The organism is Arthrobacter sp. 10N418, assembly GCF_056394725.1.
Map to the genome: position 1 here is coordinate 112,216 of NZ_JBFTIK010000006.1, position 55,038 is coordinate 167,253.

Consider the following 55,038-nt stretch of genomic DNA (forward strand, 5'->3'; position numbering starts at 1 on the left):
CTACGGCGCCTACGTCACTGAGATCATCCCCGAGATGACCGAGGAACAGCTCGCCAACCAGCCGGTGGAGTACTACAAGAACGGCAAGCCCAAACCGCCGAAGAAGCCCGTCAAGGCCAAACCGCGCACCGGGTCCCTGTTCGCCTCCATGAGCGTGGACAGCGTCACCCTGGACGAGGCCCTGCAGCTCATGAGCCTTCCCCGGGTCCTCGGCCAGGACGCCGAGGGCAATCCGATCACGGTCCAGAACGGCCGCTTCGGTCCGTACCTGAAGAAGGGGACGGACTCCCGGTCCATCGGTTCGGAGGAGGAAATCTTCACGATCACGCTGGAGCAGGCGCTGGAGATCTACTCGCAGCCCAAGCAGCGCGGCGCCCGTGCCGCCGTGCCGCCGCTGGCCGAATTCGGACCGGATCCGGTGTCGGAGAAGAACATCGTCGTGAAGGAAGGCCGTTTCGGTCCGTACATCACCGACGGGGTCACGAACATCACCGTGCCGCGCAGCACCGCACTGGAGGAGCTGACGCGGGAACGCGCCGTCGAACTCCTCGCGGAAAAGCGCGCCAAGGGACCGGTCAAGCGCACGACGACGGCGCGCAAGGCGCCGGCCCGCAAGGCCGCCGCCAAGAAGTAGGGGGTGCCCCCTGAGCTCGCCGCCAAGTAGTTGCGGCCCAGTGCTCCGAGGTCGCCGGAAACGTGCGGGGTCGCCGGAAGTTTCCGGCGACCCCATGGCTTTCCGGCGATTTCGCGTTTGCGGACCGGCCCGGGACGTGATCGAGTAGGACCATGACTGAACAGCCCGAGCACTTGGATCCCCAGCCGCTGAACGACCTCGAGGAAAAGCTTTCCCGCGGAGAGCAGCCGGACGCCAACCCGGTGGACGTCATCCTCGCGTTCCTCAACAACGAGGTCTACATCGTCAGCTCCGAAGGCCTCGAAGGCCCCGATTCCCAGGTCGAGCCGCTGGTGCTCGCCAACTCCTCGGGCCAGCCGGTCCTGGCCGTGTTCTCGCACCCTAGCCGCGTCGCCGAGCAGTACCTGGCCGCCGCTCCCAACGTGCTGGGAACCCAGGGCGCTGCCATCCTCGGGAACCTCGGGGACGATCTCGGCATGGTGATCAACCCGGGTGCTGCGTTCGGCTTCGAGATCGATCCCGAGGGCGTCGCCAACATCCGTCGCGACTTCAAGCCCGCTGACGACGCCGACGATGCCGGAGCGGACAGCAACCCCGCCTGACGCCACAGTGTGCCAATGACGGCCGCCCGCAGAAGTCGGGCGGCCGTCGCAGTTAGGCCGGCCGCTTGCGCTGGGGCAATAATGGCAGCATGCGTCTAGGCGTCCTCGACATCGGCTCCAATACCGTCCACCTCCTGCTGGTCGACGCCCATCCCGGCGCCCGTCCGGTCCCGTTCGCGGCCCACAAACGCCCCCTCTCGCTCGTGCAGTTCCTCGACGGTGCCGGCAACATCAGCGACGCCGGACAGCGCGAGCTGATCGAATTCGTCCTCGAAGCGTGGGAATTCGCGGCCAAGCACAAGGCGGACGACCTCCTGGCTTTCTGTACCTCGGCCATTCGCGAGGCCACCAACGGCCCCGCAGTGCTGGCGCGGGTGAAGCATGAAACCACCGTCACCCTTCGGGAACTCACCGGCAGCGAGGAAGCGTCCATGACGTTCTTCGCCGTCCGGCGCTGGTACGGCTGGGGCGCCGGGCCCATCCTGAACCTCGACATTGGCGGCGGTTCCTTCGAGATGGCCTTCGGGCAGGACGAACTCCCCGAGCTCGCGATGTCCGTCCCGCTCGGTGCCAGCCGGCTGACCCGGGACTGGCTGCCGGAGGATCCGCCGTCGGCCAAAAGCGTCAAAGAGTTGCGCCGCCACATCCGCGCGACTCTCAAGCCCGCCGTGCGCAGCTTCGAGAAGCTGGGCAGGGCAAACCTTGTGGCGGGCACGTCCAAGACCTTCCGGTCCCTGGCCAGGATCGCCGGCGCAGCGCCCAGCGCTGCGGGGCCCTACGTCAAGCGGGAGCTGTTCTCCGCGGACCTGGGGTTGTGGGCGCAGCGGATCTCGGCCATGGAGATCGAGGACAGGCTTCACCTGCCCGCCGTCTCTGAGGCCCGTGCGCCCCAGCTTCTGGCCGGGGCGCTGGTGGCCGAAGCGGCCCTGGAGATGTTCGAATCCCCGAACATGGAAATCTGCCCGTGGGCGCTGCGCGAGGGGCTCATCCTCCGCCGCCTGGACCAGTTGGTCTTCGACGGCCCGCTGGAGCCTGCACCCCATGTGACCCAGTCGCCGCCGCCGGAGCTGCAGTCGCCCGTCGCCGAAATCTCGAGCCGATAGGCTTCCGGTGAATGCGGAGTGTCGATCCGACCGGTGCCGCGTTCGTGCATCAGCTGAGAGGCCGGCATGGTGCCGGCGGAACCGACAAGGAGGCACACAAGATGTCCCAGTACCTGCTCAGCATTTACCAGCCTGACGGACCGGCCCCGTCCCCGGAGTTCCTCGCACCGATCATGCGCGACCTTGAAGCTTTGAACCGTGAGATGAGGGCTGCCGGGGCCTGGGTCTTCGCAGCCGGGGTCGACCCGGCGCAATCCGCCACCGTGCTGCGGCCCCAGGGCGAGGAAGTCCTCATCACGGACGGGCCGTTCACCGGAGGAAACGACCATCTCGGCGGCTTCACGGTGATCGAAGCCCAGGACCGGGACATGGCGCTTGGCTGGGCACGGAAGCTGGCACGTGCCACAACCCTTCCCGTCGAAGTGCGCCCCCTCCAGCGCTAGCCGCGGGCCTTAAACGATAAACGCCGGGCGGTTACAGCAGGACTTGGGGGAACTCTGCTGCGACCGTCCGGCGCACCGCCGGTCCCGGGGGGACCGGCTATCATCACTCGCACCTGTTGAGGCACCTACAAAGCTAGCGGTGATTCTTGGGCGTACCGGAAGATTTCCCTGTGCGTTGGCTGGCAGTTCGAAACGCCAACTGCCGGGCCCTCACGCGTTCGCCAGACAGACGCCGTTAAATGACGAAGCACCGGCTCTCCGCCGCGGGAAAATGGGAAAACCCGCTACAGATCGCCGGTGCCGGGCAGACATCCGCATGCCTGCCGCATCACTCGCACCCTCAATGAGGTACTTCCAAGGTAACGGCCGAGATTGGGAGCAGACTGCGTTGAAGATGGGAACTGGCTGTGAATCGCGCCGGACTGCAATGATGGGGGCATGAGCAACCGAATCGCATTCCTGGGCTGTGGGTCAATGAACGAGGCAATCCTGGCCGGATTGATCGACGGCGGAACCGATCCCGCCGACATCGTCGCAACGGTCCGCCGCGCCGAGCGGGCCGCCGAGCTTGCCGAGCGGCATCACGGCATCACGGCGATCGCGGGCGAAGAAGAGCCGGACAACAACAAACAGGCGGCCACCGGCTCCGCCGTCGTGATTCTGGGCGTCAAGCCCGTCGGCGTTGCGGATCTGGCACGGGAGATCGGTGGTTCGCTGTCGCCGGACACGATCGTCATCAGTGTAGCCGCGGCGGTTTCGCTCGAGCAGCTTGAGGCCGCCCTGCCGGCCGGACAGCCGGTCATCCGCACCATGCCGAACACTCCGGCGCGGCTGGGCCGCGGTGTCGTCTCCGTTTCGCCGGGGACCAACTGCTCCGCCAAACAGCTCCAGAAGGCGAAGGACATCCTGTCCGCCGTCGGCACGGTCGTCGAGATTCCCGAAGAGCAGGTGGACGCCCTCTCCGCGATCAGCGGTTCGGGCCCGGCGTACGCCTTCTACCTTGCTGAGGCAATGGCGGCAGCCGGCGTCGAGCTGGGCCTGGACCCGGACCTGTCGCTGCTGCTGGCCCGCGAAACTGTTGCAGGGGCCGGTTTCATGCTGGCGGAGCCCGGCGCGGATCCCGCCGGGCTGCGCAAGGCGGTCACGAGCCCCAACGGAACCACGGAACGAGCCATCGCCACGTTCGACGAACGCGGACTGCCGTCGATCATTGCCGATGGAGCACGCGCGGCCGCTGCACGCGCGGCGGAGATCACCACACAGCTCGCCTGACCACGGTCACAGGGGCGCTGCTAGGGACCATGGCCAGGGGACGGCCCTGACCACGGTCACAGGGGCACGGTTAGGGGCGGGCGGCGAACCGCTCCAGCAGGTCCACGTGCCCGGAAACAATGAGCATGTCCCGTGAGGAGACCTTGGTCTCCGGCCGGGCGTAGGTGAAGTCCTCGCCCGGGGACTTCACGCCCACAATTGTGACGCCGTACTTGGATCGGACCTTGGATTCGTCCAGCGTGAAGCCGACGGTCTCCCGCGGCGGGTACATCTTGACGATCGCGAAGTCGTCGTCGAACTCGATGAAGTCCAGCATCCGGCCGGAGACCAGGTGCGCGGCCCGGACGCCGGCGTCGGCCTCCGGGTAGATGACGTGGTTGGCGCCGATCCGGGTCAGGATCTTGCCGTGCGAGGGCGTGATGGCCTTGACCCAGAGGTGTTCGATGCCGAGGTCCACGAGGTTGACCGTGATCAGCACGGAGGATTCGATCGAGGTTCCCACGCCCACGACGGCGGAGCTGAACTCCTGCGCGCCGAGCTGGCGTAGGGCGTCGATATTTGTGGCGTCGGCCTCCACGACGTGCGTCAGGACGCCGGCCCACTTCTGGACGAGGGCGCGGTCGCGTTCAATTGCGAGCACTTCGCGGCCCTGCTTGACCAGCTGCTCTGCGGTGGATGCGCCGAAGCGGCCCAGCCCGATCACCAGCACCGGTGCGTTGTGGGCGGGGCGGTTGACGGCGCCTGAGGAACTAGCCAATGATTGGTCTCTCTTCCGGGTAGTGGTAAAGCTGGCTGCGCTGGCGCAGGGCCAGCGCAGCGGCAAGGGTGACGGTCCCGACGCGCCCGGCGAACATGAGGACGGCCAGGACGTACACGCCCGACGGCGGCAGTTCAGCACTGAGGTTGGTGCTGAGGCCGACCGTGGCGAAGGCGGAGATGGTTTCAAATAGGACCCGGTCAAGGGACGCCCCGCTGATCTGCAGGAGCAGGAAGGCCGAGACCGAGACAAGCGTGGCGCCGGCAACGATCACCGAGATGGCCACGCGCATGGTGCCCTCCGGGATTGTGCGGCCGTAAATCTTCACGTCGGCGTCACCGCGGGCTTCGGCGGCGATCGCCAGGAACATCACGGCGATGGTGGTCACCTTGATGCCCCCGGCGGTGGATGCCGAGCCGCCGCCCGCGAACATGAGGGCATCGGAGAGCAGCATGGTCGTGGAGTCCATCTGGTTCTGGTCCACGAGGTTGAAGCCGCCTGAACGCAGCATGACGGACGCGAACAGCGAGTGCGTGATCTTGTCGCCCACATCCATGCCGCCGATGGTCCGCAGGTTGTTCCACTCCATCAGCCCCCAGAGCACCGCGCCGGCGGCAAGCAGGATCAGCGAGACCTGGATGGTCAGCTTGGTGTGCAGGTTCCACTTCTTCCACCGCAGACCGTTCTGCTGGAGGACCATGACCACGGGGAAGCCCAGGCTTCCGAGGAACACCCCGATCATGAGCGGGATCAAGATCCACAGATCCGTCTCATAGGGGACGATGCCGTCGGAGTGGGGTGTGAACCCGGCGTTGTTGAACGCCGAAATCGCGTAGAACACGCCATGCCAGAGGGCCTGTCCGAAGCTCTCCCCGATCGCCAGGAAGCGCGGCACCAGGGTCACGGCCAGCGCGCCCTCGATGGTCACGGACGTGACGATGACGATCCGCAGCAGGGTGCCCACTTCGCCGAGCCGGCCGGCATTGTTCATGGCCTCCTGGGCGATCAGCTTGCCCCGGACGCCGAGCTTCTTGCTGACCATGAGGGCCAGCAACGACGCCAGTGTCAAGGTGCCGAGGCCGCCGACGAAAATGCCGAACAGGATGACGAACTGGCCGAAGAAGGACCAGTGCGCGGCGGTGGAGACCACCGTCAGGCCGGTCACGCAGACGGCCGAGACCGCGGTGAAGAGGGCCTCATGCAATGGTGTGACCTGGCCCGTGGCCGAAGCCAGCGGCAGGGAGAGCAGGGCCGTGAAGATCACGATCACCACACCGAACGTCGTCAGTGCCAGGCGCGCCGGGGAACTGTTGGCGATGTTGTCGATGAAGTCGCGCAGGCGGGTGAAGATCCAGAGGCCATCCCGCTCCGGCATTCCGGGGTGCCAGCTGGCCGGGCTCGTGGACCTCGACTGGCTTTGCGTCATGTGTGGCTTTTCCTCGGTTGAAACTGCTTCCTTCAGTAGTAAACCACTAAACCCCGCGCAATGACGGGGGAGCGCCCCATCACGCTCGGGTAGCCTGTGATTGATGACATTCCTGCCCGGACTCGCTCAGGCCGCGCTGCCGACGACGGTGGTGTGGGATCCCGCCATGACCGCCTACAACTTTGGCCACAGCCACCCGATGGCGCCGGAGCGCATGGAACTGACCGCGCGGCTGGCCGGCAGCCTGGGTTTGCTGGCCCTGGAGCACGTTACGGTGGCCGCTCCGCCGGTGGCCAGCGATGAGGAACTTCAAACGGTCCACAGCGCCGGGTTCGTTGCGGCCGTCCGCCGGGTCAGTGAAGATCCGGGCACCCCCGACGTGGCCCGGGGCCTGGGAACCGAGGACGACCCGGCCTTTGCCGGCATGCATGAGGCCAGCGCACGGCTGGCCGGCGGTTCGCTCCTGGCAGCCGCTGCGATCCTGGACGGCAGCGCGGTCCGCGCCGTGAATTTTGGCGGCGGAATGCACCACGCCGCCCGCGAACGTGCCAGCGGTTTCTGTATTTACAACGACGCCGCCCTGGCGATCCAGCGGCTGCTCGACGGCGGCGTGCAGCGCGTTGCGTACGTCGACGTCGACGCCCATCACGGCGACGGCACGCAGAGCATTTTTTGGGACGATCCCCGGGTCCTGACCATTTCGCTGCACGAGACGGGCTTGACGCTCTTTCCCGGCACGGGGTTCGCAAACGAGATCGGCGGCCCGAACGCCCTGGGCAGTGCCGTGAACGTGGCGCTCCCGGCCGGCACCGGGGACGCCGGCTGGCTGCGGGCGTTCCATGCGGTGGTGCCGCAGCTCATCGGTGCCTTCGAACCGGAAGTCATCGTCAGCCAGCACGGCTGCGACTCCCACCGGCTGGATCCGCTTACCCACCTCAACATCAGTGTGGACGGCCAGCGTGAGGCCGCCACCGCCGTCGGCAATCTGGCAGCCCGCTACTGCGACAACCGCTGGATTTCCACGGGCGGCGGCGGCTACAACGTTGTCACTGTGGTCCCGCGGTCCTGGAGCCACCTCATCGCCATTGCGGCCGGCCGTCCCGTCCCGCTCCGCACACCGGTTCCCGAGGACTGGCGGAGCTATGTGCGGGAAAAGTACGGGGCCAAGTTCGGTGTGGAGCCCCCGTCAGTCATGGGGGACGACGTCGACCTCTGGTGGCGTTCCTGGGAAGTCGGCTTCGACCCCAACGACGACGTGGACCGCACTGTGATGGCCACCCGCAAGGAAGTCTTTCCCCTCTACGGGCTGGACCCCTGGTTCGACTAGCCGGTGCTGGTCAGGCCCCAACAAATAGTGGATGCCATCCGGCGTATATGTCGCTAGTGTGGATGCCATGGTGACAGACGACGTATTTGCCGTCATTGCTGAGGCAACCCGGCGTGACATTCTGGTATCCCTCCGCAAGGGGGACAAGGCAGTGGGGGAACTGGTCCAGGAGCTTGAGGCAAGCCAGCCCACCATTTCCAAGCACCTCAAAGTCCTCCGGGAAGCGGACCTGGTGAGCATGCGTGCCCAGGGCCAGAAGCGCTATTACGCGCTGAACCCGAAGCCCCTGGCAGGAATCGCCAGCTGGCTGGAGACGTTCGACGTCGGCCCCGCGGCGACCGCATCAGCCGCGCCAGGGCGCGTGCCACCGACCGTTCCCAAGGCCTCCCCGGACGGCCTTGCCGCAGCGGCCGCCGCGTCACCGGCCGCCGCCGGGTCACTCCAGGCAGCCGCGGCGCTGGCCAGCCGTCCGGCGGGCAGCCCGCTGAGCCCCGCCGTCGTCATCCCGGTGGGCACGGCCGGCGAGGACAAGATGCCGCAGCAGATCGGACGCACGGTGGGGCGCGCCGCCACCAGGGCCGCCGATCTCCTGGCGAACCTGCCCAAGTTCGGCCGAAAGAAGTAACCCAACTAGCTGGCAGCAGGGGCCGTTTTGAGCGCTGAGAACGGCCCCTGCTGCTAGTCAGTTGGGTGGTCGGGCCGGTTACTTGCCAAGGATCCGCACGTGATCGGGGGTGAGGTCCGCGATCTTGCTGACGCCGAGCAGCGCCATGGTGCGGCGCATGTCCGATTCCAGGATCTGCAGCGCGCGGTCCACGCCCGCCCGGCCGCCGGCCATGAGCCCGTAGAGGTACGCGCGGCCGATCAGCGTGAAGTCCGCGCCCAGCGCCAGCGCCGCGATGATGTCCGCGCCGCTCATGATGCCGGTGTCCAGAATGATCGCCGCGTCGGTGTTGTCCTTGGTGAACGCCTCCTTGACCTCGGGCAGCAGGTGGAACGGGATGGGTGCCCGGTCCAGCTGGCGGCCACCGTGGTTGGACAGGATGATGCCGTCGGCGCCGTGGTCCACCACCTTGCGGGCGTCGTCCACGGTCTGGATGCCCTTGACCACGAGCTTGCCCTTCCAGGTCTCGCGCAGCCAGTCCAGGTCATCGAAGGTCAGGGTGGGGTCGAACATGGAGTTGATCAGGTCCGCGACCGTGCCCGTGTAGCGAGAGAGCGATGCGAAGGTCAGCGGCTCGTGGGTGAGGAAGTTGAACCACCAAGCCGGGCGGTAGGAGGCATCCAGTACGGTCTTGAGGGTCAGGGCCGGCGGGATGGTCATGCCGTTGCGCACGTCGCGGAGGCGGGCTCCGGCGACGGCGGTATCCACCGTCACCATCAGCGTGTCGTTGCCGGCTTTCGCCGCGCGCTCGATGAGCTGAAGGGAGCGCTCGCGGTCCGTCCAGAGGTAGAGCTGGAACCAGTTCCGGCCGTCCGGAGCGGCTGCGGCCACATCCTCGATGGACGCCGTGCCCATAGTGGATAGCGTGTAGGGGATGCCGGCAGCCGCGGCGGACCGGGAACCGGCGTACTCGCCCTCGGACTGCATCATCCGGGTGAAGCCCGTCGGGGCTATCCCCACCGGCAGGCGGGACGGCCTGCCGAGGATCTCCGTGCCGAGATCGATGCGGGACACATCGCGCAGGATGCCGGGCCGGAACTCGATGTCCAGGAACGCCTGGCGGGCCCGCCGCAACGTGATCTCGGCTTCGGCCGCGCCGTCAGTGTAGTCGAACGGGGCCTGCGGGGTCCGGCGTTTGGCCATATCGCGCAGGTCCCAGATGGTGCTGGCGCGGCGGAGCCTGGCTGCCCGGCTGAACTCGGGTTTCTTGAACTGCATCAGCGGAGCGAGATCCGAGTACTTGGGGACCCTGCGCCTCAGAGCGGCGGGGACAGCGCGGGGAGCGGCCGGTGCGGAAACCACAGAAGCGGCTTCCGGTACGGGCGTTACCTCGGGGTTGCTGGGCTGGACGGTGTGGGTCATGGCGGGCCTCCGGAACGGATCTGGGGATGTGTGGCGGGCGGACATTTCGTCTGGGGTCTAACCACACTGTAGGGGCAGCGGTCCGCGCCGGCGTAGGCTCCGCCCCGGACACGGCAAGGCGGGCACGGGCACTGCCCGGAGGCTGCCGGGGCGCGGCCCGGCGGGCAATGCGCTCGCGAACCGCCACTTCGGCTCACCGCCGGCTGCCCCGGCGCAGTTGTGTTACGTGGATCAGCCCGGCAAGGTTGCGCTGTCGCCGACGCCGGGGCTATCGTCAAAGCCATGACTAAGCGTTGGTATGCGTATTTTTCGTTGGCTCTGGAGGGGCCCGCGTCTAACTGACACGCATCCAACTTTCCTTCAGAGCCAACAGGGCAGAGATCATTCTCTGCCCTTCGCCATTTCTCCGGCGGGTTCTGATCAGGGCCCGCTCCGCACGTGGAACAGGACCCGAACGTGAGCATCGAAGCAGCCCCCGCAACCCAGCAGTCCACCTCGAACCTGCGCGTCAGCGAATTCACTCCGCTGCCCAGCCCGCAGGACATGATCACGGAACTGCCGCTGGACACCCGCATGGCGGAGGTCATCGGACGCGGCCGGGACCAGGTCCGCGCAATCATGGACGGCGTCGACGACAGGCTCCTCGTGATCGTGGGTCCCTGCTCCATCCATGACCCCAAAGCCGGTCTGGAATACGCCCGCCGGCTGGTCAGCCAGGCCGAGAAGCACCGCGAGGACCTGCTGATCGTCATGCGGACGTACTTCGAGAAGCCGCGGACCACGGTCGGCTGGAAGGGGCTCATCAATGATCCCCGGCTCGACGGCAGCCACGACATCGCCGCGGGCCTGCGCGCCGCCCGCCGGTTCCTGCGCCAGGTCACCGCCCTCGGCCTGCCCGCCGCCACCGAGTTCCTCGAACCCATCAGCCCGCAGTACATGGCGGACCTCGTCTCCTGGGGTGCCATCGGGGCCCGCACGACGGAGAGCCAGATCCACCGTCAGCTGGCATCCGGGCTGTCCATGCCGATCGGCTTCAAGAACGGCACCGACGGCGACCTCCAGGTGGCCCTTGATGCGTGCAGCGCCGCAGCGGCGGCGCAAGCGTTCCTGGGGATCGACGACGACGGCAGGGCCGCGCTCGTGGCCACGGCCGGAAACCCGGACACCCACATCATCCTCCGCGGCGGCCGCAGGGGTCCCAACTACTCTGCACCCGACGTCGAGGCCACCTCGGCCCGACTGGCGGCCAAGCAGTTGAACCCGAGGCTCATCGTGGACGCCAGCCACGCCAACAGCGGCAAGAACCACCACCGCCAGGCCGAAGTGGCCCTCGAAATCGGCGCCCAGCTGGAGAACGGCGGGTCCGCTGCCGGCGCCATCGCCGGCATCATGCTGGAAAGCTTCCTCGTGGGCGGGGCGCAGGACCTGGACGTGGCCCGCCACGCCGCCGGCACGGACGGGCTCACCTACGGCCAGAGCGTGACTGATGCGTGCATGGAATGGGACGTGACGGCGTCGGTGATCGGCCAACTGGCGGCATCGGCCCGCACGCGCCGGGCCCGCGGCTGACCGGCCCCGCCAGCGCCGGCTTGGCGGCGCCGCGTAATCGACACCGGCCGGTCGCGCCCCGGCCGGCGCCGGATAATCGCCATCGGCCGGTCCGCGGGCAGTGCCGCCCTGTTGCGGCGAAGAGGCCCTCGATAGACTTAAATTGCGCCAAAGACGACGCGTGAGTTCATCTCGGGAAAGGCAAAGATGATGAGCGGCAGCAGCGAGTTCGACGAGCCCACGGAAGCAACGGGCAACGGAGAGAAGCCGGAAGCCCCCGAACTCCGAGGCCGGTACGTCAAAGGCAACTATGGCAAGGCCGGGACGCAGGCAGGACGCCACTCGGACGACGAGGAAGGCCAGTTCACCGAGGGTGACTATGGTGCCGCCGGCAGCGAAGGCGGCCTGCCCGAACCCTTGGGCACAAAGGCCGAGGAATCCGGGCGCTATGTGCAGGCCGACTATGGCGATGCCGGTGCAACTCCAGGGCGCAGCGCCGAGTCGGAAGTCGGCCAGTACTCCGAGGGCGACTACGGCACCGACGGGACTGTGGCGCCCGTGCGCAAAGCCGGACCGGACAAGGCGTAGCAGTCGGGTCGAGCGCAATTTCGGGATTCCTGCGGAGCGCGTGTGGTGATTCCAGCGGAAGCCTTTCACATTGGCACCATGAGCCTCTAGAGTTACTAACACATGGTCGTTGTATGGCTCAGCATCGGCACACCGCCATGTCACCAGGTGGGGTTGCCGGTTGATTGAGCAAAGGAACAAGGAAAAAATGTCTACGGAGGCCAACTTCTCCAAGGCCCGCTTCTTGACTGTGGCTGAAGTCGCGGAAGTAATGCGGGTGTCAAAGATGACCGTGTACCGGCTCGTGCATTCCGGCGAGATGCCGGCCGTCCGCTTCGGCCGCTCCTACCGGGTGCCGGAGAACGCCGTCGAACAGTATGTCAAGGGTGCCGTTGTCGACGGTCATACGGAGACTGGTTAAGCGCTCATGGCGTCGCCTGCGGTCCGAATCGGCAGCAGCAGGTCCGCCGTAGGGCCTGCGGTCGTGGGGTGCCCCCGAGAGGCGGTACCCTGTTAAGGAACGTTTTACGTCATTGTAAGAACCTGTCAGTTGTTTCAGTCTGCTGCTTAGCCCGCGGACCCCTTCCAACAGGCAGGTACTGCATCTAGCCGGTAAGGAACTTTCGTGGGTTCAGTTATTAAGAAGCGTCGCAAGCGTATGGCCAAGAAGAAGCACCGCAAGCTGCTTCGCAAGACGCGCCACCAGCGCCGCAATAAGAAGTAGAAATACTTCGCACTGCGTGAAATGCCCGTTGCCATCCCGGCAGCGGGCATTTTTGTTGTACGCCCGGCCCGGTTCCGGCCTGGCCCGAAACTGCGCGCCACTTGGATTTTCGCGCCGGTTCCGGACGTGCGCTGACCGGATCCCCGCGGCGAGGGTCCGAAAACGCAGCCGGGGTCCGAATCTGTTGCGAGAAAGCGCCCCGCCTAGGGCATGGGGCCGCGGAAACGGGAGAATCCCCGCCAGAGGCCGTAGATGGCCCCGCCGACCGTGGCGGCCTTGAGCCCCAGCGTGGCGGCGCGCCGTCCGGACCGGAAGTCGTACACTGGCCAGTTGTGTTCGCGGGCGTGCCTGCGCAGTTTGGAGTCCGGGTTGATGGCCACCGGATGCCCCACCATGCTCAGCAGCGGAATGTCGTTGTGCGAGTCGCTGTAGGCCCAGCAACGGTTGAGGTCCAGCCCCTGGGCGGCCGCAATTCCGCGCACGGCTACCGCCTTCGCCGGGCCGTGCAGGATCTCTCCCACGAGCCGACCGGTGTAGGACCCGTCCTGGATCTCGCCCACCGTGCCAAGGGCGCCGGTGAGGCCCAGCCGGGTTGAGATGACCGTGGCGACCTCGATCGGCGTCGCCGTCACGAGCCAGACCTTGCGTCCCACCCGGAGGTGCTGTTCGGCCAGGGCCTTGGCCCCGGGCCAGATCCGGGACTCAATCATTTCGTCGTAGACTTCTTCGCCGAGCGCCTTGATGTCTTCAACCGTGATCCCGGCGCCCAGGGACAGGGCAGAATCACGGACAGCGTGGACATCATCCATGTTTTCGCCGCGCAGGACGAACATGAGCTGTTTCCAGGCAAAGCCGGCAGCCTGGCGAAGGGTGAAGGCCCCGCGCTGGTGCATCTTGCGGGCCACATGGAAAAGGCTGGCGCCCTTCATGAGGGTGTTGTCGACGTCGAAAAAGGCGGCTTCGCCATGCTGCGATGACGCAACCGGCGTGGTGGCCACAGCGACGTACTTCTCCTCGGGCATGCCACGAGTCTAGTCAATGCCCGGCGTCCTCCGGCCTCACAGGCCTCCGATCCGGCTCCGGACGAGCGGCGCGTCGACGCCGGAGCTGTCGCCGGGCTACCGTGGATGCATGGCCAAGCCCGCGTCTTTCCCCGATGTAGTACTCGTCACCAAAGCCAACTGCCACCTCTGCGCCGACGCGCGCGCGGCCGTCGGCCGTGTCACGGCTGCTCTCGGCCTTGACTGGACTGAGCAGTCCATCGACGATGATGCCGCATTGCGTGAGCGCTTCGCGGAGGAGATCCCCGTGGTGCTGGTCAACGGCGTCCAGCGGGATTTCTGGAAGATCGACGAAGAACGCCTGTCGCGGACACTGCGGCGGGCCCTCAGCCAACAGTCCTGATACGCCGGCGTCCCGGCGGCTTGGCTGCTTTGTTGCGTGAAGTGCGGGGGCTCTAGAGTGGGAAGCACAACGCGACGCAATGGAGCAGATAGTGACTTCGCTGGATTCATCCCCCGAGGCTGTGCCCGGGGGAGCAGGGACTGCCGCCAAGCAGATTCCACCCGCGGCCGTGGCCCGGCTGACCATCTACCTGCGCGCCCTGACCACATTGCTGGCCGAAGGCGTGGATCGCGTCTCCTCCGAATCGTTGGCCGAGGCGTCCGGCGTCAGCTCTTCCACGCTCCGCAAAGACCTCTCCTACGTGGGCTCGTACGGAACGCGCGGCGTGGGCTACGAAGTGCAGTACCTCAATCGGCACATCGCCGCGGCCCTGGGCCTGACGCACGACTGGAAGGTCGCCATAGTCGGGGCCGGCAACCTTGGCAAGGCCCTGGCGCGCTACGGCGGATTTGAGTCGCGGGGCTTTGATATCGTGGCGATTTTCGACGCCGACCAGATGGTGGTGGGAAGTGAAGTGGGCTGGTTGCGGGTCAGTGATGCTGCCGACCTCGAGCCCGTCCTGCAGCGGACCGGTGCCAATATGGTGGTCCTTGCGCTGCCCGCTGCGGTGGCGCAAGGCGTCTGCGACCGGGTGATCGCCGCGGGCGTGCGGAGCATCCTCAGTTTCGCCCCGGTGATGCTGCAGGTCCCGCCCGGGGTCAACCTGCGGAAGGTGGACATGGCCACTGAACTGCAGATCCTCGCCTACCACGCACAAAGGGCGCAGGACCCGGAGGATGCTGACTAGCTCCAGTCAGATCGTCCGGCCCCGCGCCCTATGCGCTGTCGCCCTGGGGCTACTTGCCGAAGGGGTTTCCCGGCTGGCCGTACGGGTGCGTGAACGGCTCCGGTTTCCGGAAATATGGCGAGGTTGCGGGCAGGTACAGCAACACGATTCCTGCGATGCCGGCCAGGGCCGCCACAGTTCCGATGCTCAGCGGGAAGATGCTGAACACTGAGAGTGCGGCAAAGACCGTGCCCAGGATCCGCGCCCAGTTCTTGCCCTTCCGGACGTTGATGGCCACAAGGGCGTACAGCCCGGCGCTGACCGCGGCGAACACCACGATGGTGCCGACCAGGAAACCCTTGATGGCGTTGAAGTCGATCTTGGTCCCGCTGGCAGCCATCTGCTGGTCGAACATGTTCCGGACGTCGGGGGTGTCCAACGTGGCCAACCCGATGAGCAGGGAGACCACCCATACGACCCCCGAGGCGACGATCAGCCAGAAGGCGGTGTTGACGAGCTTAGGCATGCCGCCCTGAACCTGCGCCTGGTCGGAGGGGTACTGGGCGTAGGGGGACTGCCCGTATGCGGGCTGCCCGTATTGGGGCGCCTGCTGGCCATATTGCGGGAGCTGCGGAGCGTTCTGCCCGTATTGCGGCTGGGGTGCTTGCTGCCCGTACTGCGGCGCCTGCTGGCCGTATTGCGGGGCGGACGGTGCCTGCCCGTACTGGGGCGCCTGGGGCGGCTGCTGGCCGTATTGCGGGGCGGACGGTGCCTGTCCGTACTGGGGCGCCTGGGGCGGCTGCTGGCCGTACTGCGGGGCGGACGGTGCCTGTCCGTACTGCGGCGCCTGCGGCGGCTGCTGGCCGTACTGCGGGGCCTGGTGGCCGTAGTCCGGCTCCGGCTGTCCGCCCGGCTCGGGGGCGTCCGGAGTCGGAGGCTGGACTGGGGGGTTGCTCATTAGGCGGTCCTTTGCGTATCGGCATCTGAATAGGCCACCGGGACCAGCGATCCTGCCCTGCCCCCAGCATGGTTTGATTCCACCGTACCGCGGCCGTGCCGCCGTGCGAATCATTCCGGAGAGGTATTCTCGGTCCCGGCTCGGAAGACCATGAGATTGCGCAGGGCAAGTGCCCCTGCGGCGGTCACGGTTGGAATTCCGGGGCAACCCGCGGTTGGAATTCCGGGGCGCGAGCGCGTCAAATGCGGCCCCGATGCCCGGCAAACCAGGCCTGGGAGTTGGGCAGCCACATGAGCACGGTAGCTACGAGGCTGATGACGAAGCTCGGCATGCTGCCGCCGCCCCTGCCGGCGACGGCGCTGGCGTTGACGACAGCGAGAACCAAAGAGATGCCGGCAACAATCGTGAGGGCGAAGCGGGCCCACTCCCCGCCTTCCTTCATCTTCATGGCCAGGATGATCTGGGCTGCCGCCAGCGTGAGCGCCACCAGGACCAGCAGGAGCACCAGCAGGCCCACAGCCGGGGCGAAAGCGAAGATGACAAAGGATCCGAACAGGCCTACGACTCCGCCGAGAAGGCCGAGGAGCCCGCCGATGAGCCAGATCCAGTAGGAGACTTTGAGCTCGGTCGGCATGGCGGTGACGCTGAACATACCCGAGAGGCCCCCGTGGGGCATTGCGTCACTGAAGCTCCTGGGGCGGTCCGCCGGCATTCCGAAGCGGACCCCGTCCGCCGGTGCCTGTTGGCCGGGCGGCTGATACCCCGGGGGACCCTGCGGGTTCATCCTGGGCGGCTCGGAACCGGCCGGCGGGACATGGCCTGCCGGCGCGGGACGGGCGCCACCGTACTCCGGCGGGGGTACGTCGCTGGGGTTGGTCATGAGGTTCACTCTAGACCGCGGTGCCCCTGTTCTCTAGGGAATTTGGGCCAGCTGCGGGGCGGGTCGACCGCGGCACCTGCACGCGTCCGGCGAACCCTCAAGCGCTCCGCACGGGCCCCCGAGGGAAAAAGCCAGCGCCCCGCTTCATCACGTGACGAAACGGGGCGCTGGATGCGGACGTCCGGCGTCGGCCGGTCAGTCCTGGGAGGTGCTGACTAGGCTGCCGGAGCGATGAAAGCCAGTTCCAGGTTGATGGCGACCTTGTCGCTGACGAGCACGCCGCCGGCTTCGAGGACTGCGTTCCAGGTCAAGCCGAAGTCCTTGCGGCTGATGGTGGTTTCGGCGGTGAGGCCGGCGCGGGTGTTGCCGAAGGGGTCCACGGCCACGCCGTTGAATTCGGTTTCGAGGGCGACCGGGCGGGTAACGCCCTTGATCGTCAGCTCGCCCTGCAGTTCGTAGGCGTCGCCCTTCGGAACGATGGTGCTGGAGACGAAGGAGATTTCCGGGAAGTTCTCGACGTCGAAGAAGTCCTCGCCGCGGACGTGGCCGTCGCGGTTGACGTCGCCGGAGTCGAAGCTGGCGGTCTTGATGGTGGCGTTGACCTTGGAATCGGCTACGTTCTCGGCCAGGTCCAGGGTCGCCTCGGCGTCCTTGAACTGTCCGCGGACCTTGCTGATGCCTGCGTGGCGGACGGTGAAGCCGATCTCGCTGTGCGAGTTGTCGAGCGTCCAGGTTCCGGTGGTGACGTTGGTGGGAAGTGCCATGGTGGTTCTCCTTGGGTCGGGTGGGTCGTGCCGGTGTTCGTCTGATCGTTAGTTGAAGCATCATTGGTTGAAGTCTCAACTAACCGCTTCACCCAGTATAAACATGCATTTGCATCTTTTATTCCAACTCCGGGGAACATTTCTTGAAACTCTTCAGTTCTACTTCTCGTAGAAGATTTCAAATCGCCCGACATCTTTGCGAAACTGGTACACATGCCCCAAGCCACTGTTCATTTGCTCCGCCACGGCGAGGTCCACAATCCCGACGGCGTCCTGTACGGCAGGCTGCCGGAATTCCACCTCTCCGAGCTCGGCCGGCAGATGGCCCGGGTGCTCGCGGACCACTTCAGTGAGCGCGCCGCGGACGGGGCGAAAATCGTTCACCTCGTGGCTTCGCCGCTGACCCGTGCGCAGGAGACCGCCCGGCCCATCTCTGAGGCACTCAACCTCGACGTTGTTACCGAGGCCCGGATCATTGAGGCCGCCAATTACTTTGAGGGAATGCACGTCACCAAGGCAGAGATCCTCAAGCCGAAGCACTGGCCGATGCTGCGCAACCCGTTCCGCCCCTCCTGGGGAGAGCCCTACCAGGAGCAGGCTGCCCGGGTGATCGCGGCGGTCCAGGATGCGCGCGTGCGCGCCATCGAGCTCGGCGGCGACGGTGCCGAGGCCATCCTGGTCAGCCATCAGCTTCCCATCTGGGCCACCCGGCTCAGCGCCGAGGGCAAGCCGTTGTGGCACGATCCGCGCAAGCGCGAATGCACCCTGACATCGCTGACGTCCTTCGTGTTCGACGACGCCGGCAACCTCCTCCGTGTTGACTACAGTGAGCCCGCCGCCGCCCTCCTGCCCGGTGCCGCCAGCACCCCGGGAGCCTGAGCGTGCGAGGCAGCGACCGGAACGCAACTCCGTCCCGCCGCAGCATTTTGACTGCTGGCGGCGCCGCCCTGGCGGTAGTGCTCGGGCTGTCCGGCTGTGCCCAGGAGGATGCGCTCGCAAAACAGGCGAAGGCCGGGGACAACAAGAACTACGTGGCCGGTGACGGATCCGTGACCGAGTTCGCCGCCGCCGACCGCAAGAGCCCGGTGGCGGTCAAGGGGACCCTGTTCGACGGCACCGCCGTGACGCCGGAGGCCTTCCAGGGCAGAGTCACCGTCCTGAACTTCTGGTTTGCCGCCTGCGCCCCCTGCCGGGTCGAAGCGCCGTCGCTCGAGGCCCTGCACCAGGACTTCAAGAGCCAGGGCGTGCAGTTCTTCGGCGTGAACCTCCGCGACGAGAAGGCAACGGCGGACGCGTTCGAGAAGTCGTTCAACCTGACGTACCCGAGCTTCAACGACAAGGACGGCGCCGTGCTGCTGGCCGTTTCGGGCCTGGTGCCCCCGGGCGCCGTCCCCACCACGCTCGTGCTGGACAAGCAGGGCCGCGTCGCCTCCCGCGTGCTCGGCGAGATCCAGAAAGGGACCCTCAAGTCCCTCATCGACGCCGCCGTGGCCGAGTAGCGGCGGCCTGCGTGAACAGCCCCTTCGCCGAAGCAATCCTGAACGGTTCGCTGCTGCTTGCCGTGCCCGTGGCGCTGCTGGCCGGCTTCGTCTCCTTCCTTTCGCCCTGCGTGCTGCCCCTCGTGCCCGGGTATCTGGGCTACGTCACGGGGCTGACCGGTGTCGACCTGCAGAAACAGAAACGCGGCCGCATGCTGGCCGGCATCGGCCTCTTCGTCCTGGGCTTCTCTGCGGTCTTCGTCCTGCTCGGCGGGGCGTTCGGCCAGCTGGGGACCCTGATCACCGGCTCGCAGAACAAGTGGATCACCCAGCTGCTCGGGATTCTGGTGGTTGTCATGGGGGTCGTCTTCATGGGCGGCTTCGGCTGGCTCCAGCGCGACGCCAAGATCCATGCCAAACCGCCGGCCGGGCTGTGGGGCGCGCCGCTGCTGGGCATCACGTTCGGGCTGGGCTGGGCCCCGTGCATCGGCCCCACCTATTCCGCCGTCCAGCTGCTGAGCCTCTCGGGCGGCTCCTCTGCGGCCAAGGGCGCCTTCCTGGCCTTCGTCTATAGCCTTGGGCTGGGGATCCCGTTCCTTCTGATTGCCCTGGCCGTGCGCCGCGGCGTCGGAGTGATGTCCTTCTTCCGCAAACACCGCCTCGCCATCCAGCGCACCGGCGGCGGCATCCTGATTGTGCTGGGCCTGCTGATGGCCAGCGGTGTGTGGGGGGCCTGGGTTTCCGGGTTGCAGTACTGGTTCCAAACCGATGTGAAATTGCCGATCTGATGAGCGAGCGAGTGAACGTAAAGAAGAAGTCCCCGGCCGACGCCGCAAATCCCGGCGCCGAGCCTGACGCCGCCAACCCCGTTGCCTCAGCCAAGGCCAAGGCCGAGGCCGTCCTGCCGTCGCTCGGCCCGGTGGGCATGCTCCGCTGGGCCTGGACCCAGCTGACCAGCATGCGCACCGCGCTGTTCCTGCTGCTGATGCTGGCGGTCGCAGCCGTTCCGGGATCATTGTTCCCCCAACGCCCCGCCAACCCCTCGATCGTGACGCAGTACATCAAGGACCACCCGGACTACGGCAAACTCCTGGACTCGCTGCAGCTCTACGACGTGTACTCCTCCGCGTGGTTCTCCGCGATCTACATCCTGCTGTTCGTCTCGCTCATCGGCTGCGTGATACCCCGGGCCATCGCGCACTACAAGGCCATGCGCTCGCAGCCGCCGCGCACGCCGGCACGGCTCTCGCGGCTGCCCGAGTACGGGACGCTGGTGATTCCCGCCGACGCCGGGATCCCGGCGTCGGACGCCATCACGGGCGCCGCCGCGGTGCTGAAAAAGCGCGGATACCGGGTGGACATCAGGGACCGCGACGGCGCGCGGCCGTCCCTGGGCGCGGAGCGCGGGTTCCTGCGGGAAGTGGGCAACCTTCTCTTCCACACTGCGCTGATCGGCGTGCTGGTCTCGGTAGCGGCCGGCGGCCTGTTTGGCTACAGCGGCCAGCGGATCCTGGTGGAGGGCGACACTTTCGTGAACACGCTCGTCGGCTACGACCAATTCACCCCGGGCACCAACTTCCAGAGCAGCCAGCTCCAGCCCTACTCGGTCCAGCTGGACAAGTTCGACATCACGTTTGACCGCGAATCAAAAGGCAAGTTCGGCCAGCCCATCGACTTCAAAGCCGATGTGACCACCAAAGAGACCCCGGACGCCCCCGCCAAGAAGGAAGTGCTCAAGGTCAACGATCCGCTCAGCCTGGGCGGCACCAGTGTCTACCTCACCGGCAACGGCTACGCGCCGGTCGTCACCGTCCGCGACGGTGCCGGCAACATCGCCATGCAGGGCCCCGTCGTGGCCAAGCTCCAGGGCCAGAACTACTATTCCTCCGTGGTCATCAAGGTCCCGGACGCCAAGCCCGAGCAGCTTGCCTTTGCCGGGTTTTTCCTGCCCACCGCTTTCGTCACGGACCAGGGCGTGTCTTTCAGTGCTGATCCCGAGCTCATCAACCCCCAGCTGACCTTGAACTCGTACTTCGGCGACCTCGGACTGAACGGTGGCACCGCGCAGAACGTGTTTGAGCTCGATGTGCAGAAACTGACCCCGCTCAACGCCCGCAACCTGCCCACCAAGGGCATTGTCCTGACCCCGGGCGCCAGCTACACGCTGCCCGACGGCAAGGGCTCCATCAGCTTCGACGGCGTGAAGCGGTACGTCGGCGTGGACATCCACCACAACCCGGGCCAGCTCTATGCGCTGATCTTTGCGCTCGTGGCCGTTGCCGGCCTCGTTACGTCCCTGTACGTGAACCGCCGCCGCGTCTGGATCCGGACCGGGACGCATGCCGACGGCCGCACCATGGTGGAATACGGCCTGCTGGCCCGCGGCGAGGACCACCGGCTCGCCGGCGAAGCCGCCGCCCTGCGCTCCCTGCTCGTCAACGCATGGCAGCTCGGCGACGACGACCCCTCCGCCGCAGCTGCCGGCCGGGATTCCCAGTCGGCTCCCAGCGGAACGGTGCATAATGACCGGGCGGATTCTGCCGCGACGGACGCCGGTGCAGGGCAAACGTTCCTGGAACATCCCGAAGCAGACTTCATCCAGTCAACAGCCGGCTCGCACGAGCCAAAGAAGGACCAGTAATGTTCCCCATCAACGAAACCATGGGCCAGTACAGCGAGCTCTTCATGCTGCTGGCCGCCGGCACCTACACAGTGGCCTTCATCGCCTTCGCCTGGGACCTAGCCAAGAGCAGCAAGATGCTGCGCGCCGTGGACCTCAAGGCCGCGGAGCTCTCCGGGGCAGCCGCCGGCGTCCAGGCGGCCAAGGTTCCTGTCGGAGCCGGCGTCGGAGCGGGCGGCGTCGGATCGGACGCGGCCGGGCCCGCCGATCGCGCCGACTCGGACGTCAGCGGCCCTGTGGGCCGCGCCGAGCGGCCGTCCTCACGCACTGCCCAGGAAGGCATCGGCCTGACCGCCGACGGCGGCATGCGCTACGGCAGCGAGCGGCGCGTGCCCGCGCGGGTCGCCGTCGCGCTGACCGTCCTCGGCGCAGCGATCCACGCAGCCGGCGTCATCACGCGAGCTTTCGGCGCAGGCCGGGTGCCGTGGGGGAACATGTACGAATTCCTCACCACCGGCGCGTTCGTGGCCGTGGCCGTCTTCCTGCTTGTGCTGATCCGCCGCGACCTGCGCTTCCTCGGCACGTTCGTGATCGGCCTGGCCATCATCATGCTCGTTGCGGCCTCCATCGCCTTCTGGACGCCCGTCGGGCACCTGGTGCCTGCGCTGCAAAGCTACTGGCTGCTCATCCACGTCTCCATCGCCGTGATGTCCTCCGCGCTGTTCACCCTGACCTTCGCGATGTCAGCGCTGCAGCTCGTGCAGTCGCACCGCCAGAAGACCATAGCGGCAGGCGGCGCCGACAAGCTCGGCTTCATGCGCCTCGTGCCGAACGCCCTGAGCCTGGAGAACCTTTCCTACCGGATCAACGCCATAGCGTTCGTGGGCTGGACCTTCACGCTCATGTTCGGCGCCATCTGGGCCGAGAAGGCCTGGGGCCGGTTCTGGGGCTGGGACACCAAGGAAGTCTGGACCTTCGTGATCTGGGTGGTCTACGCAGGCTACCTGCACGCCCGCGCCACCCGCGGCTGGACCGGAACCCGCGCGGCCTGGCTGTCGATTGTCGGCTACCTGTGCGTCGTCTTCAACTTCACCATCGTCAACCAGTTCTTCAACGGGCTGCACTCCTACTCGGGACTGTAGCCCCGGGACTGTAGGCGCGGGCCCGGGACTGCCGGTGCGGCCTGCGGGCCGGCCCCTAAAAAGGTGCCTACTTGACCTCGTCGGTGCCCTGCGTGCCGGCGTCGCCGGATTCGTGGGCGTCCCCGGAGCTGCCGTGCGGTTCACCGCTGCCGGCGTCGAGCTTGCGCTCCTTGGCGTCGAGTTCGTCCTTGAGCTTCTTGAGCCGCTCGGCTTCGGCCTGCTTGCGGCGCCGGATTTCGAGGTTGCGCAGGAAGTCCGGGTCGTCATCCGGGGCGAGGGGATGGCTATAGCTGGCCGGCGCCGGGCCGGTGCCTCGCGGCCGGCCGATGATGAACCACAACACGGCGCCGATCACCGGCAGGACAATCTGCACCACGATCCACGCCGGCTTCGAAATGCCCTTCGTCAGCTGCGGGTCAGTCCGGATTGCGTCGATCAGTCCGTAGACAAATACGACGAGGACGACGATCGGGACCACCACACGGAGCATACGTTTAGTCTAGCCGTCGGGGGCGCCGACGGCGGTGGCCCCGGGGTCCCGGCGGACGCCCAGGGAGTCGAACCCGGTACGGGAACGCTGGCTGGGTCCGGGCGGCCGCCGGACGGCTAAACTTGGAACGTGGCTTTCCTCAAATACACCCTGATCCGGCTGGCACTCTTCGTGCCGTTGTTCGCGCTGTTCGTCTACCTGCAGCTGGGATGGCTGCTGGCTGTCCTGTGCGCCGGAATGATGTCCTTCGCCATCAGCTTCCTCTTTTTCCAGAAGCAGCGGGACGCGGCCACCGCGACGCTCCACCACCGCTTCTCCGGCAAGGCCAAGCCCCTGCGCAGCGCAGGGGAAGTGGCGGACGCCGACGCCGAGGACCGCCTGGTGGACGCAAACCCGGAGATCACCGTCCGCACGGACAGCCGGCCCGAGGACTCCTAGGACCCTGCGGCACGCGGCCCGGCCAGCAGGCTGAGTGCCGTCAGGCCCGCGTCAGGCCTGCGCCGGACCCTCGTTAGAACCCGTGGCTCAGGACCAGGCCCAGGGAGAACAGGGCGGCGTAGCCGAGGTTGATCAGCCCGGTCTGCTTGAGCACTGGAATCAGGCTCTTGCGCCGCCGCCCGGCGATCATGAGCCAGGACGGCATCAGGCTGGCCGGGATCAGCAGCAGCACGATCAACATCCAGGGCCGTCCCGGGGCCAAAACAATCACCAGCAGGATCGCGACGGCGAGCATCAGCACGTAGCTTTCGCGGGCATGTTTGTCCCCGAGGCGCACGGCCAGGGTCTTCTTGCCGGCCTTCCTGTCGGTGGGGATGTCACGGACGTTGTTGGCCATGAGCAGGGCGCAGGCGATCAGTCCCGTGCCGATGGCGCCAATGATGGCGGCGAGGCTGAGCTGGCCGGCCTGGGTGTACGTGGTCCCGAGCGTGGCCACGAGGCCGAAGAAGACAAAGACGAACACGTCGCCCAGGCCAAGGTAGCCGTACGGATTCTTGCCGCCCGTGTAGCCCCAGGCGGCCGCGACGCAGCCGACGCCCACCAGGATCAGCCACCACGTCTGGGTGATGACCACCAGGCCCAGTCCGAAGAGCATCGCGAGCCCGAACGCACTGAACGCCGCCCACTTGACGTGTGCGGGGGTGGCGGCGCCCGATCCGACGAGCCGGAGCGGCCCCACCCTGTCCTCGTCCGTGCCGCGGATGCCGTCCGAGTAGTCGTTGGCGTAGTTGACTCCGATTTGCAGCAGCAGCGCCACCAGCGCGGCCAGCACGGCGTTGAGGGGACGGAACGCGTCCATCTCGTAGGCAGCCGCGGTGCCGATCAGGACGGGCGCAATCGCGGCCGGCAGGGTGCGCAGTCGGGCGCCTTGGATCCATTGTGCGGCTGTGGCCACGGTCAGTACCTCGTGTTGGTTTGGTGTCGGTTCGTCAAAAGCCGGGTGCGGCTTGTCTATTTTCCCTGATGCAGCGAGTCCAGCAGAACGGTCATGGCCAGCCTGTCCGGTTTTCCGTTGGGCAGCATGAGCAGTCCGGCCGCCGGAAGGACGGTTTTCGGCGCCAGCTGTCCCAGCGCCGGACCCCAGGACGCGTGCCGGCGGGCGGTGAAGGCTTCGATTCCTTCGGGGGAGTTGTCGGCGACCGCGACGTAGGCGGCCAGCGCGTGGCCCCATTCGGCCGAGGGGACGCCGGCCACGAAAGCGGCCAGCACGCCGTCGAGCTTCTCCAGCTCCGCCTGCACGTGAGCGGCGGAGACTTTCACGCCGCCGGTAATGATGACGTCGTCGGCCCGGCCGAGCACGGTGAGCCGGCCCTCAGCGTCCAGATGGCCGAGGTCATTGGTGCGGTACCAGCGGACGCCGTCCTCTTCGAGGAAGGTCTCGGCAGAAAGGTCGGGGGCGCCCAGATATCCGGCGGCGATGGTTGCGCCGCCGAGGAGGATGCGGCCGTCGTCCTGCACGCGGACCAGGACGTCTTCGAGCGGGAAGCCGTCGTAGACGCAGCCGCCGCAGGTCTCCGCCGAGCCGTACGTGCCCACCACCCGCACGCCGGCGTCCCGGGCCGCCTCCAGCAGCTCCGCAGACGCCGGGCCGCCGCCGAGCAGGATGGCGTTGAAGCGCCGCAGCACGGCCAGCGTCTCGGTCGAGGGGGCGTCCAGGAGCCGCTGCAGCTGGGTCGGGACGAGCGAGGTGAAGCGGATCTTGTCCGTGAGCTCGAGCGCGGCGGCGGTGAAGGCCTCCGGAGTGAACCCGCCGGTCAGGTCCATGACCCACGGGCGCGTCCCCGCGAAAAGCGAGCGGACGAGGACCTGGACGCCGGCCACATACTGCACCGGAAGTGCCAGCAGCCACTGGCCTTCGCCCTTGAGCGCAAAGGCGGTCGCCATCGAGGAAGCCGCCAGGGCATCCACGGTGAGGACGGTGGCCTTCGGCGCGCCGGTGGACCCGGAGGTCCGCACCACGACGGCCGCATCCTCAATGCCGGGCGTTTCGGGGAAGGCCAGGACCGGGCCGCCGTCCGGTCCGGCGGAGAGTTCGACGGCGGGTCCCTCGCCGTGGAGGGCAGCAGCGAGCGCCTTGAGCGCAGGTTCGATGTTCACAGCTCCGGATGTCATGGGTTCCGCCTTAGAAGTAGTACGGGAACTTGGACCAGTCGGGATCACGCTTTTCGAGGAAGGCTTCCTTGCCCTCGACGGCCTCGTCCGTCATGTAAGCCAGGCGGGTCGCTTCGCCGGCGAAGACCTGCTGGCCGGCCAGGCCGTCGTCGGCCAGGTTGAAAGCGAACTTGAGCATGCGGATGGCCTGCGGGGACTGCCGGGCGATGTCGGCGGCGTATTCCAGGGCCACGTCCTCGAGGCGTGCGTGGTCCACGGCCTCGTTCACGGCGCCCATGCGGACCATGTCCTCGGCGGAATATTCGCGGGCCAGGAAGAAGATCTCCCGCGCGGACTTCTGGCCGATCTGGCGGGCCAGCAGTGCCGAGCCGTAGCCGGCGTCGAAACTTCCCACGGTGGCGTCCGTCTGCTTGAACTTGCCGTGCTCGCGGGAGGCGATGGTGAGGTCCGAGACCACGTGCAGCGAATGGCCGCCGCCGGCCGCCCAGCCGTTGACGACGGCGATGACCACCTTGGGCATGGTCCGCATGAGCCGCTGGACCTCCAGGATGTGCAGCCGGCCCGCGCGTGCGGGGTCGATGGTCTCCTTCGTCTCACCCTCGGCTGGGTCCTGTACTGCGTACCGGTAGCCGTCGCGGCCGCGGATCCGCTGGTCCCCGCCGGAGCAGAACGAGTGGCCGCCGTCCTTGGGGGAGGGGCCGTTGCCGGTCAGCAGGACCGTGGCGACGTCCGGGGTCATCCGGGCATGGTCCATGGCGCGGTAGAGCTCATCGACGGTGCCTGGCCTGAACGCGTTGCGGACCTCGGGGCGGTTGAACGCGATGCGGACGGCGGGCAGGTCCCGGACCACTTCGCCGTCGGCGGTGCGCTCCACCTGCCGGTGGTAGGTCATGTCCTGGAAGTCGTCGAAACCGGACACGGTGCGCCACCGGGTGGGGTCAAAGACGTCGGATACCTTGGCGGGGATTTCGTTGCTCACAGTCCGAGTCTAGTAATCGGCTCAGCTGATGCAGAACTCGTTGCCCTCCGGGTCGGCCATGGTGTGCCAGGAATGCGGCCCCTGGTTTGCCGTCCAGAGGAACGTTGCGCCGTGGGCTTCCAGGGCCGCGCGCACCTCGTCCTTGTCCGCGCCGGCGAGCCTGACGTCCCAATGGACCCGGTTCTTGGCGGTTTTTTGCTCCGGGACTGTCTGGAAGAGAACGCGGCGGGCGGGCGATTTGGCGTCGAGCTCTTCGGGCGGACGGATCGCGGCGCCGGCACCCCATACGAGTTTGCCGTTGTGCCGCAGGGTGTCCGCCTCCGTCGCGAAGCCCTGCTCGATCATGGAACGGATGAAGCCCTCGTCCTGGGGCTCGACGGCCCAGTCCAGGGTTTCGGCCCACCAGTCTGCGAGCTCGTGCGGGTTGATGCAGTCCACGGCGATCTGGATGTTCAGTGTCATGGAAAGAAAACTACGGCGCCGGGGCCCGCACCGGAAGGGGTTTAGGCCGTGCAAGGCGCCGGAGGCTCCTGCGGGGTCACGGAATCCGCGATCCGCCAGATCGATCCATCCCATGTCATCAGGTAGTCAAGATCCCATTCGGAGCATGTCTGCCCGCCGGGTCCGTGCTGCGCGTCCTGGACGGTCCTTAGCCGGACGGATGCCTTGAGATCGGGTCCGGCAGCGGCCACGTCCTCGACGACCAGTGTTCGCCAGAAAGACGAGCCGAGGCCCTCCCTCCATGTCCCAAGCCCGCCCATCCGGTCCTGCATCTCGGGCGTGAGTATGGCGAAGGCGAGGTCGTATGCACCGCGGTTGATTGACTGGCCGTGAAAGACCAGGCTCTGGGTGATGTTGGCGGCCTGCGGGTGATCGGAATTCACCGTGACGGCTATCTCGCTGGTGGCTGCCGGTGCCGGCAGGCCACAGCTGGTCGCGGGCAGCGGAGTGGTGCGGTTCTTCCAGCTCTCGACGGCGAGGACAGCCTTGCGGGCGTCGACAGCGAAGGCCGTGCCCTCGGCACTGTAGTTGCCTTCGCTGCCGGCGCCGAAAACCCAGGCCCGTTTGGAGCTCACGATCCCCGCCACCTTGCCGTCCATGGTCAGCAGCGGGCCTCCGCTGTTTCCCGGATTGATGGCGGCGTCGGTCTGGATCAGGTTGCTGACCGTTCTTGTGCCGATTGTCTGCTCCCGGTTCAGCCCGCTGACACGTCCTGCGGTGAATGTGAGGTCGGCATCGAGTGGAAAGCCCAGCGCTGCGACGTCTTCCCCCAGTGCCGGCGGAGCGCTGACGAAGTCGAAGATATGGCCGCGGACCAGATGGGCGGTGCGCAGAAGAGCAAGGTCGGCCGTCTCATCAATACCGAGCACCTGCGCGCTCGAGATCTCCGTGCCGAGGCTGATGCTGATGGCTGCCTGGTCCTTCACGACGTGCGCGGCGGTGACGATAAGGTCGTCGGCGATGAGGAAGCCGGTACCGACGCCGCCGGCATCGCACAGCGTGACGTTGATTTTTGCCACTCCGGAGCTGACATTCGCGACGGTGCCGGCCCACCCGCCCTGCTGGCGGCTGGCGGTGGGCGCTGGTGCCGTGGCGGACGCCTCGCTGGTGCGCGGCGGGGGCGTCAGGACTGCAGACGTGGCCGTCGGGGTGTTGGGTGCCGCCGGTGCGGCCGGTGCCGCAGCGGGAGGGGACACGCAGCCGGTCAGCGCGAGAAGCGTCGACATCGCCGTAGCGGCCGGTAGTGCGAACATTCGATGGGCGTGGGCTTTCATGGCAGTCATCCCCAATACAAGGTTGCCGCTCCAGCCCACCCAAGCTATCGCGAAGTGCCCTCAAGATAGCGCATACGCCGGCGAAGAACTAGAGGGGATCCGCGTGGAATGCCGCCGAGGATCTGCCCCACTCGGTGCGAATCCCTACCCCGCTCGGTGCTGCGGCTAGCCGTGGACCTGCTGCAGCTGCTCCAGGATCTCCGGCGGGATGGCGTAGATGAAGACGACGGCCATGAGGTTTTTCGTGGCGTGCACGAAGTACGAGAACATCACGTTCTTCCCGGTCCACACATACACGAATACGAGCACGGCGCCCATCGCCAGATACGGCATCAGCACCTGCAGGGTCAGTTGCTCCTGGCCGACAACGTGCAGGGCCGCGAAGAGCACGACGGACACTGCGCAGCAGACCCACAGGTTGACGCGCCGGCTGAGTTTGCCGATCAGCAGGTGGCGGAACATGTACTCCTCCACGAAGGGCCCCACGACCACCAGCAGGGGCACCATGAGCCACGCCGGGACTTGCTGCATGAGCGCCTGGAGGCCTGCCTGGTTGGCGGACGTCTGCACCGGCCCGCTGAGCGTTACCAGCGCCGCGGTGAGGATGAGCATCGCCACGACCGCCAGCGGAACCATGAACACGGTGAACCAGGGCCGGGTGGCCAGGACCCGGAGGTCGCGGCGGGCAATGCGGCGCGCGGCGGCCAGGGCCAGCAGGCCGATTGTTCCGTAGAAAATCAGGTTCACGGCGTAGGACGCCACGGCGGGATTCGGCGACAACTGCAGCAGCAGCGGCGCGAGCAGGTCGCCCGCCACGGCAAAAAATCCGGCGACAGCCACATAGAGTCCGGCAGTGGCGAAATCGAGCCCCGAGAACCGGTAAAGCTCCGGCTGCGGCGCGGGTGGTGTACGGAGAGCTGTGCCCATGCCACCAGCCTAGCGCCGGAGCAGGGGAGCGGCAGGACGGGCGGGTGGAGCGCCCGGGTCGGGGCCGGATGTTGTCCGCGTCACGGCGCCGCCGCGAAAGCTAGTACGATGGACGTGCCGCGCGAGGCTTCGACCCTTTGTGAGGTTCGGTACACATTGTTGCCCTTTCCGGGCCTCAACCCGAATTTCGTGTACCCGGATCCACGGTCCAGTCCCGGCCATACCCCGACCTGCAAGGAATAGTTGTGCCACAAAGTACTGCCACCGAACTTAAGAGCGCGCCGGCGCAATCCGCCGTCGTCGACTCCACTCTCAGCGCCGAGGGTTACAAAAAGACCCTGAGCGGCCGCCACGTGACCATGATTTCCATGGGCGGCGCCATCGGCGTCGGGCTCTTCATGGGTGCCGGCGGCCGGCTGGCCTCCACCGGCCCGGCACTGATCTTCTCCTACGCCGTCGCCGGGGTCATTGCCTACCTGCTGATGCGGGCACTGGGCGAGCTCATCATGTACCGGCAGACCTCGGGCTCCTTCGTCAGCTACGCGGGGGAAATGTTCGGCAAGAAGGGGGCCTTCATCTCCGGCTGGATGTACTTCATCAACTGGGGCATGACCGGGATCGCGGAACTGATCGCGATTGGCCTGTACTTCCAGTTCTTCTTCCCCAACGTGCCGGTCGAAGCGTCCGCCATCGCGGCGCTGGCGCTGCTCGTCGCCGTGAACCTGCTCAGCGTCAAGGCCTTCGGCGAGTTTGAATTCTGGGCCTCCTGCCTCAAGGTCGGGGCCATCCTGATCTTCCTGGCCGTCGGCACCTTCATGGTGGTCACCAACGCCAAGGTGGGCACCGGCCACGCTTCCGCGGCCAACCTCTTTGCCAGCGACGGCGGGATGTTCCCGAAGGGGGCGCTCGTCATGGTCCTCGTCCTGAACGCCGTCATCTTCGCCTACAACGGCATCGAACTCGTGGGCATCACGGCCGGTGAGATGCAGAGCCCCAAGCGTGAAGTCCCCAAGGCGATCCGCGCCGTCGTGCTCCGCATCGTGGTCTTCTACGTCGGCTCCGTCCTCCTCCTGGCCATGCTGCTGCCGTCCGACCAGTACAAGGCCGGCACCTCGCCGTTCGTCACCGTGTTCGGCCAGATGGGCCTGGGCTGGGTGGGCGATGTCATGAACATGATCGTCATCACCGCGGCGCTGTCCTCGTGCAACTCGGGCCTCTACTCGATCGGGCGCGTGTTCCGCACCATGGCCAACAACGGGCACGCCCCGCAGTGGCTCACCAAAATGTCCTCCCGCCACGTGCCCTACGCCGCGATCCTCGCCATCGCCGCGTTCTACCTCGTCGGCATCCTGCTGAACATCTGGCTCGGCGGCTCGCACGCCTTCGACCTCGCGCTGAACACCGCCTCCATTGGCGTCATCTTCACGTGGGGCGCCATCTTCGCCAGCCAGATCGCGCTGCGCCACCAGAAGGGCCGCGTCTCCGAGCTCCCCATGCCGGGTTCGCCCTGGACCAGCTGGGCCGGACTGGTCGCGCTGCTGGCGATCACCGTGCTGATCGGCTTCGACACGATGACCGACAAAGCAACCGGCGAGGTCTTCCAGCTGGGTCTGTGGACCCTGGCCACGGTCCCGTTCTTCGCCCTCGTGCTGTGGCTCGGCTGGCAGAAGGTCAAGAACAACGGGCCCAAGAACGAGCTCTTCAGCTAGGAACCGCCACTGCCCCCGTCCCCGTCCCCGTCCCCCCGTCGAGTGCTCCGTTGCCGCCCTTTTGGAACGCCATAAGGGCGGCAACGGAGCAATCGATGAGGATATGGCGGGCGCTCAGGTTTTCAGATGCCTGGCGAAGTAGTCCTCGATCCGTTGCCAGGCCTCCGGTGCGGACTGCGGATCGGGCCCGACGCCCATGACGCGGAACAGCGGGCCCAGCAGTCTCGGACCGGCCGCCACGTCATTCAGGAAAGCATGCCCGGCCGACGGGAACTCCTTGATATCGTGTTCCACCCCGCGCCGGTCAAGGACCGCCGCGAGTTTTGCCGCCGCACCGCGCAGGGTGCGGTCTTTCCCGCCGAAGTTGGCCACGATCGGGCACGCGCCCGACAACGCCTCGTCCGGGTCCTTGGGGAGCCGCCCGTAGTTCACCGCCGCGGCATCAAAGCCGTCGTTGGCCAGGAGCAGGGCAAAGCCGCCGCCCATGCAGAAACCTATGACACCGATCTTGCCCGTGGCGCGTCCTGAAGCCAGCAGCCACGACCTTGCCGTGGCCAGGTCCGTGAAGGGGCGCCCCTGGCCCGCGGCGAGCGAGCGCATGGTCGAGACGAGGCACCGGCGGGGCCCGCCGTCGCTGAACAAGTCCACCGCCAGGGTCAGATACCCCGCCGCGGCCATCCGGTCCGCGTGCCGGACCGTGATCTCATCCAGGCCGAAGGCTTCGTGGATCATCACGACAGCGGGAAAGGGGCCCTCGCCCTCGGGTGTTGCCAAGTAGCCCCGGAGCGATGGCGAGCCCCCGGCAGCGATGCTGGCGGCACTGAGATCGAGATTGCTCAGATCCATGGCACTCCTCCAGGCCGGCGTCTTCGTGCCATTCTTACAAACCTTCCCGGTTTCGTAGGACGCCAGAGAAAAACGGGAAGAATCGGGCACAAAAAAGCGGCGTCGGACATCCCCCAAAGGAAAGTCCGGCGCCGCGAATCATCTGGGGGACTAGTCCCGCTTGACGGCGTCCTTGACGTTCTCGCCGACCTTCTTCGCGTCGGCTACGACCTGGTCCTTCTGGCCTTCGGCGCGCAGCTGGTCGTTGTCCGTGGCGTTTCCAGTGGCTTCCTTGGCCTTGCCGCCGAGGTGCTCTGCTGAGTTCTGAATCTTGTCTCCGATACCCATGGTGTAACCCACCTTTCGTTTCCGGTTGAAATTCAACGTCCATTCACACTAACACAAAGCATGCTTACTAAATCAAGGGATTCCATCGGTTGTCGCTGCCGAATGCCGCGGCCGGCCACAGCGGGCGGGCTCCGGCGGGTGAAATTTGTCCCCGCCCCCGGCTAGGCTCGAGCTCATGGAGCACAAGACGAGTCTCACGAGGCACATCCACGCGCCGGCCGACAAAGTGTGGTCGGTCATCTCGGACATTCCAGGCTCGGCCGCAACACTGTCCGGTATCGATTCGATCCAGATGCTCACGGAAGGCCCCTACGCCGAGGGCACCCGCTGGAAGGAAACCCGCACCATGATGGGACGCGCCGAAACCGTGGAGCTGTGGGTCTCCCACTGTGACCCGCCGGCGGCCGGCCATGGCGGCAGCACCACGGTGAAGGCGCTCCAGGGCCGCATGGACTACACGTCCCGCTTTGCCCTGGCGGAGCGGGAAGGGGGAACGGACCTCACTCTGACGTTCATCGCCGGGATGGTGCGGCCCACCCGGATAAGCAGGATCCTGCTGGCCGTGGCCGGCCCGCTCGGAATGCGCGTCACGCGCAAAGCCCTCGCCAAAGACCTGGCGGACATCGCGGCGAAGGCGGAGTCGCTCTGATGGTCCGGCGAACGCCGGCCCCGAAGGCGTCGAAGGTCACCCCTCCGCGCCTGACGCCCGTCCAGCCGGCTGAGCTGCGGGACGATCCCTCGCCGGATTTCCAGCGCGGGGAGCGGTACGACGGCGTCCGGTACAGCCGCGCCTCCGCGGACGGGCTGGAGCTCAGCGGTACGGATTTTGCCGAGTGCGAATTCGCCGGGATCTCCTTCAACGAGACCCAGCTGCGCGGCGCCACCTTCCGTGACTGCATGTTGACCGAGGTCTACGCCCCGGTGTTCACGGCGGCCCGGACGAGCCTGCGGGACGTGGAAATCGGCAATCCCCGGTGGGGCTCCGCGGAACTCTACGAAAGCGGCTGGCAATCGGTGCGGATCGACGGCGGCAAGCTCGACTACGTGAACCTCCGCGGGTCCAAGCTGACGGACGTGCAGATCAGCGACTGCATCATCAATGAACTGGACCTCGGCTCCTGCACCGCGACGCGGGTTGCACTGAAGAACTGCACCATCGGAACCTTGGATTTCAGTGGCGCCCGGCTGAAGGATTTCGATATCCGCGGCTCGGACTTCCGGACGATCAACGGACTGGGGAGCCTGGCCGGCCTGGTGATCGATGACTACCAGCTCACGCTGCTGGCGCCGTTGCTGGCCGGCCACCTCGGTGTAGTGGTGGCGTAATCCTTCCCGGTCCGGTTGACCCCCTTGCCTCGCCGTGTAATCTTTATAGAACGAACGGTCGGTAAATTGGCGCCGGCGCGTCGAAGCCGGCGGCAGCCGTTCGAGGACAATTCTTTTTCGATGACAGATTTTCGATGACAGAGACGTTTATCGCGTGAAGGGTGTACCCATGGCATCAGCAGTTGCAGGACCGCAGGCATTTCTCGTGGGCGGTGCACGCACTGCAGTGGGGCGCTACGGCGGAGCCCTCTCCGCCGTGCGCCCCGATGACCTGGCCGCCCTCGTGGTCCGCGAAGCCGTGGCCCGCGCCGGCCTGGACCCGGACAGCATCGACGAGGTGATCCTTGGCAACGCCAACGGCGCCGGCGAGGAAAACCGCAACGTGGCCCGCATGGCCACCCTCCTGGCCGGTCTTCCCCTCCACATCCCCGGCATCACCGTGAACCGGCTCTGCGCCTCCGGATTGAGCGCCATCATCATGGCCAGCCAGATGATCAAGTCCGGCGCCGCGGACGTCGTGATCGCCGGCGGCGTCGAATCCATGAGCAGGGCCCCCTGGGTGCAGGAAAAACCCCGCACCGCCTTCGCCAAGCCCGGTGAAATCTTTGACACCTCCATCGGCTGGCGCTTCGTCAACCCGCTGTTCAAGAAGGGCGGACTCTCCCGGGACGGCAAGATGACGTATTCGATGCCTGAAACGGCTGAGGAAGTCGGCCGGGTGGACGGCATCTCCCGGGAGGATGCTGACGCTTTCGCGGTCCGATCGCACGAGCGTGCCCTTGCCGCCATCGCCGAGGGCCGCTTCGCCGCGGAGATCGTCCCCGTCACCGTCAAGTCCCGCAAGGGCGAGACCGTCGTCGACACCGACGAAGGCCCCCGTGCCGGCACCACCATGGAGGTGCTCGCCGGGCTGCGCCCCGTCGTCGCCGGCGGCTCGATTGTGACGGCTGGCAACTCCTCTACCCTCAACGACGGCGCCTCCGCCATCATCGTTGCCTCCGAAGCCGCGATCAAGAGGCTCGGGCTCACCCCGCGTGCCCGCATCATCGACGGGGCCTCCGCCGGCTGCGAGCCGGAGATCATGGGCATCGGCCCCGTCCCGGCCACGCAGAAGGTGCTGGCCCGGACCGGGCTCAGCGCCGGTGACCTCGGCGCCGTCGAACTCAACGAAGCGTTTGCCACCCAGTCGCTCGCGAGCATGCGCCGGCTGGGCCTGGACCCGGAGATCGTGAACCGCGACGGCGGCGCGATCTCCCTGGGCCACCCGCTGGGCTCGTCCGGTTCACGGATCGCCATCACGCTGCTGGGCCGGATGGAACGCGAGGACGCCGCGATCGGCCTCGCCACCATGTGCATCGGCGTCGGCCAGGGCACAGCCATGCTGCTGGAGCGCGTCTAATGGCAGCCGCGGAGGCGGCCCTCAATCCGGCCGACTTCAGCACGCTCCTGATCGAGGAACGCGGAGACCGCCTGGTGGTGCTGCTCAACCGCCCTGAGGTCCGCAACGCGATCGACCAGCAGATGGTCGATGAGCTCCATGCGGTCTGTGCCCATCTGGAGCAGAGGCCCAAGGTGTTGATCATCGCCGGCACCGACGGCGTCTTTGCCTCAGGCGCGGACATCGCCCAGTTGCGCGAACGCCGCCGCGACGACGCCCTGCAGGGCATCAACTCCACCATCTTTGTCCGGATTGCCAAGTTGCCCATGCCTGTCATCGCGGCCCTGGACGGGTTCTGCCTCGGCGGGGGCGCTGAACTGGCCTACGCCGCGGATTTCCGGATCGGCACGCCTGCCGTGCGGATCGGCAACCCCGAGACCGGGCTGGGCATCCTCGCCGCAGCCGGTGCCAGCTGGCGGCTCAAGGAGCTCGTGGGGGAGCCCGTGGCGAAGGAAATCCTGCTCGCGGGCGTGGTGCTGCGCGCCGAGCGGGCCCTGGCCGTCAACCTCATCACCGAGATCCACGAGGCCCCCGAGCTCATGGCTGCCGCCCACCGGCTCGCAGACCGGATCGCCTCGCTGGATCCCCTCGCGGTCCGCATCACCAAGTCCGTGTTCCACGCCCCGGCCGAGGCGCACCCCCTCATTGACCAGCTGGCGCAGGGGATCCTCTTCGAATCCCAGGCCAAGTTTGACCGCATGCAGGCTTTTTTGGATAAGAAATCAGCCAAAAAATCAGACCGGAAGAAGAAATAGACATGGGCAATTCCGAACTCCCCGCCAACCTTCCCGCTGCCGTCGGAGTTCTTGGCGGCGGGCGCATGGGCGCCGGCATCGCCCACGCGTTCCTGATCAAGGGAGCCAACGTCCTCGTCGTGGAGCGCGACGAGGAAGCGGCCGAGGCGGCCCGCGAACGCGTCGAGTCCGCCGCCGCCAAAAGCATTGAACGCGGCGCCACCGACGCCAACCTGGACGAGATGGTTTCCCGGCTCTCGGTCACGGTCGACTACGACGACTTCGCGGACCGCCAGCTCGTCATTGAGGCCGTCCCCGAGGACTGGGACCTCAAGGTCACTGCTCTCCGGGGGATCGAGGACCGGCTCGCTGCCGGCGCCTACCTCGCGTCCAACACCTCGTCGCTGTCCGTCAACGGCCTGGCCCGTGAGCTGAAGCGGCCGCAGAACTTCCTCGGCTTGCACTTCTTCAACCCCGTGCCCGCCTCGACCCTCATCGAGGTGGTCCTCGGCGACCAGACCGCCGAGCCGCTGGCCCAGGCCGCCCGCGGCTGGGTTGCAGCGCTCGGCAAGACCGCCGTCGTCGTCAATGACGCTCCCGGCTTTGCCTCCTCACGGCTGGGCGTGGCGATCGCCCTCGAAGCCATGCGCATGGTGGAAGAAGGCGTCGCCTCCGCGGAGGACATCGACAACGCCATGGTGCTCGGCTACAAGCACCCCACCGGCCCGCTGCGGACCACGGACATCGTCGGCCTCGACGTCCGACTCGGCATCGCCGAATACCTGCAATCGACGCTGGGGGAGCGCTTTGCCCCGCCGCAGATCCTGCGTGACAAAGTGGCGCGCGGGGAACTCGGCCGCAAGAGCGGCAAGGGCTTCTTCGACTGGGCGGACTGATCGCCGCCCGGGCCTCAGGACTACGTCCGGGCCTAGGATGGGTCCCGTGACTTCCCCTGACAGGCCCGCCATTGCACCGATCACCCTCACGGGCAAGTACGTCGTCCTGGAGCCCTTGAGCCACACGCACCACGCCGGGCTCGTGGAGGCCGTCCGGGACGGGGAACTGTGGAGGCTCTGGTACACCGGGGTGCCCGCGCCGGAGGAGATGGGCGCCGAGATCGACCGGCGGCTGGAGCTCCAGGATCGCGGCTCCATGCTGCCCTTCACGGCCCGCCTGATCGATCCCGCCACGGGCGGGCCCGGCAAGGTGATCGGCATGACCACGTACATGAATATCGACGCCGAGACGCCCCGCGTGGAGATCGGCTCGACTTGGAACGCCGCGTCCGCGCAAGGCAGCGGCACCAACCCGGACTCGAAGCTCCTGCTGCTGCGGCACGCGTTCGAGACGCTCGGCTGCCCCGCCGTCGAGTTCCGGACGCACTGGCTCAACCACCAGTCCCGCGAGGCGATCGCCAGGCTGGGCGCCAAGCAGGACGGCGTCCTGCGCAGCCACACCCGCACCAGCGACGGAGCCCTCCGGGACACGGTGGTGTACTCGATCCTCGAGCACGAATGGCCGATGGTCCGCAACGGACTGGAAGCCAGGCTGGCCAGGGCGCGCTAGCGGGACCCGGCCAGCCGTGGTGCCCCGGCTACGGGACCTGCGCCGCCGTCAGCGCCGCCACGTAGCCGCCGGAATAGCCGGCCGCGGTGGGATGGAACGTGTCAGCTGAGCTCATGCTGCAATTGGCGCCGGCGATGCACAGCCCCGCCGGTGCCACGATCCACGGATCCGCGGAACCGATACCGTGGCCCGAGAACCGCTCCGCGACGCTGACGTACCGGACCCGGTTCACCAGCGCCGAGTAGGCGATCGTCGCGTTGAGCAGGTCAGCTGCCGAATTCATCGACCGGGCCGCCAGGGCCTGCTGCGTGGTGAGCCCGGAGCCGACCGTGAAGAGCCGGGGGTACCCGGTCAGCACGATCCTGGCGTTCGGAGCCTTGTTCTTGACATCCTTCAGCATCATGCTGATCTTGCCCGGCAGATCGCGGAGCTTCACCACGAGCGAGTCGTAGAGTGCGGCACTGCAGGCTGGCGAACTGACAGAGACGATGCATGACTGGGCCACCTGGCCGGTATTGATGTCGTTGCCCCCCACAGTGATTGTGACCACCGTGGCTGCCGCCAGCTCGGACCCGTAGAGAGACTTCACGGTGGCGGAGACGTCCGTAGTTTGGGCACCGAAGCAGCCCAGATTGAGCGTGGCGCCCAGAACGGTGCCGTAGGCCGCCCGCGTTTGCAGGCATCTGAACGGAAGGGGGGCCGGGGGTGCGACATAGCCGCCGTCGGCATATTTGCTGCCGCCGCCGGTGCCTGCGGCATAGGAGTCGCCCAGCGCGATGTAGACGGGTGCGGGGGCGGGTGCGGGCGCCGCTGAAGCGGGAGCGGCCGCGAAACCCGCGACGAGTGCAATGGTGGCCAGGCTGCCTGCCAGCCTTCCGAACCAGCGTCTGGTCGACACGGTGTTGTCCATGTTGGATTTCCTTTGGTCGGTGCTGCGGGAGAATCTAACGGGCTCACCGACAGGTGGCGGCCAGTGGAGCCTCCCCGGAACCCGGCTGGCGGACAGACTGTGCGGAGGGCCAAGGCGCCCGTCCAGGGGCAGTCATGCGGCCACCCTATGCGCGGGCTGCACCGCCGGACACCGTGGGCCCTACCCGTTAATTCAGGAAGACCCACGCTTTGCCTACCTTGCCTGTGGCTGCCGGCTACCCGGATCCTGTGGTTAGCTGGCCGGGTGGATGAGTCTGGGAGGCCCGCGGGCTGGGACGGGGCGGTCAACGCATGGCATGTCGCAGGCGCGGTCTACCGCATGGGACGCCGCGAATGGCTCACCGAGACCGGCTGGCAGCAGGCATACGACGGCGGTGTCCGGTCCGTCATTGACCTCCGCAACCAGGAGGAAATCCGGCGGCGCGAAACCGATCCGCCGGTGCGTGAGGCAGCGATGGCGGCCTTCGACGTCGTGCGCGCCCCCACGGAGGACCTGGCAAACGCCGAGTTCCGCACACTCTGCGGACCGTACCTGAACGACCCTGAGTCCTACGCCGACAATGCCAGGCTCTTCCCGGAACTGCTGGCCGGCGTCTTCAAGGCAGTCGCCGCTGCGCACGGCGGCGTCGTGATCCACTGCTCCGCAGGGCGGGACCGCAGCGGCATGATTGCGGCCATGCTCCAGGACCTGGCCGGGGACAGTGACGAGGCCATTGTGCGGGGCTACCAGCGTTCCATGCGGGGCATCAACGAGCACCACTGCAGGTCCGCGATCCCGCGTCCGCACGAGCGGTACCTGCCGGACGAGGTCCTGCTACCCATGCTGGAAAGCCGAGGCCACAGCCTGCTGCGCTTCGTCCGCAACGTGAAAACCGGCGATTTCTTACGCCACAATGGCATAACGGACCGGGAGCTGACGGCCATTCTGGCCAAACTGGGGCGCTAGAGTAACCGGGTGAAGACTCCGAAGATTCAGCTGGCAGTGCGGGCGACCGCGGCCGTTGCCATCGCGCTTGCCGGTTCGTTCTGTGCAGTTCCAGCGCTGGCGGAAGCCGGGGCGGACTCGGCACCGGCGTCGCCCTCTTCATCGCCCTCGCCCGAAAGCCCCGCGCCAGCGGCGACCGCTTCGGCGCCGGCGGCGTCCGCGGCGCCTGCCGCGTCACCTGCCGCGTCCGTGGCCCCGGCGGCTGCCGTGTCATCCCCGCCGGCGCCCGTCATCAGCGACGCCGGTCTCGCCGAGGCTGTCCGGCGGGACCTCGGCATGAGTCTCGAAGAATTCAATGCAGCTGGTGCGGTTGCCAGGCGCGCCGCCGACGCCGCGCCCTCCTTGCGCGGGCTTCCCGGCTATGTCGGGATCAGGCTGGAGGGCGGCAAGATCGTCGTCGAGGGCAGCGGCGCCGAGCTGACGGCACGGATCGATGAACTGAATCAGGCGGCCCCGGCTGATTTCGTACTCGCTGCGCCCGCCGCGGCGACTACGCCGGCTGCGACGCCGGGGGCGGCGCCGGCTGCGTCAGCTCCCTCTTCCCCGGAGCGCGTGGCCGCGAACATCGATCAGCTGTTTCAGGCCTACGTCCGGGAGGTGGGGCTGGCCGGATTGCAGGCGGTGGCCTACACGGACGGGCACTTCGTGATCCGGACCGGGGGGACGAACACTCCCGAATCAGGCCTTCCAGCGGTCGTGGACGCCCAGCTCCCTTCGACTGCGTCCGAGACCCCGTCCGCAGCCGCGTCCGCGACGCCGGCGGCTGTTCCGGGCAAGGTCTCACCGGCGGAGTTCGTGGCGCGCTACGCGAATGTGCAACTGCAAAAAGGTGCCGCGATAAAGACGGAGGAGGACTTCTTCGGCGGCCAGGGTTTCATCATTGATAATTCCACCATTTGCTCGGCTGGATTTGGAGCGTTCAGCGCGGCCGGGCAGCCTCTCGTGCTCACAGCCGGGCACTGCGCTGGCGACGGACTGGCCAAGGCGGCAGACATCGAGCCCGCAAGTTCGGCGACGGCCGGCGGGTCGACGACGCCGCTGCCGCGCCCGCTCCTTTCCCTCGGATCGTTTGGGTTCAGCCAGTTCGGCGGTCCGGGCAACTCCAAGGCCGCAGCGGATGGATCAAATGTCGGCACGGATATTGCAGTCCTCCAGTCCCTCAGGCAGGGTCTTGGCGTCCAGCCCGCCGCCACCACGTGGGATAACCCGGGTAGTCCGGCCCCGACCGCAGTGAAGATCGTCGGGACCGTCGCGCCCTTGCAGGGCCAGCACGTGTGCCGGTCGGGCCGGACGAGCGGCTGGAAGTGCGGCACCGTCGACTCCGTGGGCGTCTGGGTCATCCCGGGCCCGAAATCGCTGCCCCCGAACTATGACAACGACCTCCGGGCGGTTCACGCGTTCGACTCGACGTCGGTTACCTCCAGCGGGGGCGACTCCGGCGGCCCCTGGATCAGCGGAAACTTCGCTGTCGGTACCCACACCGGCGCCGAGAGCGTGGATGGCCAACAGGTTCGCGCCATCGCCACGACGCTTGAAGATTCCATGTCCAAGATCCCCGGCGGCGTGCAACTCCAACTCTTCCTGAACAAGCCAGAATTGGTGGCGCCCGCGAATTCGGGGACGGTGGCGGCCGGAGAGGTCATCACAGGACACGTTCCCGCAGCCCCTGCCTCAGACGTGGCTCCGAATTCCAAGGTGCGCATCACGGCCGGGACGCAGGAACTGGAAGTGCCGGTGGATGCTGCCGGGAACTGGACGTTCCGGGCCCCGCTTCCGGCTGGGCGGCTGGCCTTCTCGGCGGAGACAGTCAACGGCTTCAGCCACTCCGGACCGGAGTCCTTCACCACCACCGTCGCGCCGGCTTCCCTGCCGGCCCCCGGCATAACGACCCCCACGGGCGCAGCCCTTCCGGCATTGAACAGCATCGCGGGCACCGGCATGCCCGGCGCCGCCGTCGTGCTGTCCGGCGATGTCACCGGCGCGGGGGCTGTCGGGCTCGACGGCCGCTGGGAAATCCCGCTGGCCGGTCCGGCGGTCTTTGGAAAAGTGGCGGCGACTGCCATCCTGACGTCCCCGGGCAGTGCGGACAGTCCATCGGCCACCGCAACGTTTACGGTCATTCCGCCCGCCCCTGCCGGAACCAGCATCCAGGACGGCCAGCACCTGCGCCAGGATTCGCTTCCCGAGGCCATTTCAGGGACCGGCGTTGACGGCGCAGATGTGGCCGTGCTTATCGATGGGGTCCGGGTGGCGGCGGCGCAGACGGGCGGCGGGTCCGGCATCGGGGGCAAGGCCGTGGTTCGTTCGTTGGCCCCACGAGTCCTGGTGGCCGGCGGGCGCTGGAGCGTGCCGTTCCCTGCCGGGCTGGCCTTAGGCCCGCACACCTTGTCTGTCTCGCAGTCGGTTGACGGGATTGCGTCCTCTTCGGCTGTGTCTTCGTTCACGATCGATGCGCCGGCAGCCATCCCGGCAGCCGCATCGCCGTCAGCCGGGGTGGCAGCCGCATCCCCTGCCGCGGCGGCAGTCGCTCCGGCCGCCGCATTGCCGGCAGCCCCGGCGGCCATGCCCGCTGCTTCGGGGACTCCGGGCCAGCCTGGCAGTTCCCTGCTGTTGGCCAGCACGGGAGCGGGCGGCCTGCTTCCCGCCGCCGGCGTCGGGGCAGGGGCGCTGCTGGTTGGCGGCGCGCTGCTGGTCCTGCGGCGCCGTGGGCGGTCGGGGTAGCAGCACTCCGGCCCCGAGTTCGCCGGAAGGCTGCCAGTTCGCCGGAAGCCTACGGCGACCCCGCACGTTTCCGGCGACCCCGCACGTTCCGGCGACTCCGGTGGCGCCGACCAGAAGATATACGGCGACTCCGCTAGCACCGCCCCGGCTCAGGCCTTGCGGTCCAGCAGCAGGTTGGTGATCCGCAGCGTGCACAACCGCTGGCCGGCGTCGTTGGTGATGAGGACCTCGTGGGTCGTGACTGTCCCGCCAAGATGGATGGGGGTCGCCGTGATGGTGATGAGGCCCTCCCTCGCCGACTTGTGATGCGTGGCCGAGACGTCCACGCCGACGGCCGTTTTGCCCAGCGTGCTGGCGTGGATGACGGCCGCCCAGGAGCCCACGGCCTCGCCGACGGCCAGTGACGCACCGCCGTGCAGCAGCCCGAACGACTGCCGGTTCCCCTCCACCGGCATGGTCGCCACGACCCGTTCCACGGATTCCTCGACGATTTCCACGCCCATCTTCTCGTCGAGCTCGCCGAGGGTGATCTTCCACAGCTCAGTGCTGCCGGGCTCGGGCGTCATTGCGTCTCCTTTGTGGCCTCCGCCGATGGCCGGGCCGGTCAGTGCCGCCGCAGCTAGTGTGCGGAAGGCCTCATTCATGTACTGTAGACATATTACCGAACGGACGGTCAGTAATGCTCTGGCCGTGTTGATCTTGCCCCGCGTTGGAAGGACCCGTCAACGATGACCACCATTGCCGTACCCACAGTAGACACTGTAGAGATCGTCCCCAGCTTCGTCCGGGGCTCCTGGTGGACTCCCGATGCCGCCACCGCGGCCGGCGCGGCACCCGTTCTCGACGCCAGCACCGGCGAGCTCCTGGCCAAGGTGAGCACCGAGGGGCTGGACCTTGCCGCCGTCGTCGATTACGGCCGCACCACCGGGCAGGCGGAACTCGGCAAGCTGACCTTCCACCAGCGCGCGCTCAAGCTCAAGGAACTGGCACAGTACCTCAACGGCCGCCGCGAGGAGTTTTACGCTCTTTCGGCACAGACCGGCGCCACCAAGATCGACTCGATGATCGACATTGACGGTGGCATCGGCGTGCTCTTCACCTTCGGGTCCAAGGGCCGCCGCGAGCTTCCCAACTCCCAGGTGGTGGTGGACGGCCCCATGGAGGTGCTGTCCAAGGACGGCTCGTTCGCCGGCGAGCACATCTATACCCGCATCCCCGGCGTCGCCGTCCAGATCAACGCCTTCAACTTCCCGGTCTGGGGCATGCTGGAGAAACTCGCCCCGGCCTTCATCGCCGGGGTGCCGACCATCGTCAAGCCCGCAACGCCCACCGGCTACGTGGCCGCCGCCGTCGTCAAGGCGATCGACGAGTCCGGCATCCTGCCCAAGGGCTCGCTGCAGCTCATTTCGGGCTCGGTCCGCACCCTGCTGGACCACCTGGACTACCGCGATCTCGTGGCGTTCACCGGCTCCGCCTCCACCGCCAACACGCTGAAGTCCCACCCGAACGTGGTGAAGGGCGGGGTGCGCTTCACGTCCGAAACAGACTCCCTCAACGCCGCCATCCTGGGCCCGGACGCCGTCAAGGGCACGCCGGAATTCGACGCCTTCATCAAGTCCCTTGTCACCGAGATGACCGCCAAGGCCGGCCAGAAGTGCACCTCGATCCGCCGCGCGATCGTGCCGCAGGAGCTCGTGGCCGATGTCGTGGCCGCCGTCGGGGACCGGATCAAGGAGCGCGTCGTGCTGGGCGACCCCCGCGCCGAGGGCGTCACGATGGGCGCCCTGGCCTCGCGGGAACAGCTCGCCGATGTGCGCGCCGCCGTCCAGGCCATGCTCGACGCCGGCGGCGAGCTCGCGTACGGCACCCTCGATTCGCCGAAGGTCACCAGTGCGGACGGGACAGTGGGGGTCGTCGATGAGGGCGCCTTCATGTCGCCCGTGCTGCTCAGCTGGGCCGATCCGGAAGCCGAGGAGGTCCACTCGCTGGAAGCGTTCGGCCCGGTTTCCTCGGTGATCGGCTACACGGACCTGGCCGACGCCGTCCGCCTCGCCGCCCGCGGTGGCGGTTCGCTCGTCGCCTCGGTCTGCACCAACGATCCGGCCGTGGCGCGTGAACTGGTCACCGGCATCGCAGCCCACCACGGCCGCGTCCTCATGCTCAACCGCGAGGACGCCCGTAGCTCCACCGGTCACGGCTCACCCGTCCCGCACCTGGTCCACGGCGGACCCGGGCGTGCCGGCGGTGGCGAGGAACTGGGCGGCATCCGCTCTGTCATGCACCACATGCAGCGCACCGCGATCCAGGGCTCGCCCAACATGCTGACCGCCGTCACGGGCGTGTGGCACACGGGTGCGGACCGCAACTTCACCCTCGACACCGAAGGCCAGCACCCGTTCCGGAAGCACCTGAGCACGCTGCACATCGGCGACGCCATCCGTTCGGAGCTGCGCGAAGTGTCCCTCGAGGAGATCACGAAGTTCGCGAACTCCACCGGCGACACCTTCTACGCCCACACCAACCAGGAGGCCGCGGCCGCCAACCCGTTCTTCCCGGGTATCGTGGCGCACGGCTACCTGCTCCTGGCCTGGGGCGCCGGCCTCTTCGTGGAACCCGCTCCGGGGCCTGTGCTGGCCAACTACGGACTGGAGAACCTGCGGTTCATCACCCCCGTTGCGGCCGGCGACTCCATCCGGGTCACGCTGACGGCCAAGAAGATCACCCCGCGCGAGACGGACGAGTACGGCGAAGTGGCCTGGGACGCCGTCCTGACCAACCAGAACGACGAAATCGTGGCCACCTACGACGTCCTGACCCTCGTCGAAAAGTAACCCCACCGGACGCTCCCTCACGTCCTGCAGCTCCGGTCCGGACGCTCCCGCACGTTGTGCAGCTCCGGTCCGGACGCTCCCGCACGTCCTGCAGTTCCGGTCCGACGCTCACGCACGTGGTGCGGGAGCGTCCGTCGATGGGCCGCCAGTGGTGCGGGAGCGTCGGTCGTTGGGCCGCCGGATGTGCGGGAGCGTCGGTCGTTGGGCCGCCGGATGTGCGGGAGCGTCGGTCGTTGGGCCGCCGGATGTGCGGGAGCGTCACGTGCCCGGGGGAGCAATTGGCGGGCTCTTTCCGGTCCGCTCCGGCGTAAAATTTGCAAGGTAGGAGGTGGCAAAATGACCCTAGTACTCAACAAAGCCACAACCGTCCTGCCCGTGGATGACAGGGAGCGTGCCCGCCGTTTCTACGCGGAAACTCTTGGACTCCCTCACCGCGGCGTGGCGGAGGACGGCAGCGAGATGTTTGGCTCAGAAGGCGGCCCCATGCTGCAGCTGATGCCTGTCACGGATGGAAAGCATTCCGATCACACCACCCTGAGTTTCGAAGTCAGCGAGATCGAACGCACGGTACAGGAGATGGAGTCCAAGGGCGTAAAGTTCGAGGATTACGATCTCCCGGATCTCAAGACCGAGAATCACATTTGCACAACCGATTCGGAGAAGTGCGCCTGGTTCATGGACTCCGAGCACAATATTCTCTGCGTCCACGAGAACATCACCACAAAGGCTGACTACCAGCTCTGAAGTCCAGCTCCGGAGCCTGATCGGCGGACAGTAAGGCGTCCCGGCCCGCCCGGGGCGCCTTTTCGCTGCCCGTTTACCTAGCTCGGGGCGTGAAGGCCGTGGAACGCCATGGTGATGACGTCGTCGGCCAGTTTCTCGGGGGACAGGGAGCCGCCCGGCTTGTACCACTCCACGATCGAGTTGATCGTGCCGAACAGAAGCCGCGTGACGGTGCGCGGATCGATGTCCTGGCGGAGCGAACCTTCGTCGCGGGCGGCCGAAATGAGGGCCGCCACCTTGTGGTCGAACGTGCGCCGGCGTTCCAGTGCGTCGCGCTCGATCTCGGTGTTGCCGCGCAGCCGCAGCAGCAGCGTAACGAACGGCAGCCGTTCCACGAGAACCGAGATCGTCTGGCGGACCACGAACTCCAGGCGCTCCTCGGCGGACCCGTTCCGCGCCTCCGGCTTGTCCAGGATGGCCTCGAGACCGCCCAGGGCGTGGTCCAGGGCCAGTTTCAGGAGATCGCCTTTGGAGGGCACGTGGTGGTAGATCGCGGACTTGGAGATGCCCAGGTTCTCGGCAAGGATGCCCATCGAGGTGGCGTCGTAGCCGTGGCGGTTAAAGACGTCGACGGCGATGACCAGCACCGACTGCTGGTCATAGCCGGGGCGGCCGCGCTTGGTGGTGCTTGCTGTGCTGGGCATACTCGCTAGTTTCTCATGAACGGTCGGTCAGCCCGGCCAGGCCGCCCTTGGGGGACGGGACCGGCCAGGCTGCTGCACCTGCGGGACTGGCTCAGGCTTTCGGCCGCAGATCGTAGATCCGGCGCAGTTTGCCGTTGGAGCGTTCCAGCGTGCCCGGGTCGACGACGTCGACGGTGCAGGAGGAGCCGACGTGGATCTTGATCTGCTGCTGCAGGATCTTGGCGGCGGCCGCGCCGCCCTCGATCGTGACGGCGTCGCGCCGCTCGATCTTGACGGTCATCTGGTCCATCCGATGGCCCTCGGGCCGGGTGAGTTCGAGCTGGAAGTGCGGGCTGAGCTCCGGGATGCGCAGGGCGATTTCCTCGATCTGCGACGGGAACAGGTTCACGCCGCGCAGGATGATCATGTCGTCGCTGCGCCCGGTGATGCGGCCCATGCGGCGGTGCGCCGGACGCGCGGTGCCCGGCAGCAGCCGGGTGAGGTCCTTGGTGCGGTACCGGATGATCGGCAGCGCCTCCTTGGTGAGCGAGGTGAAGACCAGCTCGCCCGGTTCGCCGTCGCCCAGGACCGCGTCCACGCCGACGGCGGGGTTGAAGGCGTCGATGATCTCCGGGCGGAAGTGGTCCTCCCAGATGTGGCTGCCGTCCTGCGTTTCCACGGCCTCGCCGGCAACACCGGGGCCCATGACCTCGGAGAGGCCGTAGATGTCGCAGGCCTTGATGTTCATGGTCATTTCCAGCTCATGCCGCATTTCCTCGGTCCACGGCTCGGCACCCAGCACGGCGTACTTCAGGGAGGTGGAGGCCGGGTCGATGCCTTGTTTGATCATGGCGTCGGCGATGGTCAGCAGGTACGTGGGGGTGGCCAGGATGGCGTCGGGCTTGAAGTCCTGGATGAGGGTGATCTGGCGTTCGGTCTGGCCGCCCGAGATCGGGATGACGGTGCAGCCCAAGGCTTCGGCGCCCGCGTGGGCGCCCAGGCCGCCGGTGAACAGGCCGTAGCCGTAGGCGTTGTGGACCTTCATGCCCGGGCGGACGCCGGACGCGCGCAGCGAGCGTGCCACGAGCTTGGCCCAGTCGGCGAGGTCCTTCTTCGTGTAGCCCACCACGGTGGCCCGGCCGGTGGTGCCGGAGCTCGCGTGGATGCGGGCCACCTCGTGCTGCGGCACGGCGAACATCCCGAAGGGGTACTCCAGACGCAGGTCCTCCTTGGTGGTGAAGGGGAACTTGCCGAGGTCCGAGAGCTCGCGGAGGTCCGTGGGGTGGACGCCGGCCTCGTCGAACTTGCGCTTGTACAGGGGGACGCGGTCGTAGGCGTACGCCACGGTGTGCTGCAGGCGGCTGAGCTGCAATGCCTCGAGCTCGTCGCGGGAGATGGTTTCTTCGCGGTCCAGGACAGCATCACTGGTGGCGGCAACGGTTTCTTGGGTCATCTGGGTTCCCTGTTTCTATTTCTTGGAGATGGTGCGGCTGCGGCCGCGGAACTCGGCGACGAGTTCGCCCGGGGCGACGTCGGTGGGGAGTTCGCCCGGGACCGTGGCGGTCGGGACGGTGGCGGCTTGAGCGGTGGCGGTCGGGACGATGGCGGCTTGGGCCGGGCCGGCGGGTGACGCCGTCGGCGTCGCAGGCGCGCCTGCGCCCGGATCGGCGGCGTAGATCTGGATGTCGTAGAGGCCGCTGCGTCCGGTGCTTGCGCGGCGGTTGGCGACGGCGGTCAGGACCTGGCCGCGGAAGGCCGGCTTGAGGAAGTTGATGTCGACGCCGGAGGCCACGGTGATGGTGTCCTCGCCAGAGGGGTTCGGGGTGGCCGGGTTGCAGGCCAGCGCAAAGGCTGTGTCGCCGAAGGCGAAGATCATTCCGCCGTGGGCCATGCCGAATCCGTTGAGCATTTCCTGCCGGAGCGTCATTCGGATCGTGGCGTGTCCGTCGTCCAGCGCCACAACTTCGATGCCCATCCATTCCGAGGCGTAGTCGTCTTTCAGGATGGGGTGGGTGTCACCGGAAATCGTCAGTTCAGCCATGCGTCATTGCCTCCAGCTTTATTTACCGAATGTTCATTAGGTAATCCCATTGTGATACCTGCTGTCAAGAGCCGGCGACCTCTGCGCCCGTACTGCAGACACATTTCGGGACCAGTCCTGTGGGCAGGCTCCGGACGTCATGGAGAAACCACGGAAACAAGTGGAAGTATGGAGGAACGGAGCACCACCACGACACGACCTAAGGGCGGATCATGGCCAAGGGGATTTACGTCAGCGCAACCACACCGGGATCCGGGAAGTCGCTCATAGCGCTGGGGCTGGCGGACACGCTGCACCGGCATGCGGACCGCATCGGCTTCTTCAAGCCGGTGGTTCACGGCAACGACGCCGCGGCGGACCCGATGGTGGCCCTGATGAAGGCCCGGTTCGATCTTGACGACCAGCGCTGCCGCGGCGGCCTGACGTTCGCCGAGGTCCGCGGGCTGCTGGCCGAGGGCAACAGGGCCGAGATCGACGCCCGCTGCGTCGAGATCTTCGCCGAGATGTCCCGCCACTGCGATGTGGTGATCGTGGAGGGAACGGACCTCACCGGCCAGGACGCCGCCGTCGAATTCGACCTTAACGCCCGCCTCGCGAACAACCTGGCCGCCTCCATCGTGGCCGTGGTGGGCGCGAAGGGGCGGACCGTTGCGGAGGCGGCCGACGCCGTCGAGGTTGCCCGGAAGGAACTCCTCGCGGAACGCTGCACGCTCCTGGCGATCATGGTGAACCGGGCCGACCCGGAGGACCTGGACGGCATTGCCGCGGCCGTCCGCCCCGGCGCCTCGGGCCGGCCCGTGTACGTGCTGCCGGAGCTGGAGTCGATCGCCAGGCCGACCACCGGCGAGGTCGCCTCCGCGCTCGGCATTGGCCAGGTCGCCGGGCTGCCGGACCTGGAACGGGACGTGCATTCGGTCAAGGTGGCGGCGATGAACGTCGCCAACTTCCTGCATGTGCTCGACGACGGCGCCCTGGTGATCGTTCCCGGTGACCGGGCCGACGTGCTGGTCGCCTGCCTGGCGTCGTCCTTTTCGCCGGAGTTCCCGGTCCCGTCCGCGCTGATCCTGACCGGCGGCCTGGCTCCCGATCCCACGATCTACTCGCTGCTGGCGCAGGCCCCGTTCCCGATCTTTGCCGCCCCGGACGACACCTACGTAACCGCCAAGCGGGTCTCCGAGGTCCGGAGCGAGATCTGGTCCGGGCACCGCCGCAAAGTGGCCTCCGCCCTGGGCCTGTGGGCCAAGCGCGTGGACGAGGCGGAGCTGCTGGAGCGGCTGCACCTGCCCCGGCCGGAGCGGATGACGCCGCTGCGGTTCCTGCACGACCTCATCGAGCGGGCCCGGCTGCAGCGCCGGCACATCGTCCTGCCGGAGGGGAACGACGTGCGGATCCTGCGGGCCGCCGAGATCCTGCACCGGCGGGACGTCTGCGACCTCACGATCCTGGGCAACGAGTCCGCGGTCCGGGAGTTGGCGTCCACCCAGGGCATCGACCTCTCCGGCATAAGCATCGTGGACCCCGCGACGTCGGGGCTGCGCCAGGAGTTTGCGGAGAGGTACGCGCAGCTGCGGGCACACAAGGGCGTGGACCTCGCCCGGGCGCTGGAGGCCATGCTGGATGGCAGCTACTTCGGCACCATGATGGTGCAGCTGGGCGTGGTGGACGGCATGGTGTCCGGGGCCGCGCACACCACCGCCCACACCATCCGTCCCGCGCTGGAGTTCGTCAAGACGCGCGACGGCGTGAAGATCGTCTCGTCGGTGTTCCTGATGCTGATGCCGGACCGGGTCCTGGTGTACGGCGACTGCGCGGTCAATCCGGACCCGAACGCGGAGCAGCTGGCGGACATCGCGCTGGCCTCGGCCGAGACCGCGGCCCAGTTCGGCGTGGAGCCCCGCGTGGCCATGCTCTCCTACTCCACGGGAGGCTCCGGCACCGGCGAGGCGGTGGACAAAGTCCGGCAGGCCACCGAACTCGTGAAGGCGCGCCGTCCGGACGTTGCCGTCGAGGGCCCCATCCAGTACGACGCCGCCGTGGACGCCGCGATCGCCAAGTCCAAGATGCCCGGCTCGTCGGTCGCCGGGCAGGCCACCGTGTTCATCTTCCCGGACCTCAACACCGGCAACAACACCTACAAGGCGGTGCAGCAGTCCTCGGGGGCGGTCGCCGTCGGGCCCGTCCTGCAGGGACTGCGCAAGCCGGTCAACGACCTCTCCCGCGGCTGCACCGTGGAGGATATCGTGAACACGGTGGCCATTACGGCGATCCAGGCGCAGTCCGTGGAATCCGCCACCGAGCCGGCACCGGCGGCTGCCCATGCATAGCCAGCTGTTCTCCGGCCAGCCGGGTTCCCGTCAGCTGTTCTCCAGCCAGCCGGGTTCCCGTCAGCTGTTCTCCGGCTTCGCCGGATTGTCGGGGTCTTCCTGCTTGGCGGGCTCATCGGCCAGGCCCGCCGGCGTGAGATCCAGGTCCTCCAGATTCTCGGGGGCCTCAGCGGCTTCCCCGGTCTCGGCGGCCTTGAAGTTGCCGGTGTCGTCCAGGGCCGGGTTCGCGCCTTCGACGCCGGTGGGGTCCGCTTTGCCGGCCCCGCTGTCCGGCTTGGTGCTCTCGGGCTCGGTGCTCTCTGGCTGGGTCGCGTCGTCAGTCATGGAAGTCCCTTCGTGAGTAGTCGAGGTGGTCCGCCGACTCTAGGCGTCCGCCGCGGCTTTCGCAACGGATTGGCGCGCTCGCCCGTCCGGCAAGAAACGGTCCGGCAATTTATAGTGGGTCCCATGGAGTGCTCCGCCAGGCTCTGGCGTGATGCCACTCCCGATGCGCCCTTACGGGTTAGCGCAGAAGCCAAGGCGTAGGAGGCCCCCATGCTCGTGCTCGTTATCAACTCTGGCTCGTCCTCGCTCAAGTACCAGGTCCGCGACGTCGAGGCCGGAAGTGTGCTCGCCGAAGGACTGGTCGAGAAGATCGGTGTGGGCAACGGCGGGGAGGGCGACGGCCAGATCGAAGGACCCCGCGACCACGCGGAGGCCCTGGAACTGGTGGACGCAGAGATCCACGCCGCGCTGGGCGACCGGGCGCTGGACGCCGTCGGGCACCGGGTGGTGCACGGCGGGGAACGCTTCTCCGCGCCGGTCCTGATCAACAACGAGATCACCCGCGCCATCGAAAGGCTCAACCCGCTGGCGCCCCTGCACAACCCGGCGAACGTGCTCGGCATCCGCGCGATCTCGAAGAAGTGGCCTGACATGCCGCAGGTCGCGGTGTTCGATACTGCCTTCCACCGCACCCTGCCCGAGCACGCCTGGCGCTACGCGGTGCCGGACGAGCTCTATACCAACCACGGAATCCGCCGCTACGGCTTCCACGGCACCTCGCACGAATACGTCGCGCACCGGGCCGCGGCCCTGCTGGATGTCCCGCTGGACGAGTTCGACGCCGTCATAGCGCACCTCGGCAACGGCGCCTCCGTCACCGCGATCCGGGGCGGCCAGTCCGTTGACACCTCGATGGGCTTCACGCCGCTGGAGGGCCTCGTCATGGGCACCCGCTCCGGTGACCTGGACCCCTCCATCCTCGTCTTCCTTGGCCGGGCCGGCTGGTCCCCGGAGGACCTCGATGCCATGCTCAACCGCCAGTCCGGGCTCAAAGGCCTGGCCGGCAACAACGACATGCGCTCCGTCGTGGAAGCAGCCGAGGCCGGGGACGCCAAGGCGGCCATGGCGCTCGCCGTCGCCTCCTACCGGCTTGCGAAGTACATCGGCGGGTACCACGTGGCCGTCGGCGGGGCCAAGGCACTCGTCTTCACGGCGGGGATCGGCGAAAACTCGCACCAGTTCAGGACGCTCGTTGCGGAGCGGCTCGGCGCCCTGGGCGTGCAGCTCGACGCCGGCCTGAACCGTGAGCGGTCCAAGGAACCCCGGGTGATTTCCACACCCGGCTCGGCCCTGCCCGTGCTCGTGGTGCCCACGGACGAGGAACGCGCGATCGCCGAGGCAACTGCCGACGTCCTCACCCACCCATCGACTGCTCCGTAGCGGCCCTTTTCGCGGCCCAAAACGGCATCTGCGGAGCAATCGATGGGTAGCCTTGGGGCCATGACGGAACTGAATCTTCCCCTCCGCACCGAACGGCTCGTGCTGCGCCGTTTCGCAGCCTCCGACCTCGACGCCTTCCACGCGTACCACTCGCTGCCCGAGACCGCCCGGTTCCTGCCGCGTGAGGCCAAAAGCTACACCCAGTCGATGGAGACGGTCGGCAAATACGCCAACTTCGAGTTTGAAAAGGAGGGCGACTGGGTTGCCTTGGCCATCGAGGCCGCCGACTCGCCCGGCCTCCTCGGTGAAGTGGTACTGAAGTGGCTGCCCGGTTGCGGGCAGGCCGAGATCGGCTGGAGCCTGGCCCCGCAGGCGCGCGGTCGGGGGATAGCCGCGGAGGCAGCCGGGGCGCTGCTCAAGCTCGGATTCGACGACCTCGGCTTTCACCGGATCGATGCCAAACTCGATGCCCTGAACACCGCCTCCGCCGCACTGTGCGAACGCCTCGGCATGCGCCTGGAGTCCACGCAGGTCGACAAGTGGCACTACAAGGGGGAGTGGGCCACGGAAGTGGTCTACGCCATCCTCGCGGAGGAATGGCAGGCCCGGCAGCAGGTCTCCGGCGGCTGAACGCCTAAGCGGCGCTCCTGCCCAGTTGCTGCTGCCCGGACCTGCCCGGACCCAGGGAATCCCGCGGATCCATGGGCCCGGTGCCAGTCCTAGGGAGCGGGAGGCGCCGTAGCGGTCGGGGCGGGCGACGCCGTTCCCGGTGCGGGAGCCGGCGCAGTCGCAGGTTCCGTACCCGTGCCCGCCCCCGTTCCTCCGGACGGCGCGGGCGGCCCGGACTGCGCAGGCTGCGCAGTCTGGGCCGGTGCCGGCGCTGCGGCCGTGCCGGCGGGAGCGGGTTCCATCGTGGGCGCTCCACCGGCCGGCGGGGCCTGCTCCGTGACGCCCGGCGACGGCGCCGCAGTGCTCCCCGGCGTGGGTTGCGTGGTTGCGCCCGGCGTCGGGGACGTACCCGGGGCCTTGCCCTTGGTGGCGCTGGGGTCGGCCTTGATGACCTCCACGATCTGTGCCTTGAACGCGCTCAACCGGTCCTGGATTTCCGCGAGCGGGACGTTGCGCAGGTTCCGGCCGAAGTCTGCGATCTGCTGCCACAGCGCGTCCAGCTTTGTCATGCCATCGGCGCTCAACGGGCCGTCGAGGGTCAGGACCAGCTGGCTCGCCAGGGCATAGGTCAGGCATCGAACGCAGTTGTAGTTCGCGGCCGCGGAGAGGTTCTCCGGGACGATCACATCAGTCTGGCCCACAATCAGGACCACCTGGAAGCCCACCGCTACGGCAGCACAATCGGCGCAGCTGGCGAAGGCGTAGGCCTCGTTGCGGGTCTGGACGTCCTGGCCGTCGTCGGCCCAGACCAGCGCAAAGGCAACGTCATAGGTCACCGATCCGTTAGTGGTGTTGACCGCCAGCGCCTGGTTGTTGCCCTCTTGAGGTGCGGGGGGCTTGTCGAACGGGAAGACCCAGGAAGGGGCAGGCGGCGCAGCCGGTGAGGAACCCGCAGCACCCGCCGGAGCGGCCGCGCCGGACTGCCTCGGCACCAGGACCATGCTCAGCTGGGGGTCTTCGCGGGTAGGCTTCCTGGCATCCTTGGGCCACAGGGCGACGGTCCGGCCGGCCTGGCCCTCCTTCATCCGGCCCGCGGAGGATGCCGGGAAGATGGCGGTGGTGGCGTCGGACAGGGTGCCGCGCTCATAGGACTGGACCGGACGGTACGTCTCGGCGCCGGGCCACCAGGCCCAGGCGAGACCCGCGATCAAGGCAGCGACTGCGGCGACCGCGGTCCCTCGCTGGAGGGCCTTGCCCCGGGTCCTTGTCCACAGTCCGGTGACGAACTGGCGGACCAGGCGCAGCAGGATGTAGAAGATGCCAAGGATCGGGAGGGCGATGCACGCGATCGCGATTATCCGCACCGCGGCGTCGGCAAAGTCCCCGGTGGAGACGCTGTGGGAGAGCATGGCCTGCTGTTTCCAGCCGTTGTCCCAGGCAGTGCCCAGCACGCGCGGCAGGGTGAGAACCATAGTGACCATGCTGAACACCAGCAGGGGCACTGTCACCAGGACCCAGATCGTGACGACTGCCCGGGCGCACGGCTTGAGGAGCTGGGCCTCGGGATCGGTCCGGCGCCACGGCAGCAGGCCCAGCAGGGTGGGTTTGATCCGCTGGAAGAGGTCCGGGACCCCGGTGGCGTCGGCCAGGATGTGGTAGCCGTCGAAGCGGACCATGGGCATGAGCTGCCGCACCATCTGCAGGATTTGGGTGACCACCACCAGCAGCAGGGCGTCGTAGCCGGTGGCCCACCAAATGCCCATGATGGCCACGGCCACGATCGCATTGAAGTACAGGCCGCCGAGGTCGGTGCGGATCCGGCCGCCCCGGCCCAGCCGGTAGGAATCCGTGACGTCGGTGTAAAACGCAGGCCACATCAGGTACAGGCCTGTGCCCATCGCCCCGGGGGTGGCTCCGCCGCGGCGGGCGGCGGCGGCGTGGCCGAATTCGTGGAAGCCGGCCGAGAGCACCGTGACCGCCAGGATCAGCAGCACCAGGCCCGGGTTGGCGAATGCTTCATGGGTGGCCGAGGCCAGGCCCTTTACCATGAGCACCCACCAGCAGGAGGCCAGGAAGGCGGCCGTTACGGCCACAACGATCAACGGGTTGAACAGTCTCGCGAACGGGGCCGTGAGTTTCCGGGTGCGTTCCGGATCCGTGACCGAGTACCGGAAGCGCATGCCAAGAAGCGGGTTGGACTTCCTGACTTCGGGCTGGGAACCGTCAGCGAGCTGCAGCAGCCCGAGCGGCAGGAGCTGTGAGGTGATCAGGGTCTGGACGTTTTCCGCGCTGACCAGTTTTCCGAAGCCGTTGCTGGCA

At 67.4% G+C, this 55,038-nt stretch carries 56 protein-coding genes (2 of these 56 cut by a window edge); 33 read left to right on the forward strand and 23 right to left on the reverse strand.

All coding sequences use genetic code 11. From position 1 onward, the window contains the following. From topA to proC, 5 genes are all read left to right on the forward strand, one after another. Positions 1–634, forward strand: partial view of a type I DNA topoisomerase gene (gene topA, locus AC1DCZ_RS06655; protein ID WP_476973884.1) — the final stretch only. Its footprint begins 2,102 nt before the window's first position; only the last 634 of its 2,736 coding nucleotides appear in the window; its start codon lies beyond the left edge, outside the window; its stop codon occupies positions 632–634. Positions 635–786: 152 nt separating this feature from the next. After that, positions 787–1,236, forward strand: a complete 450-nt coding sequence (locus AC1DCZ_RS06660; RefSeq protein ID WP_476973885.1) for an SseB family protein — start codon at positions 787–789, stop codon at positions 1,234–1,236. 89 nt (positions 1,237–1,325) lie between these two features. Beyond that, positions 1,326–2,339, forward strand: coding sequence for a Ppx/GppA phosphatase family protein (locus AC1DCZ_RS06665; protein ID WP_476893752.1), 1,014 nt, complete (start codon positions 1,326–1,328; stop codon positions 2,337–2,339). 101 nt (positions 2,340–2,440) lie between these two features. Continuing rightward, positions 2,441–2,782, forward strand: coding sequence for a YciI family protein (locus AC1DCZ_RS06670; RefSeq protein WP_476973886.1), 342 nt, complete (start codon positions 2,441–2,443; stop codon positions 2,780–2,782). A 438-nt stretch (positions 2,783–3,220) separates the two neighbouring features. After that, positions 3,221–4,054 (forward strand): pyrroline-5-carboxylate reductase, encoded by an 834-nt coding sequence (gene proC / locus AC1DCZ_RS06675; protein WP_476973887.1) that lies wholly within the window; start codon positions 3,221–3,223, stop codon positions 4,052–4,054. Positions 4,055–4,124: 70 nt separating this feature from the next. Here proC and AC1DCZ_RS06680 read toward each other — a convergent pair whose 3' ends face one another. Continuing rightward, complete coding sequence (locus tag AC1DCZ_RS06680; RefSeq protein ID WP_476894205.1) at positions 4,125–4,763, reverse strand: potassium channel family protein; 639 nt, start codon at positions 4,761–4,763, stop codon at positions 4,125–4,127. Between the two features lie 40 nt (positions 4,764–4,803). Next, positions 4,804–6,237 carry a TrkH family potassium uptake protein gene (locus AC1DCZ_RS06685; protein ID WP_476973888.1) on the reverse strand — a complete coding sequence of 478 codons (1,434 nt, stop codon included), beginning with the start codon at positions 6,235–6,237 and terminating at the stop codon, positions 4,804–4,806. A 103-nt stretch (positions 6,238–6,340) separates the two neighbouring features. Between AC1DCZ_RS06685 and AC1DCZ_RS06690 the strand changes: the two genes are divergently transcribed. Then, on the forward strand, positions 6,341–7,564 hold the full coding sequence (locus AC1DCZ_RS06690; protein WP_476973889.1) for an acetoin utilization protein AcuC: 1,224 nt from the start codon (positions 6,341–6,343) through the stop codon (positions 7,562–7,564). 67 nt (positions 7,565–7,631) lie between these two features. Beyond that, positions 7,632–8,189 carry an ArsR/SmtB family transcription factor gene (locus AC1DCZ_RS06695; RefSeq protein ID WP_476973890.1) on the forward strand — a complete coding sequence of 186 codons (558 nt, stop codon included), beginning with the start codon at positions 7,632–7,634 and terminating at the stop codon, positions 8,187–8,189. A 78-nt stretch (positions 8,190–8,267) separates the two neighbouring features. Here AC1DCZ_RS06695 and AC1DCZ_RS06700 read toward each other — a convergent pair whose 3' ends face one another. Beyond that, positions 8,268–9,590 (reverse strand): alpha-hydroxy acid oxidase, encoded by a 1,323-nt coding sequence (locus tag AC1DCZ_RS06700; RefSeq protein ID WP_476973891.1) that lies wholly within the window; start codon positions 9,588–9,590, stop codon positions 8,268–8,270. Positions 9,591–10,046: 456 nt separating this feature from the next. Here AC1DCZ_RS06700 and AC1DCZ_RS06705 point away from each other — a divergent pair, with 456 nt between their 5' ends. From AC1DCZ_RS06705 to AC1DCZ_RS06720, 4 genes are all read left to right on the forward strand, one after another. Then, entirely contained in the window at positions 10,047–11,159 is a 1,113-nt protein-coding gene (locus tag AC1DCZ_RS06705) for a 3-deoxy-7-phosphoheptulonate synthase (protein ID WP_476973892.1), read from the forward strand. A gap of 189 nt (positions 11,160–11,348) precedes the next feature. Next, complete coding sequence (locus AC1DCZ_RS06710; protein WP_476973893.1) at positions 11,349–11,726, forward strand: hypothetical protein; 378 nt, start codon at positions 11,349–11,351, stop codon at positions 11,724–11,726. A gap of 187 nt (positions 11,727–11,913) precedes the next feature. Next, the gene (locus AC1DCZ_RS06715; RefSeq protein WP_476893761.1) at positions 11,914–12,126 is read left to right on the forward strand and encodes a helix-turn-helix domain-containing protein; all 213 of its coding nucleotides are present in this window, start codon (positions 11,914–11,916) and stop codon (positions 12,124–12,126) included. 204 nt (positions 12,127–12,330) lie between these two features. Next, positions 12,331–12,429: a 30S ribosomal protein bS22 gene (locus AC1DCZ_RS06720; protein ID WP_003792170.1), complete on the forward strand. Its 99-nt coding sequence runs from the start codon at positions 12,331–12,333 to the stop codon at positions 12,427–12,429. Positions 12,430–12,632: 203 nt separating this feature from the next. Here the strand turns inward: AC1DCZ_RS06720 and AC1DCZ_RS06725 are convergent, their stop codons facing one another. Beyond that, positions 12,633–13,451 (reverse strand): HAD family hydrolase, encoded by an 819-nt coding sequence (locus tag AC1DCZ_RS06725; RefSeq protein WP_476893762.1) that lies wholly within the window; start codon positions 13,449–13,451, stop codon positions 12,633–12,635. 109 nt (positions 13,452–13,560) lie between these two features. Here AC1DCZ_RS06725 and AC1DCZ_RS06730 point away from each other — a divergent pair, with 109 nt between their 5' ends. Beyond that, complete coding sequence (locus tag AC1DCZ_RS06730) at positions 13,561–13,833, forward strand: glutaredoxin family protein (RefSeq protein WP_476973894.1); 273 nt, start codon at positions 13,561–13,563, stop codon at positions 13,831–13,833. 91 nt (positions 13,834–13,924) lie between these two features. Then, the gene (locus AC1DCZ_RS06735; RefSeq protein ID WP_476893764.1) at positions 13,925–14,620 is read left to right on the forward strand and encodes a redox-sensing transcriptional repressor Rex; all 696 of its coding nucleotides are present in this window, start codon (positions 13,925–13,927) and stop codon (positions 14,618–14,620) included. A 49-nt stretch (positions 14,621–14,669) separates the two neighbouring features. Here AC1DCZ_RS06735 and AC1DCZ_RS06740 read toward each other — a convergent pair whose 3' ends face one another. The 3 genes from AC1DCZ_RS06740 to AC1DCZ_RS06750 form a co-directional block, all read right to left on the reverse strand. After that, positions 14,670–15,557, reverse strand: a complete 888-nt coding sequence (locus AC1DCZ_RS06740; protein ID WP_476973895.1) for a hypothetical protein — start codon at positions 15,555–15,557, stop codon at positions 14,670–14,672. Positions 15,558–15,795: 238 nt separating this feature from the next. Next, positions 15,796–16,437, reverse strand: a complete 642-nt coding sequence (locus AC1DCZ_RS06745) for a hypothetical protein (RefSeq protein WP_476973896.1) — start codon at positions 16,435–16,437, stop codon at positions 15,796–15,798. 215 nt (positions 16,438–16,652) lie between these two features. Continuing rightward, positions 16,653–17,201, reverse strand: coding sequence for a YceI family protein (locus AC1DCZ_RS06750; protein ID WP_476893767.1), 549 nt, complete (start codon positions 17,199–17,201; stop codon positions 16,653–16,655). A gap of 213 nt (positions 17,202–17,414) precedes the next feature. Here AC1DCZ_RS06750 and AC1DCZ_RS06755 point away from each other — a divergent pair, with 213 nt between their 5' ends. From AC1DCZ_RS06755 to ccsB, 5 genes are read left to right on the forward strand one after another with little or no spacing between them, the layout of a single operon-like run. Further along, positions 17,415–18,080, forward strand: a complete 666-nt coding sequence (locus AC1DCZ_RS06755; RefSeq protein WP_476973897.1) for a histidine phosphatase family protein — start codon at positions 17,415–17,417, stop codon at positions 18,078–18,080. 2 nt (positions 18,081–18,082) lie between these two features. Next, positions 18,083–18,700 (forward strand): TlpA family protein disulfide reductase, encoded by a 618-nt coding sequence (locus AC1DCZ_RS06760; RefSeq protein ID WP_476973898.1) that lies wholly within the window; start codon positions 18,083–18,085, stop codon positions 18,698–18,700. 11 nt (positions 18,701–18,711) lie between these two features. Beyond that, positions 18,712–19,467 carry a cytochrome c biogenesis CcdA family protein gene (locus AC1DCZ_RS06765; protein WP_476893770.1) on the forward strand — a complete coding sequence of 252 codons (756 nt, stop codon included), beginning with the start codon at positions 18,712–18,714 and terminating at the stop codon, positions 19,465–19,467. Beyond that, positions 19,467–21,320 carry a cytochrome c biogenesis protein ResB gene (resB, locus tag AC1DCZ_RS06770; protein ID WP_476973899.1) on the forward strand — a complete coding sequence of 618 codons (1,854 nt, stop codon included), beginning with the start codon at positions 19,467–19,469 and terminating at the stop codon, positions 21,318–21,320. Before AC1DCZ_RS06765 ends, resB begins: the two co-directional genes overlap by 1 nt. Continuing rightward, entirely contained in the window at positions 21,320–22,441 is a 1,122-nt protein-coding gene (gene ccsB / locus AC1DCZ_RS06775) for a c-type cytochrome biogenesis protein CcsB (protein ID WP_476973900.1), read from the forward strand. Before resB ends, ccsB begins: the two co-directional genes overlap by 1 nt. Positions 22,442–22,508: 67 nt before the next feature. Here ccsB and AC1DCZ_RS06780 read toward each other — a convergent pair whose 3' ends face one another. Then, a complete protein-coding gene (locus AC1DCZ_RS06780) occupies positions 22,509–22,931 on the reverse strand; it encodes a PLD nuclease N-terminal domain-containing protein (protein WP_476973901.1) in 423 nt (140 codons plus the stop codon). 129 nt (positions 22,932–23,060) lie between these two features. On the opposite strand from AC1DCZ_RS06780, the gene AC1DCZ_RS06785 reads away from it, so the two are divergent. Beyond that, entirely contained in the window at positions 23,061–23,369 is a 309-nt protein-coding gene (locus AC1DCZ_RS06785) for a DUF4229 domain-containing protein (RefSeq protein ID WP_476973902.1), read from the forward strand. Between the two features lie 73 nt (positions 23,370–23,442). Here the strand turns inward: AC1DCZ_RS06785 and AC1DCZ_RS06790 are convergent, their stop codons facing one another. The 6 genes from AC1DCZ_RS06790 to AC1DCZ_RS06815 all read right to left on the reverse strand — a co-directional run bounded on the left by AC1DCZ_RS06790 (position 23,443) and on the right by AC1DCZ_RS06815 (position 29,222). Then, complete coding sequence (locus tag AC1DCZ_RS06790; RefSeq protein WP_476973903.1) at positions 23,443–24,324, reverse strand: 1,4-dihydroxy-2-naphthoate polyprenyltransferase; 882 nt, start codon at positions 24,322–24,324, stop codon at positions 23,443–23,445. 56 nt (positions 24,325–24,380) lie between these two features. Continuing rightward, positions 24,381–25,541, reverse strand: a complete 1,161-nt coding sequence (locus AC1DCZ_RS06795) for an AMP-binding protein (protein ID WP_476973904.1) — start codon at positions 25,539–25,541, stop codon at positions 24,381–24,383. Between the two features lie 10 nt (positions 25,542–25,551). After that, positions 25,552–26,520, reverse strand: a complete 969-nt coding sequence (locus AC1DCZ_RS06800) for a 1,4-dihydroxy-2-naphthoyl-CoA synthase (RefSeq protein ID WP_476973905.1) — start codon at positions 26,518–26,520, stop codon at positions 25,552–25,554. Between the two features lie 21 nt (positions 26,521–26,541). Further along, positions 26,542–26,982: a VOC family protein gene (locus AC1DCZ_RS06805; protein WP_476973906.1), complete on the reverse strand. Its 441-nt coding sequence runs from the start codon at positions 26,980–26,982 to the stop codon at positions 26,542–26,544. A gap of 41 nt (positions 26,983–27,023) precedes the next feature. Then, complete coding sequence (locus AC1DCZ_RS06810; RefSeq protein WP_476973907.1) at positions 27,024–28,304, reverse strand: S1C family serine protease; 1,281 nt, start codon at positions 28,302–28,304, stop codon at positions 27,024–27,026. A gap of 156 nt (positions 28,305–28,460) precedes the next feature. Continuing rightward, a complete protein-coding gene (locus AC1DCZ_RS06815) occupies positions 28,461–29,222 on the reverse strand; it encodes a lysostaphin resistance A-like protein (protein WP_476973908.1) in 762 nt (253 codons plus the stop codon). 245 nt (positions 29,223–29,467) lie between these two features. On the opposite strand from AC1DCZ_RS06815, the gene AC1DCZ_RS06820 reads away from it, so the two are divergent. After that, positions 29,468–30,931: an amino acid permease gene (locus AC1DCZ_RS06820; RefSeq protein ID WP_476893781.1), complete on the forward strand. Its 1,464-nt coding sequence runs from the start codon at positions 29,468–29,470 to the stop codon at positions 30,929–30,931. A gap of 114 nt (positions 30,932–31,045) precedes the next feature. Here AC1DCZ_RS06820 and AC1DCZ_RS06825 read toward each other — a convergent pair whose 3' ends face one another. Together AC1DCZ_RS06825 and AC1DCZ_RS06830 are read right to left on the reverse strand one after the other, a co-directional pair. Further along, on the reverse strand, positions 31,046–31,777 hold the full coding sequence (locus tag AC1DCZ_RS06825; protein ID WP_476973909.1) for a dienelactone hydrolase family protein: 732 nt from the start codon (positions 31,775–31,777) through the stop codon (positions 31,046–31,048). Between the two features lie 150 nt (positions 31,778–31,927). Beyond that, positions 31,928–32,104, reverse strand: a complete 177-nt coding sequence (locus AC1DCZ_RS06830) for a CsbD family protein (RefSeq protein WP_476973910.1) — start codon at positions 32,102–32,104, stop codon at positions 31,928–31,930. A gap of 175 nt (positions 32,105–32,279) precedes the next feature. Here AC1DCZ_RS06830 and AC1DCZ_RS06835 point away from each other — a divergent pair, with 175 nt between their 5' ends. From AC1DCZ_RS06835 to AC1DCZ_RS06860, 6 genes are all read left to right on the forward strand, one after another. Continuing rightward, on the forward strand, positions 32,280–32,753 hold the full coding sequence (locus AC1DCZ_RS06835) for an SRPBCC family protein (RefSeq protein ID WP_476973911.1): 474 nt from the start codon (positions 32,280–32,282) through the stop codon (positions 32,751–32,753). After that, positions 32,753–33,430, forward strand: coding sequence for a pentapeptide repeat-containing protein (locus tag AC1DCZ_RS06840; protein ID WP_476973912.1), 678 nt, complete (start codon positions 32,753–32,755; stop codon positions 33,428–33,430). Before AC1DCZ_RS06835 ends, AC1DCZ_RS06840 begins: the two co-directional genes overlap by 1 nt. 169 nt (positions 33,431–33,599) lie before the next feature. Continuing rightward, positions 33,600–34,829, forward strand: a complete 1,230-nt coding sequence (locus tag AC1DCZ_RS06845; protein WP_476973913.1) for a thiolase family protein — start codon at positions 33,600–33,602, stop codon at positions 34,827–34,829. After that, complete coding sequence (locus tag AC1DCZ_RS06850; RefSeq protein WP_476973914.1) at positions 34,829–35,623, forward strand: enoyl-CoA hydratase/isomerase family protein; 795 nt, start codon at positions 34,829–34,831, stop codon at positions 35,621–35,623. Before AC1DCZ_RS06845 ends, AC1DCZ_RS06850 begins: the two co-directional genes overlap by 1 nt. Positions 35,624–35,625: 2 nt before the next feature. After that, positions 35,626–36,498, forward strand: coding sequence for a 3-hydroxyacyl-CoA dehydrogenase family protein (locus tag AC1DCZ_RS06855; protein ID WP_476973915.1), 873 nt, complete (start codon positions 35,626–35,628; stop codon positions 36,496–36,498). A 37-nt stretch (positions 36,499–36,535) separates the two neighbouring features. Further along, the gene (locus AC1DCZ_RS06860; protein WP_476973916.1) at positions 36,536–37,168 is read left to right on the forward strand and encodes a GNAT family N-acetyltransferase; all 633 of its coding nucleotides are present in this window, start codon (positions 36,536–36,538) and stop codon (positions 37,166–37,168) included. Positions 37,169–37,196: 28 nt separating this feature from the next. Here AC1DCZ_RS06860 and AC1DCZ_RS06865 read toward each other — a convergent pair whose 3' ends face one another. Then, positions 37,197–38,078: an SGNH/GDSL hydrolase family protein gene (locus AC1DCZ_RS06865; protein WP_476973917.1), complete on the reverse strand. Its 882-nt coding sequence runs from the start codon at positions 38,076–38,078 to the stop codon at positions 37,197–37,199. A 264-nt stretch (positions 38,079–38,342) separates the two neighbouring features. Here AC1DCZ_RS06865 and AC1DCZ_RS06870 point away from each other — a divergent pair, with 264 nt between their 5' ends. Together AC1DCZ_RS06870 and AC1DCZ_RS06875 are read left to right on the forward strand one after the other, a co-directional pair. Beyond that, entirely contained in the window at positions 38,343–39,044 is a 702-nt protein-coding gene (locus AC1DCZ_RS06870; RefSeq protein ID WP_476973918.1) for a tyrosine-protein phosphatase, read from the forward strand. A 9-nt stretch (positions 39,045–39,053) separates the two neighbouring features. After that, complete coding sequence (locus AC1DCZ_RS06875) at positions 39,054–41,804, forward strand: S1 family peptidase (protein WP_476973919.1); 2,751 nt, start codon at positions 39,054–39,056, stop codon at positions 41,802–41,804. 149 nt (positions 41,805–41,953) lie between these two features. On the opposite strand, the gene AC1DCZ_RS06880 is transcribed toward AC1DCZ_RS06875, so the two are convergent. Beyond that, complete coding sequence (locus AC1DCZ_RS06880; RefSeq protein WP_476973920.1) at positions 41,954–42,370, reverse strand: PaaI family thioesterase; 417 nt, start codon at positions 42,368–42,370, stop codon at positions 41,954–41,956. A 162-nt stretch (positions 42,371–42,532) separates the two neighbouring features. Between AC1DCZ_RS06880 and paaZ the strand changes: the two genes are divergently transcribed. Beyond that, complete coding sequence (gene paaZ, locus AC1DCZ_RS06885; protein ID WP_476973921.1) at positions 42,533–44,635, forward strand: phenylacetic acid degradation bifunctional protein PaaZ; 2,103 nt, start codon at positions 42,533–42,535, stop codon at positions 44,633–44,635. 336 nt (positions 44,636–44,971) lie between these two features. Next, complete coding sequence (locus tag AC1DCZ_RS06890) at positions 44,972–45,379, forward strand: VOC family protein (protein ID WP_476973922.1); 408 nt, start codon at positions 44,972–44,974, stop codon at positions 45,377–45,379. Positions 45,380–45,456: 77 nt separating this feature from the next. On the opposite strand, the gene AC1DCZ_RS06895 is transcribed toward AC1DCZ_RS06890, so the two are convergent. The 3 genes from AC1DCZ_RS06895 to AC1DCZ_RS06905 form a co-directional block, all read right to left on the reverse strand. Beyond that, positions 45,457–46,062 (reverse strand): TetR/AcrR family transcriptional regulator, encoded by a 606-nt coding sequence (locus AC1DCZ_RS06895; protein WP_476893797.1) that lies wholly within the window; start codon positions 46,060–46,062, stop codon positions 45,457–45,459. A 91-nt stretch (positions 46,063–46,153) separates the two neighbouring features. Next, positions 46,154–47,494, reverse strand: coding sequence for an AMP-binding protein (locus AC1DCZ_RS06900; protein ID WP_476973923.1), 1,341 nt, complete (start codon positions 47,492–47,494; stop codon positions 46,154–46,156). A 15-nt stretch (positions 47,495–47,509) separates the two neighbouring features. Continuing rightward, positions 47,510–48,082 carry a hotdog fold thioesterase gene (locus tag AC1DCZ_RS06905; protein ID WP_476973924.1) on the reverse strand — a complete coding sequence of 191 codons (573 nt, stop codon included), beginning with the start codon at positions 48,080–48,082 and terminating at the stop codon, positions 47,510–47,512. A 212-nt stretch (positions 48,083–48,294) separates the two neighbouring features. Between AC1DCZ_RS06905 and pta the strand changes: the two genes are divergently transcribed. Then, on the forward strand, positions 48,295–50,406 hold the full coding sequence (pta, locus tag AC1DCZ_RS06910) for a phosphate acetyltransferase (protein ID WP_476973925.1): 2,112 nt from the start codon (positions 48,295–48,297) through the stop codon (positions 50,404–50,406). 60 nt (positions 50,407–50,466) lie between these two features. Here the strand turns inward: pta and AC1DCZ_RS06915 are convergent, their stop codons facing one another. Continuing rightward, on the reverse strand, positions 50,467–50,730 hold the full coding sequence (locus AC1DCZ_RS06915; protein ID WP_476973926.1) for a hypothetical protein: 264 nt from the start codon (positions 50,728–50,730) through the stop codon (positions 50,467–50,469). Positions 50,731–50,940: 210 nt separating this feature from the next. On the opposite strand from AC1DCZ_RS06915, the gene AC1DCZ_RS06920 reads away from it, so the two are divergent. After that, complete coding sequence (locus AC1DCZ_RS06920) at positions 50,941–52,110, forward strand: acetate kinase (RefSeq protein WP_476973927.1); 1,170 nt, start codon at positions 50,941–50,943, stop codon at positions 52,108–52,110. Between the two features lie 60 nt (positions 52,111–52,170). Next, positions 52,171–52,740 (forward strand): GNAT family N-acetyltransferase, encoded by a 570-nt coding sequence (locus AC1DCZ_RS06925; RefSeq protein WP_476893802.1) that lies wholly within the window; start codon positions 52,171–52,173, stop codon positions 52,738–52,740. Between the two features lie 89 nt (positions 52,741–52,829). Here AC1DCZ_RS06925 and AC1DCZ_RS06930 read toward each other — a convergent pair whose 3' ends face one another. Beyond that, a protein-coding gene (locus tag AC1DCZ_RS06930; protein ID WP_476973928.1) for a hypothetical protein crosses the window boundary here: on the reverse strand, positions 52,830–55,038 show its 3' portion. 389 nt of this gene lie beyond the right edge of the window; 2,209 of the gene's 2,598 nt are visible here — the last part of the coding sequence; the start codon falls outside the window, past its right edge; its stop codon occupies positions 52,830–52,832.

What these genes read in the sequence shown, in the direction of transcription:
- AC1DCZ_RS06890 (WP_476973922.1), top strand. Translation starts at nt 44,972, where the DNA reads ATGACCCTAGTACTCAACAAAGCCACAACCGTCCTGCCCGTGGATGAC.
- AC1DCZ_RS06925 (WP_476893802.1), top strand. Translation starts at nt 52,171, where the DNA reads ATGACGGAACTGAATCTTCCCCTCCGCACCGAACGGCTCGTGCTGCGC.
- AC1DCZ_RS06850 (WP_476973914.1), top strand. Translation starts at nt 34,829, where the DNA reads ATGGCAGCCGCGGAGGCGGCCCTCAATCCGGCCGACTTCAGCACGCTC.
- AC1DCZ_RS06810 (WP_476973907.1), bottom strand. Translation starts at nt 28,304, where the DNA reads ATGACTGCCATGAAAGCCCACGCCCATCGAATGTTCGCACTACCGGCC.
- paaZ (WP_476973921.1), top strand. Translation starts at nt 42,533, where the DNA reads ATGACCACCATTGCCGTACCCACAGTAGACACTGTAGAGATCGTCCCC.
- AC1DCZ_RS06845 (WP_476973913.1), top strand. Translation starts at nt 33,600, where the DNA reads ATGGCATCAGCAGTTGCAGGACCGCAGGCATTTCTCGTGGGCGGTGCA.
- AC1DCZ_RS06755 (WP_476973897.1), top strand. Translation starts at nt 17,415, where the DNA reads ATGCCCCAAGCCACTGTTCATTTGCTCCGCCACGGCGAGGTCCACAAT.
- AC1DCZ_RS06780 (WP_476973901.1), bottom strand. Translation starts at nt 22,931, where the DNA reads ATGCTCCGTGTGGTGGTCCCGATCGTCGTCCTCGTCGTATTTGTCTAC.
- AC1DCZ_RS06685 (WP_476973888.1), bottom strand. Translation starts at nt 6,237, where the DNA reads ATGACGCAAAGCCAGTCGAGGTCCACGAGCCCGGCCAGCTGGCACCCC.
- AC1DCZ_RS06695 (WP_476973890.1), top strand. Translation starts at nt 7,632, where the DNA reads ATGGTGACAGACGACGTATTTGCCGTCATTGCTGAGGCAACCCGGCGT.
- pta (WP_476973925.1), top strand. Translation starts at nt 48,295, where the DNA reads ATGGCCAAGGGGATTTACGTCAGCGCAACCACACCGGGATCCGGGAAG.
- proC (WP_476973887.1), top strand. Translation starts at nt 3,221, where the DNA reads ATGAGCAACCGAATCGCATTCCTGGGCTGTGGGTCAATGAACGAGGCA.
- AC1DCZ_RS06795 (WP_476973904.1), bottom strand. Translation starts at nt 25,541, where the DNA reads ATGACATCCGGAGCTGTGAACATCGAACCTGCGCTCAAGGCGCTCGCT.
- resB (WP_476973899.1), top strand. Translation starts at nt 19,467, where the DNA reads ATGAGCGAGCGAGTGAACGTAAAGAAGAAGTCCCCGGCCGACGCCGCA.
- ccsB (WP_476973900.1), top strand. Translation starts at nt 21,320, where the DNA reads ATGTTCCCCATCAACGAAACCATGGGCCAGTACAGCGAGCTCTTCATG.
- AC1DCZ_RS06915 (WP_476973926.1), bottom strand. Translation starts at nt 50,730, where the DNA reads ATGACTGACGACGCGACCCAGCCAGAGAGCACCGAGCCCGAGAGCACC.
- AC1DCZ_RS06895 (WP_476893797.1), bottom strand. Translation starts at nt 46,062, where the DNA reads ATGCCCAGCACAGCAAGCACCACCAAGCGCGGCCGCCCCGGCTATGAC.
- AC1DCZ_RS06690 (WP_476973889.1), top strand. Translation starts at nt 6,341, where the DNA reads ATGACATTCCTGCCCGGACTCGCTCAGGCCGCGCTGCCGACGACGGTG.
- AC1DCZ_RS06835 (WP_476973911.1), top strand. Translation starts at nt 32,280, where the DNA reads ATGGAGCACAAGACGAGTCTCACGAGGCACATCCACGCGCCGGCCGAC.
- AC1DCZ_RS06880 (WP_476973920.1), bottom strand. Translation starts at nt 42,370, where the DNA reads ATGACGCCCGAGCCCGGCAGCACTGAGCTGTGGAAGATCACCCTCGGC.
- AC1DCZ_RS06750 (WP_476893767.1), bottom strand. Translation starts at nt 17,201, where the DNA reads ATGGCACTTCCCACCAACGTCACCACCGGAACCTGGACGCTCGACAAC.
- AC1DCZ_RS06805 (WP_476973906.1), bottom strand. Translation starts at nt 26,982, where the DNA reads ATGACACTGAACATCCAGATCGCCGTGGACTGCATCAACCCGCACGAG.
- AC1DCZ_RS06660 (WP_476973885.1), top strand. Translation starts at nt 787, where the DNA reads ATGACTGAACAGCCCGAGCACTTGGATCCCCAGCCGCTGAACGACCTC.
- AC1DCZ_RS06840 (WP_476973912.1), top strand. Translation starts at nt 32,753, where the DNA reads ATGGTCCGGCGAACGCCGGCCCCGAAGGCGTCGAAGGTCACCCCTCCG.
- AC1DCZ_RS06670 (WP_476973886.1), top strand. Translation starts at nt 2,441, where the DNA reads ATGTCCCAGTACCTGCTCAGCATTTACCAGCCTGACGGACCGGCCCCG.
- AC1DCZ_RS06725 (WP_476893762.1), bottom strand. Translation starts at nt 13,451, where the DNA reads ATGCCCGAGGAGAAGTACGTCGCTGTGGCCACCACGCCGGTTGCGTCA.
- AC1DCZ_RS06905 (WP_476973924.1), bottom strand. Translation starts at nt 48,082, where the DNA reads ATGGCTGAACTGACGATTTCCGGTGACACCCACCCCATCCTGAAAGAC.
- AC1DCZ_RS06745 (WP_476973896.1), bottom strand. Translation starts at nt 16,437, where the DNA reads ATGACCAACCCCAGCGACGTACCCCCGCCGGAGTACGGTGGCGCCCGT.
- AC1DCZ_RS06815 (WP_476973908.1), bottom strand. Translation starts at nt 29,222, where the DNA reads ATGGGCACAGCTCTCCGTACACCACCCGCGCCGCAGCCGGAGCTTTAC.
- AC1DCZ_RS06825 (WP_476973909.1), bottom strand. Translation starts at nt 31,777, where the DNA reads ATGGATCTGAGCAATCTCGATCTCAGTGCCGCCAGCATCGCTGCCGGG.
- AC1DCZ_RS06900 (WP_476973923.1), bottom strand. Translation starts at nt 47,494, where the DNA reads ATGACCCAAGAAACCGTTGCCGCCACCAGTGATGCTGTCCTGGACCGC.
- AC1DCZ_RS06715 (WP_476893761.1), top strand. Translation starts at nt 11,914, where the DNA reads ATGTCTACGGAGGCCAACTTCTCCAAGGCCCGCTTCTTGACTGTGGCT.
- AC1DCZ_RS06855 (WP_476973915.1), top strand. Translation starts at nt 35,626, where the DNA reads ATGGGCAATTCCGAACTCCCCGCCAACCTTCCCGCTGCCGTCGGAGTT.
- AC1DCZ_RS06740 (WP_476973895.1), bottom strand. Translation starts at nt 15,557, where the DNA reads ATGAGCAACCCCCCAGTCCAGCCTCCGACTCCGGACGCCCCCGAGCCG.
- AC1DCZ_RS06920 (WP_476973927.1), top strand. Translation starts at nt 50,941, where the DNA reads ATGCTCGTGCTCGTTATCAACTCTGGCTCGTCCTCGCTCAAGTACCAG.
- AC1DCZ_RS06665 (WP_476893752.1), top strand. Translation starts at nt 1,326, where the DNA reads ATGCGTCTAGGCGTCCTCGACATCGGCTCCAATACCGTCCACCTCCTG.
- AC1DCZ_RS06830 (WP_476973910.1), bottom strand. Translation starts at nt 32,104, where the DNA reads ATGGGTATCGGAGACAAGATTCAGAACTCAGCAGAGCACCTCGGCGGC.
- AC1DCZ_RS06860 (WP_476973916.1), top strand. Translation starts at nt 36,536, where the DNA reads ATGGGTCCCGTGACTTCCCCTGACAGGCCCGCCATTGCACCGATCACC.
- AC1DCZ_RS06865 (WP_476973917.1), bottom strand. Translation starts at nt 38,078, where the DNA reads ATGGACAACACCGTGTCGACCAGACGCTGGTTCGGAAGGCTGGCAGGC.
- AC1DCZ_RS06710 (WP_476973893.1), top strand. Translation starts at nt 11,349, where the DNA reads ATGAGCGGCAGCAGCGAGTTCGACGAGCCCACGGAAGCAACGGGCAAC.
- AC1DCZ_RS06700 (WP_476973891.1), bottom strand. Translation starts at nt 9,590, where the DNA reads ATGACCCACACCGTCCAGCCCAGCAACCCCGAGGTAACGCCCGTACCG.
- AC1DCZ_RS06730 (WP_476973894.1), top strand. Translation starts at nt 13,561, where the DNA reads ATGGCCAAGCCCGCGTCTTTCCCCGATGTAGTACTCGTCACCAAAGCC.